The following is a 56931-nucleotide window of genomic DNA, read 5'->3' as shown; positions in this document are numbered from 1 at the left end:
CTTGTAGTAGTCGGACCACTGCTCGGGCAGGTCGTCCTCGTAGAAGATCGCCTCGACGGGGCAGACCGGTTCGCATGCACCGCAGTCGACGCACTCGTCGGGGTGGATGTAGAGCATCCGGTCGCCCTCGTAGATGCAGTCGACGGGGCACTCGTCGATGCAGGCGCGGTCCTTGACATCCACGCAGGGGAGGGCGATGACGTAGGTCACGTCATCGATTCTATGGCCGTCTCGTGAGTGTTCCGGGCCAGGGGACGACGATCGCGACGAGCGCCAGCACGGCCGGTCCGAGGGCCCAGACCCACCCGATCGCGTCGGTCAGCGCGAACATCGGCGAGCCGGCGGCGGGGAACGCGAGCAGCACGGTGCCCGCCACGAATCCGAGCCCGGCGGCCGCGCCGACGACGCGGCTGTCGAACACCAGCCGGAGCCCGAGCACCAGCACGAGGGCGACCGCCAGCCCCGCGATGAGGCCCCAGGGTGCCAGCTGGGCGTGGGTGAAGGTCGTCACGACGCCCGCGATCCCGGCGATGACGAGCGCGAAGACGCAGGAGACGATGACCGCACCCGCCCCCGGCGCCGTGCTCCGCACGTGGCCTGCCTGCTCGCTCATCCGACCTCCGCTGGACACCATAGCCGCGGCCGTCTACAGTCGAATTGTTGGTAAGGATAGCCTTACCGAACTCCCGAACCGATCTCAGGACTGCTCCGCGTGCTCGCTACCCTCGTCATCGGCCTGCGTGAGGGCCTCGAGGCGGCGCTCATCGTCGGCATCATCGCCGCGTTCCTGAAGCGCAACGGCAAATCGCTCCTGCCGATGTGGATCGGGGTCGCCGCCGCCCTCGTCGCGAGCGTCGCCGTGGGCGTCGTGCTCACCGTGATCGAGCAGTCGCTCCCCCAGGCCGCGCAGGAGGGGATGGAGTCGATCATCGGCCTCGTCGCCGTCTTCTTCGTCACGTCGATGATCGTGTGGATGGCGCATCACGCCCGCGGCATGAAGAAGGAGCTCGAGGCGGAGGCCGGCCAGGCGCTGCGCGAGGGCACGGCGTGGGCCCTCGCGGGTATGGCGTTCCTGGCCGTGCTCAAGGAGGGCTTCGAGACGAGCGTCTTCCTGCTCGCGACGTTCCAGGCCTCCACCGACGCCTCGCTCGCCGCCGTCGGCGCCGTCATCGGCGTGCTCGTCTCCGCGGGTATCGGCGTCGGCATCTATCAGGGCGGCATCCGGCTCGATCTGGGTCGGTTCTTCCGCTACACGGGCGTCTTCCTCATCCTCGTCGCCGCCGGTCTCGTGCTCACGATGCTGCGCACGGCGCACGAGGCGGGCTGGATCGTCGCCGGTCAGCAGCGCACCCTCGACCTCGGCTGGCTCGCCCCCAACGGGTCGATCCAGGCGGCGCTCATTACCGGGGTGCTCGGCATCCCGGCCGACCCGCGACTCATCGAGGTCGTCGGCTGGGTCGCCTACCTCGTGCCCATGGCGTTGTTCATGTTCTGGCCGGCAGCGCTCCGGCCGCGCAGCGGCGGCGCCCGTCGCCTGCAGCTCGGCATCGCGATCGCGGCGATCGCGATCGCCGCCGGCGCGGCCGTCGTAGCGCCGCTCGCACTCCAGCCTGCGAATCGTCCGCTCGCGCTGGCGCAGGGCGGCGAGGTCCGGATGTCGGGCGACTCGATCGTCGAGACGTCCGGTGGCCACGAGCGACGGGTCACCCTCCCCGCGTCGGCATCGGTCACCCGGGACGGCGTCACCACGTGGACCCTGAGGTCCACCGATCCGGCGGCGGGGCCGGCCACGCTCAGCCGCACCGCCCTCGCGACGCAGAACGGCGGTCGCCTCCCGGTCGGCGTCGACGCGAACCGCGCGCCCGGGCCGTACCGGGCGACCTGGAGCGCCGCGACGACGCGGTCGGTGCGCGCGGCGGACGGCGCCCTGCTCGACGCATCGCAGCAGCAGACCCGCGTCGTGACGCTCTCGGGCGGGGGTCTCAGCACGCCCCGCACGTTCTCGGTCTCCGGCGGCGAGAACTGGCGCGCCTCCGACGCCGCCGTCGCCGCCGCCGGCGCCTCCCGGACCGCCGCGATCGCCGAGCAGCGCCTGTGGGGCGCCCAGGTGCCCGCCGCGCTCGTCGTCGCGGCCCTCGTGCTCGCGGCGTTCGCGCTGCGCTCGTTCCGACGCGACCGGCGCGAGGCCGCGACCCCGGCATCCGGTCGCCCGCCCGCCTCTCCCCTGACCGCCGCACAGAACAGGACCAGCCTCCATGCGACCCACTAAGGCCATCGTCTCGACCGCGGCCGGCATCGTCGGCCTCGCGATCGCCCTGGCCGGCTGTTCGGCCGCCACCCCGGGCGGCGCCTCCAGGTCGCACGGTGCCGCGCAGGTGACGATCACGCTGACCAGCGGCGGGTCGGGCGACGCCTGCATGCTCGACGCGAGCACCGCCGCCGCCGGCCCCGTGACCTTCACGATCAAGAACTCCAGCTCGACGGCGATCACCGAGGTCGAGCTGCTGAGCGATCAGCGCATCATCGGCGAGAAGGAGAACCTCGCCCCGGGTCTCAAGCCCACGAGCCTCACGCTGACCCTCGGTGGCGGCACCTACCAGGTGTACTGCCCCGGCGCGGAGAAGGAGCTGCAGGACTTCCGGGTCACCGGCAAGGCCGCGTCGACCCCGGCGGCAGCGCCTCCGCGCTGCTCACGAAGGGCACCCAGGGCTACGCGCGGTACGTCGCGGGCGTGCTCTCCGACATGACCACGGCGGTCGCGGCGCTGCAGAAGGCCGTCGATTCGGGCGACGTGGACGCGGCCAAGGCGGCGTACGCCCTGGCGCGCCCGTTCTACGAGAAGGTCGAGTCGGATGTCGACGGCTTCCTGCTGCCCGGCACCGGCCCGACCGACAACACGGGCAACCTCGACTACCTCATCGACATGCGCGCATCGAACCTCGACCCCGCGGTCGGCTGGCACGGATTCCACGCCGTCGAGCGCGACCTCTGGACCACGGGCATCACCGCGAACACGCGGGCGCAGGCCGCGGAGCTCACCGCCAACGTCACGAAGCTCGCCGCGCTCGCCAAGGGTCTCACGTACAAGCCCGAGGACCTCGCCAACGGCGCCGCCGACCTCCTCGACGAGGTGCAGGCGAACAAGATCACGGGCGAGGAGGAGCTCTACAGCCACCTCGACATCGTCGACTTCGCCGCCAACGTCGAGGGCGCGCAGCAGGCGTTCGCCTACCTCCGGCCGGGTCTGACGAAGATCGACGCGGGCCTGACGAAGCAGGTCGCCGCCCAGTTCGACAAGGTGAACGCGGCGCTGGACGCCTACCGCGACCCGGGCCAGGCGGGCGGCTACAAGGTCTACGACGCGGCCACCAGGGCCGCGGATGCGGGGCAGCTGAGCCGGCTGGTGCAGTCGCTGCAGACCCCCTCTCCAAGATCGCCGAGAAGGTCGCCACCGCGTGACGTCGAGCGATCGCGACCGGTCCTCCGGCCTGTCCCGCCGCGGGCTGCTCCTCGGGGCGGCCGGCGGCGGTCTCGTCGTCGGCGCCGCGGCGGGCGTCGGGGGATGGCGATCGCGAACGCCGTGCAGAACCACGACGAGGAGGTCATCGACCTCACCCGCAGCTTCCCCTTCTACGACCAGGCGCATCAGGCCGGCATCCAGACGCCGCCGCAGCGCTACACGGTCTTCATGACGTTCGACCTGGCCAGCGACGCGCGCCAGGACCTGCAGGTGCTGCTCGCGCGCTGGTCCGGCGCGATCGCGCAGGTCATGGCGGGGCGCACGGTCGGGGCCGTCGAGCCGGCGCGACCGGATGCCGTGGCACCCGACACCGGCGAGGCCCTCGACCTCGCACCGGCGGGGCTCACGGTGACGGTCGGACTCGGACCGGGCGTCTTCGACGAGCGGTTCGGCCTCGGCGACCGGAGGCCGCGGCATCTGCGGCCGCTGCCCGACCTGCCGAGCGACCGCCTCCAGTCGGGGATCAGCGGGGGCGACCTGAGCGTCCAGGCGTGCGCCGACGACCCGCAGGTGGCGTATCACGCCGTGCGCGACCTCGCGCGGATGGCGCAGCCCACGGCATCCACCCGTTGGACGGTGCTCGGATTCGGGCGCGCGTCGGCGGGCACCGGCCAGAAGACGCCGCGCAACCTCCTGGGCTTCAAGGACGGCACCCGCAACATCACCGACGACCCCGACTTCGAGCGATTCGTCTGGGCCCGCGACGACGAGCCGGGCTGGGCGCGCGGCGGCAGCTACCAGGTGGTGCGCAAGATCCAGATGAACATCGAGAACTGGGACTCCGACGAGATCCGCGACCAGCAGCGCGTCTTCGGCCGCGGGAAGGTCGAGGGACAGCCGCTCACCGGGCACGCCGAGCACGACACGCCCGACTTCGGGAAGAAGGACGCGGCGGGCGAGCTCGTGATCTCCGACACGTCGCACGTGGCGCTCGCGGCGCACGAGAACAACGGGGGCTGAAGATCCTGCGTCGCGGCTACAACTACACCGACGGCATCAACCAGTTCGGCGTGCTCGACGCCGGCCTGCTGTTCATCTCGTATCAGAACGACCCGGAGCACTTCCTCGCGCTGCAGCGCCGGCTCGGCTCATCGGACCGGCTCAACGAGTACATCGCCCACATCGGCTCGGGGCTGTTCTTCACGCCGGCCGCGCCCCAGCGGGGCGGCTACCTCGCCGAGAAGCTGTTCTGATCAACACCCGTGCCGTCCGAGACGGTCACCGGGATCCCTGCGACTCGGTGACCGTGTAATTCGCGACCCAGCCGGTCTTGTCGTCGGCTTTGGTGACGACGACGAGCACCGCGTCGGGATCCTTGAGGAACGTGCCCGTGCCTCCTCGGCATCGCCGGGATCCGGCTCGGTGTCGACGGCGAAGCCCGCACCCTTCAGCTGCGACGAGATCTTGCCGTAGTCGCCGGCGCCCGAGACCTTGATCGTCGCGTTCCAGATGCGTCCATCGGTCGTCTTGGCGTTGCCGGCCGCGGCGCCGAAGAGCACGTCGCCGTGGATGACGGGCACCGATGCCGGCCAGTCCGACGGCAGCTTGCCGGTGCCGATCGAGCCGACGCCGGGGATCGAGATGCCGCCGCTCTTGCCGTCGGAACCGGGGAGGAGCCGCCGCCCGGATGCGGGATGAGGCTGCAGCCGGAGAGGACGAGCGCCGCAAGGACCAGGGCGCCCGCCGCCGCTGGTGTGCGCCCGGTGCGCGAGATGATCGTCATGCGACCAGTGAAGCGACGGCGCGTAATGGCCGCGTAACAGCTATGCCGGCCGGGCGGTCGAGACGACCACCCGCGCAACCGGCGCGAAGGTCAGAAATGACCTTCGCCGCTATGCCGGTTGCGCTCGCTTGGCACGGGCGGTCGCGCGCGCGCTGCGACTGGTCGAGCTCCACCTTGCGGATGCGCACCATCTCGGGCGTCACCTCGACGCACTCGTCCTCGCGCGCGAACTCGAGGCACTCCTCGAGCGTCAGCTGACGCGGCGGGGTGAGCTTCTCGAAGTTGTCGGCGGTCGACTGCCGCATGTTGGTGAGCTGCTTCTCCTTGGTGATGTTGACGTCCATGTCGTCGGCGCGCGAGTTCTCGCCCACCACCATGCCCTCGTAGACCTCCTGCGTCGGCTCGACGAAGAAGCTCATGCGCTCCTGCAGTGCGACCATCGCGAACGGGGTCGCGACGCCGGAGCGGTCGGCCACGATCGAGCCGTTGACCCGGGTCGTGATCTGCCCCGCCCACGGACCGTACCCGTGCGAGATCGCGTTGGCGATGCCGGTGCCGCGCGTGACGGTGAGGAATTCGGTGCGGAATCCGATGAGACCGCGCGAGGGCACCGTGAACTCCATCCGCACCCAGCCGGTGCCGTGGTTCGACATGACGCCCATCTGGCCCTTGCGCGCCGCCATGAGCTGCGTGATCGCCCCCAGGAACTCCTCGGGCGCGTCGATCGTCAGGTGCTCGAACGGCTCGTGCAGCTTGCCGTCGATCTGCCGGGTCACGACCTGCGGCTTGCCGACGGTGAGCTCGAAGCCCTCGCGGCGCATGTTCTCGACCAGGATGGCGAGGGCCAGCTCGCCGCGGCCCTGCACCTCCCACGCGTCCGGGCGTCCGATGTCGACCACGCGGATCGACACGTTGCCGACGAGCTCGCGGTCGAGCCGGTCCTTGACCATGCGCGCGGTGAGCTTGTGGCCCTTCACCTTGCCCATGAGGGGCGACGTGTTGGTGCCGATCGTCATCGAGATGGCGGGCTCGTCCACCGAGATCGCCGGCAGCGGCCGGATGTCGTCGGGGTCGGCGATCGTCTCGCCGATCATGATGTCCTCGACGCCCGCGATCGCGACGATGTCGCCCGCGTGCGCCTCCTCGGCCGGGTAGCGCTCCAGCGCGCGGGTCTTCATGAGCTCCGTGATGCGCACGTTGGCGGTGCCGCCGTCGAGATGCACGCGCGCGACGGTCTGGCCCTTCTTGAGCGTGCCGGCGAAGACGCGCAGCAGCGCGATGCGGCCGAGGAACGGCGACGCGTCGAGGTTGGTCACCCACGCCTGCAGCGGAGCCTCGTCGTCGTAGGTGGGAGCGGGCACGTGGGTGAGGATCGCGTCGAACAGCGGCTCGAGATCGTCGTTATCGGGAAGCGACCCGTCGGCGGGGCGGTTCCAGCTCGCGGCGCCGTTGCGGCCCGACGCGTAGATCACGGGCACGTCCAGCAGCGCGTCGACGTCGAGGTCCGGCACGTCGTCGACGAGGTCGCTCGCGATGCCCAGCAGCAGATCGTGGCTCTCCTCCACGACCTCGGCGATGCGCGCATCCGGACGGTCGGTCTTGTTGACCGCCAGGATGACGGGCAGCTTCGCCTCGAGCGCCTTACGCAGCACGAACCGGGTCTGCGGCAGCGGGCCCTCGCTCGCGTCGACGAGCAGCACCACGCCGTCCACCATCGACAGCCCGCGCTCGACCTCGCCGCCGAAGTCGGCGTGGCCGGGGGTGTCGATGACGTTGATCGTCACGGGGCCGTTCTGGGCGTGGACGCCCTTGTACGTGATCGCCGTGTTCTTGGCGAGGATCGTGATGCCCTTCTCGCGCTCGAGATCGTTCGAGTCCATCGCGCGTTCCTCGACGTGCGCATGCTCGCCGAACGATCCGGTCTGGCGGAGCATGGCGTCGACGAGCGTCGTCTTGCCGTGGTCGACGTGGGCGACGATCGCGACGTTGCGCAGGTCGTCACGAGTGGCCTGAGCCATGGCAGCACCTCGGAAGGGAAGATAAGGGGATCGGCGATCGGAAGGCGACGCCGACGGCGATTCTACCGGGAGCGGCGGAGTTCAGCCGGTGCGGGTCGGCTCGGGGCTCGGCGAGGCCGGCTTCCAGGCCCAGGCGTTCCAGAACACGCCGGCCCTCAGCGGCGAGCGGGTCACCCCCGTGACGGTGCCGTCCACGGCCGTCACGATCGGGTAGGCGAAGAGCGGCAGACCGTACGCGGCCGCCCACAGTCGGGTGTCGAGCCGGGCCAGCAGCTTGCGATGCTCGGCCGGATCGTCGCTCGCCCGCGCGGCGTCGATGAGGGCGTCGCTCTGCGGATCGGAGTACCCGCTGAAGTTCGCCAGCTGCGAACCGGTGCGGTAGACGGCGCCGACAGCGGCGGCCCCGAGCCGCGTCGTGTCCCAGGCGAACAGGGAGGCGTCGTAGCTGCCCGGCACCCCGAGGAGGTCGGCCCAATCGCTGCTCGAGCAGTCGGTCACCTGGAACCCCGCCTTCGCGGCGGACGCCCGGATGAGCTGGAACTCCGTGACCCGGCGCGGGTTGGCCGGGTCGTAGAGCACGCACACCGCCGGGTTCGGCGTGCCGGCCTGCGCGAGCAGCGTGCGGGCGGCATCCGGATGCATGGTGCGGTGCTCCTTCGACCCGTTCGTCGCGATCGCCGCGTCGTACCCGTCCGAGCCGGGGCGCAGCACGAAGGAGTCCAGCACCCCCGCGCCCTGCTGCACGGGCGCGACGAGCCGGTCGACGATCTCCTGCCGCGGCACCACGTCGAGGAAGGCCCGGCGCACGCGCTCATCCGCGAACACGCCGTTGCGCGATCCCGCGAGCTGCAGGTCGAGGTGCTCGAAGATCGCCTCGCTGCCCGGCGTGACGGTGACACCCGGCACGTCGAGGAGCGTCTTCAGCACGGATGCCGTCGGCGTCGGCGAGACGATGTCGACCGTTCCGGCCTCCAGCGCCTTCGCCTGCTCGAGCGGATCCGGGATGACGCGCAGCACGATCCGCTGCACCGAGGGCGCTCGGCTGCCGCGGTATCTCGGGTTCGCCTCGAGCGTGATCGCCTGCGCGGCGACGCTGCGCACCCGGTACGGCCCCGACGACACGAGCAGGGCGCGGTCCCGTGGCGTCGCGCCGAGGTCGTACGCGGTGTCCCAGGTGCGCGCGATGCGGGCGAGCCGGTCGACGTCCTTCTTCTGCACGGCCTCGACGACGCGCTTGTCGGCGGAGGCGGCGGAGGTGGAAGCCGGCAGCCCGAGCGCCCGCCGTGCGACCACGTGCGCCGGCAGCCCCGGTGCCAGCAGTGTCCTCCAGTCCGGCGCGAACGCGTCGAACTGCACGGTGATCGAGCGGTGGTCGGAGCCGAGCACCGGCGTGCGCGAGACGCGTTCGAGTCCGGCTCCGACGGCACCGTCGAACCAGACGGTGCCGTCGGGGAACGGCCGGGTGATGCGTCCCGTCGCGGCATCGACGTAGGGCGTCACGTCGAACTTCGGGGTGTTGAGCGCCCCGGAGTTCGCGGCCCAGTCCAGGAGCAGGTCGGCGGGGGTGACCGGGGCGCCATCCGACCAATGGGCATCGGGCGAGATGCTGTAGGTCACGGTGAGCGGATCCCGCTTCACGACGGACGCCGTGCCGAACGAGGTGTCGTCGACCTCGTGGTACGCGTCGTCGGTGTAGCCGAAGCCCGTGCTCGTCAGCGCCGCGACGGCCGCGTTGGTGTCGGACTGCCGCCCGTACGAGGTCTCCGCGTTGAGCGAGGTCAGCGGATCGGTGACCGCGATCGACACGGCCGAGCCGCGCACGAGCGGTGACGGGGTGGCCGTGCAGCCGCCGAGCAGCAGTACCGCCGCAGCGGCGACGACCAGCAGGCCGGATGCGGGCTTGACCACGGGGCTCCACCCTACCGACGGGATCCCGGGATCCCGCGGGGAGCGGCCGGCTCTCAGGCGACGCGACGCGACTCGCGGCGCTCCCGCTGCTCGGTCGGGTCGGGCACCGGCACCGCGGCGATGAGCCGCTGCGTGTACGGGTCCTTCGGGTGCCGCAGGATCTGGTCCGGCGTGCCCACCTCGACGAGGTGCCCCTTGTTCATGACCGCGATGCGGTGCGCGAGCATGTCGACGACCGCCAGGTCGTGACTGATGAACAGGCACGCGAACTGGAGCTCCCGCTGCAGACCCTGCAGCAGGTCCAGGAAGCGCGCCTGCACCGAGACGTCGAGCGCGGAGGTGGGCTCGTCGGCGACGAGCAGTGATGGTTTCAGCGCGAGCGCGCGAGCGATGCCGACGCGCTGCCGCTGCCCGCCGGAGAGTTCGTGCGGGTACCGGTTGCGGAAGCTGCGCGGCAACTCGACCTGGTCGAGCAGCTCCTCGACGCGGTGGGCGAGTTGCGAACCCTCGGCCGTCTTCGACAGCAGCAGCGGCTCGCCGATCGACTGGCCGATCGGGAAGCGCGGGTTGAGCGAGGACCCCGGGTCCTGGAACACGATGCCGATCGAACGCCGGACCTCCCGCAGCTTCGAGCGCGACACCGTCGCCAGGTCGACGCCCTGCACGACGAGCGAGCCCTCCTTGACCGGCAGCAGTCCGACGGATGCCCGCCCGACCGTCGTCTTGCCCGAGCCCGACTCGCCCACCAGCCCGACGACCTCGCCGGGGTGGATGTCGAGGGTGAACCCCTCCACCGCACGGAACGCGGGCACCCGCCCGTGCTTCGGGTACTCGATCGCGACATCGGTGAGCTGCAGCACCGGGGCATCGGACCCACGGCTCAGGGTGACGGCCTCCCGGTCGCTCAGCTGCAGACGCGGCACCGCCGCGAGGAGCTGCTGCGTGTAGGGGTGGGTCGGCCGCGCGAAGATCTGGTCGACCGTGCCGTTCTCGACGATCGCGCCGTCCTTCATGACGATGACCTTGTCGGCCAGGTCGGCGACGACCCCCATGTCGTGCGTGATCAGGATGATCGCGCTGTTCAGCCGCGAACGGAGGTTGCGCATCAGGTCGAGGATCTCGGCCTGCACGGTCACGTCGAGCGCGGTGGTCGGCTCGTCGGCGATGAGCAGCAGCGGGTCGCACGAGATCGCCATCGCGATCATCGCGCGCTGGCGCTGGCCGCCGGAGAGCTGGTGCGGGTACTTCTTGACCGTCGTCTCGGGCGTGGGCATCTCGACCATGGTCAGGAGCTCGATGGCCCGGGCCTCCGCCTCGACCGGTGTCATGTCGAGGTGCGTGCGCAGGCTCTCGCCGATCTGGAACCCGATCGTGTACACGGGGTTCAGGGCCGTCATGGGCTCCTGGAAGATCACCGCGACGTCCTTGCCCCGGATGGAGCGCAGCCGGCCGTCCGGGATGCCGATCAGCTCCTTGCCGCCCAGCTTCGCGCTGCCCGCCACACGGCCGTTCTGCGGGGTCAGGCCGAGCAGCGCCATCGAGCTCGAGCTCTTGCCCGAGCCGGACTCGCCCACGATCGCGAGCACCTCGCCCGCCTTGACGTCGTAGCTGAGGCCCTTCGCCGCGGGATACCAGACGCCGTCGACCCAGAAGTCCAGGTCGAGGCGCTCGACCTGGAGGATCGGCGTCGCGGCGTCCGCGGTCGGGGCCGGGTTCGGCGTGCTCATCGGGTGGTTCCCCTCGGGTGGTCGGGTCGCCGGGTGGCGGGGACGAGAATGTGGGGGTGGCGATCGGACCCCAGGAGACCGTGCTCTATCCCGTCGGCTCCCGCGTCCTCGCGGGGCTCGTGGTGGCGATCTGCGCCGTGGTCGAGGTGTCGCTGGTGGTCTACGGACACGGTGACGTGCTGCTGCGGGGAACGCCCGCGGTCCTGCTCGTCGCCGTCGCGGCCGTCGTGGTGTTCTGGATGCCGCGGCTCGAGCTGGATCCGGCGGAGCTGCGCGTCGTCAATCCGCTGCGCACGCACGACGTGTCGTGGGCCGCGATCCGCGACATCGACTCGCGCTGGTCGCTGACCCTCGACACGGAGCGCGGGCGCATCACGGCGTGGGCGGCGCCCTCCCCGGCCCGTTCAGTCAGCTCGGACGGGCGCGCCGCAGCCTGCTGTCGCTGTCGCTCAGCCGGCGTCGCGAGGAGGGCGGCGCGGAGCAGTCCCGCTCCCTCGTCGTGCGCCAGTGGAGCAGCTACCGCGACCGGGGACTGCTCGGCGCGGTCGAGGGCCCGGGCGTGCGGACGCGGTGGAACATCGTGCCGGTGAGCGCACTCGCCGTGCTCGTGCTGGCGACGGTCCTCGGCGCGGCCTGGCCCTGATCCGACGCGCTGGCGCGTCGTCACGACGCGACGACGCATCGTCACGAGGCGCTCCCCGCGGCCGCCGCCGTGGCCCGCTCGACCTCCATCGCCCGCTCGCGGCGCGCGCGGCGGGTGAGCCCGCGACGCTGCCGCGGGTCGAACGCGTCGCGCAGCCCGTCGCCGATGAAGTTGATCGTCAGCGCGATGACGACGATGAACAGGCCGGGCCACCAGAACAGCCAGGGCCGGGTCGAGAACGCCGCCTGGTACTGACTGATGATGAGGCCGAGCGAGGTGTCGGGCGACCGGACGCCGAAGCCGAGGAAGCTGATCGCGGCCTCGGTGAGGATCGTCGCCGACATGGTGAGCGTCGCGGAGACGATGATGACGCCGACCGTGTTCGGCAGGATGTGCCGGAAGATGATGCGGGCATCCGACGCTCCGGCGACCTTCGCCGCTTCGACGAACTCGCGCTCGCGCAGGGCGAGCACCTCGCCGCGCACGAGCCGGGCGAGCGTGGTCCAGAGCAGCGCACCGAGGAAGATGCCGAGGAAGGCCGGCCCGGCGCCGCCGACCGTCTGCCCGACGATCGCGGCGATCAGGTAGAACGGCACGATGATCGTGATGTCGGTCAGGCGCATGAGCACAGCGTCGATCCAGCCGCCGAAGTAGCCGGCGATCGACCCGAGCGTGACGCCGATGAACGTCGAGACGATGCCCGCGAGGAAGACGATCATGAGGGACTGCTGGGTTCCCCGCATGACCTGCGCGAACATGTCGTGCCCCACGGTGTCCTGCCCGAGCGGGTGGATGCCGATGTTGAACGGCACGAGCGAGAGCGTCGGCTCGCCGCCGTTGATCACGTCGGGCACCTGGGCGTAGGTCCACATCCACCAGCCGTGGATCTGCACGCCGAACGCATCGATGCCCTGCGACGTGAACGCGAGCACGACGACGATGGCCAGGATGATCAGACAGATCATCGCGGCGCGATGCCGGAAAAAGCGCCGGGTCACGATGCGGCCGAGGCTCAGGCCTTCGACCTCGTGCATCTCGATCGAGGCCTCGTCGTTCTGCTCGAGCAGGCCGTCCGCGCTCTGGAGCGCGAGGTTGCGCGGGTCCTCGCCGCCGGGCGTGCCGACGTCGCTGGAACCGGCGTTGAGCTGTCCGAAGGTCATGCGGTCACCCGGATCCTGGGGTCGAGCGCCGAGTACACGATGTCGGCGAGGAAGTTGAACACGATGACGGTGATCGCGGTCACGAGGAAGAAGCCCATGATCGGGTTCACATCCACCTTGCGCAGCGCCTGAACGAACAGGGCCCCCATGCCCGACCAGGCGAAGACGGTCTCCGTGAGCACGGCGCCGCTGATGAGCGCGCCGAGGTCGAGCGCGATGATCGTCGTGATCGGGATGAGCGCGTTGCGGAACGCGTGCCGCATCACGACGGTGCGCTCCGTGAGGCCCTTGGCCCGCGCCGTTCGGATGTAATCCTGGTTCAGCACGTCGAGCAGGCTGGCCCGCGCGTAGCGGCTGTAGCTCGCGACCGAGATCAGGATGAGCGCGGTCGTCGGCAGGATGAGATGCGAGAACGTGTCGAGCCCGTTGATCCAGAACACCGCGTCGAGGTCGGGGGTGTTCGCCCCGACGGTGGAGATCGGCCGGCCGTTGGTGACCTGATCGGAGTAGATGCCCCACGACTCCATGAACCGGTCGATCAGCACGATGAGGATCGTCGCGAACGCCGTGATGGCGCCGGTGCGGATCTGCGGCCGCCGGTCGTTCCCGCCCCAGAGCCATCCGCCGACACCGCCCAGCACGATCATCACGGCGATGAGCAGCAGCACCGTGCCGATGTTGATGACGCCGAACTGGTTGAACAGCAGGTGCAGGGGGTAGTAGAGCGCGAGGCCGATGCCGAGCGCGACGCTGAGTGCCGTGTACCGGGAGCGCTTGTTCGCCCAGCCGGTGGAGAGCACCGTGACGATGACGGCCGCCCCGATCGCGAGCGCGGGCGTGACGACCGGGCCGAGCGAGGGGTCTTGAACCAGCCGGTGAGGTTCGTGAAGGTCAGCACGGCGATCGGCGCGAGGACGGCGACGCCGAACACGATGAGCCGCCGGCGCCAGCCGCCCCCGACGATGCCCATCCAGACCACGCCCGAGACCACGGCGATGATGCCGATCCAGAGCGGTGGGATCACTGGACTCGACAGGAAGTCGTTGAAGTTGATGGCCGCGAACTGCTTGAGCATGACCGCGACCCAGAACACCGGGAGCGAGAAGAACAGGAACGCGATGAACGTGGTGATGTAGTCGAACGTCGAGTAGATACGCAGGGCGGTCGCGATGCCGATCGTCACGCCGATGATCAGGCCGATGACGAATGCGGTGGTGACCAGCTGCAGGGTCGCGCCCATCGCGGAGCCGAGCGCGTCGGTCACGTGCTGGCCGTCGATCGTGTCGCCGAGCGTGAACTTGCCGACGAAGCCGGCGAGGATGCCGCCGAACCAGATGAAGTACCGCAGATACGGCGGGATGTCGAGCTGCAGCGCAGCGATGCGCTGCTCCATGAGGGCGTGCTTCTGGGCGGTGGGAAGCGTCGAGCTGCGGAGGTCGGCGAGGGGGTCCGAGGAGTTCGCCGCGAGGTTGTAGACGAGATAGGAGGCGACGAAGAGCACCACGAGGGATGCCAGGATCCGTCGGACGATGAACGAGACCACGGTGGGACTTCCTTGTTCTGGTGAGCGGGACGATACCCGCGACGGGGGCGGTCGCGAGTCGGGGCCGTGCGTTTGCGGCACGACCCCGACCCGCTGCGACGGCTAGGCCGTCACGCGACTACTTCTTCTCCGTCCACTCCCAGAAGTTCCAGAAGATGTTCGGGCTGTACGGCGCGTCGGAGACGTTGGAGATCTTCGACGACCAGGCCGAGACATCCGGCAGCTGGAACAGCGGCATGGTGACCGCGTTCTTGAAGAGCAGGCCGTCGATCTTCTTGAGGTCCGGGATCGCCGCGGCATCCGTGGTCTGTCCCTCGATCGACTCCCACAGCTTGTCCACGTCGGCGTTCGAGAAGCCCTGGAAGTTGCTGCCGCCCTTGGTCTTGAACGCACCCTCGTTGCCGGTCACGGCGCCGGAGGTCGACTGCCACGCGAACACGGTCGCGTCGTAGTCGTACTTGCCCGAGCCGAGGCCGTTGGCGCCGAAGTACTCGTCACCGGACTTGCCGACATCCACGACCTTGAACCCGGCCTGCGCAGCCGAGGCCTGCGTGAGCTGGAACTCGCTGGCACGACGCGGGTTGTCGTTCGCGTAGGCGAACTTGACGACCGGGTTGGTCACGCCGGCCTTCGCGAGCAGCGCCTTGGCACCCTCCACATCGACCTTGTCGTAGTCCGACGAGCCGTTCGACTTGATGACGTCGTCGTAGCCGGGCTGTCCGGGCAGGAAGAGCGCCGAGTCGTCGAGCTTCGCCGAGGACGAGAGCGGCGTGATGAGGCGGGTCAGCATCTCCTGACGGGGAAGGACCTTCAAGAACGCCTGACGCACCCAGAGCGCCTTCTGCTCGTCGCCGCCGTAGGCCGCGGGCGAGAAGACGCCGTGGTCCATCGTGAGGTCGATGTGCTCGTAGGTGGCCGTCGGGGTGGTCGTGGACTCGATACCCTTCTGCCCCTGAAGCGCCTTCACCGTGTCGGCGGTGGCCTGGCCGTACAGGACGCTGAGCTCGCCGTTCAGGAGGGCCTGCACCTGTGCGGTCTGGTCCGCGATGAAGCGGATCGTGACCTTCGCGATCTTCGGCTTCGGACCCCAGTTGTAGTCCGGGTTCGCCACGAGCGTCACGTACTGCTTGGTGAGCGACTGCACCTTGTACGGACCGAAGGTCGTCAGCAGCTTCTTGTCCTTCGGCGTCGACGTCATGTCGAAGCCGTTCTTCCAGACCTTGGCCAGCTTCTTCAGTGTCGCGGTGTCGTTGTCCTTGATCGCCTTCACGACCGCGTTCTGGGCGTCCTTGCCGGTCTTCTTGTCGATACCGGCCTCCTCCCAGACGACCGCCGAGGGCACGTTCGGCGCGATGGAGGGCAGGATCTCCCAGTCCACCCAGGGGCTGTCGAACGTGATGGTGATCGACCGTCCGTCGTCGCCGATCGTCGGGGTCTTGGTGACCTTGTCGAGACCCGAGCCCGCGGCGACACCGCCGAAGTTCACGCCCTTGGGGTCGTTGTACTTCGAGATGCTCGAGGCCCACGCCAGGATCATGTCCGCGGCGTCGACGGGCGCGCCGTCGGTCCACTTGACGCCGTCGTTGATCGTGTACTTCACCTTGAGCGGGTCGTTCGAGAGCTTCTTGTACGTGCCGAACGCCGTGTTCTTGGTGAGCTTGGTCTGCTCGTAGTAGTTGAACAGGAGCCCCTGGTACAGGTACGCGGGGTTCGAGTTGTACGTCGAGTAGTTGGTCGCGGTGAACGCGTTCATCGTCGTCATGGCCGAGTTCTGAGCCACGCTGATCGAGGTGCCGCTGACGACCTCCGAGCCGCCTCCCGCCGAGCAGCCGGTCAGGACCAGCGCGGCTGCCGCGACGGCCGCTGTGATGGCGGCCAATCGTTTGATATGCAATTTTCCTCCTGTGCAGAAAACCGACGCGGCGCACACCAGTGGTCCGGGGCGTCCGCGCTGACACCATGACCCTAGGTGGGGGCCGACGGTTGCCAAAACCGTAAGGGGAATCGTTACATCTCGGAAATGCAGAGTGCAAATTCTTGCGCGATTAGCGCATTCGTGCAGCGATATGGCGCGCAACGACGGAATCATGCGCGTGGAATCGGCGCCGTGGCGGATATGCGTCCCCGAGGATGCCTACGATCGGTGACGTGACCGCCCCCGTCTTGTCGAGGTCCGACAAGGGGCGTATCTGGTGGCAGATCGTCCTCGTGCTGGGGCTCGGCCTCGGACAGTCGGCGATCTACGCGATCGTGTCGCTGATCGACTACGCCACCCGGCCCGGCGGTCTCGCCGGCCAGACCACGACGCTGAACCCCACCCAGAGCGCACGGCAGTACATCGATCTCACCTATCAGCTGCTCGACATCGCCTTCTCGCTGGCGCCGGTCGTGCTTGCCGGCTACTTCGTGTGGAGCTCGGCCCGGCCGCACCTCGGTCGGCTCGGCGTCGTACGACCGCGCGCATCCGATCCCCTGTGGGCGCTCGGCCTCGCCCTGGTGATCGGCGCGGGCGGGATCGGCGTCTACGTCCTCGCGCGGCAACTCGGCTTCGCGGTGGGCGTCGACGCATCCGGTCTCGCGCCCTACTGGTGGACGGTGCCCGTCCTGCTGCTGTCCGCCCTGCGATCGGGACTGCAGGAGGAGCTCGTGGTGCTGGGCTTCCTCTACGACCGACTCGGCAGCCTCGGCTGGAACCGGTGGGCCATCATCCTGACCGCGGCCCTCGTGCGCGGCAGCTACCACCTGTACCAGGGGTGGGGCGGGTTCGCGGGCAACCTCGTCATGGGCCTGATCTTCGGGTGGCTCTACACGCGGGTGAAGCGGGTGCTGCCGTTCGTCGTCGCGCACTTCCTCATCGACGCGGTGGTCTTCGTGGGTTACGCGTGGGCGGCGACGACGTTCCCATCGCTGTTCGGTGTGAGCGGCCACTGAACGCGCACCGGTCAGCACGTAGGATTTCGGCATGGGGGCCGTGGACATCGGGGACGTCGCGCCCGATTTCGTGCTCCCCGGCATCCAGGTCGTCGACGGCGAGGTGCACCGGATGCCCTTCCGCCTCTCGAAGGAGCGCGGGCATCCGATCGTGCTGGCCTTCTACCCCCTCGACCAGAGCAAGGTCTGCACGGAGCAGCTGTGCAGCTACCAGGACAACTTCTCCGGCTTCGACGCGCTCGGCGCGCAGGTGTGGGGCATCAGCCTGCAGGGCGTCGAGAGCCACGAGGAGTTCGCGCGCAAGCAGGGCCTGACCTTCCCGCTGCTGGCCGACTCCCGTGACGGGGTCGCGAAGACCTACGGCGTCTCGACCCTCGGCGGCATGCTGACGCGCCGCTCCATCTTCATCGTCGATGCGGGCGGCGTGGTGCAGTGGAAGCACGTCGCCATGATGGGGCTGAGCTTCCGCAAGGCCGACGAGATCCGCGAGCAGATCCTCCGACTCTTCCCCGCGCCCTCAGGCGGCGCGTTCGCCCTCCCCGCCCCCGCCTGACCCGCGGCTAAGCGAACGCCTCCACCGGGGGCAGGCGCAGAACAGGTTGCGGTCGCCGTAGGCCTGGTCGATCCGGCGCACCGGCGGCCAGTACTTGCGATGCACGAGCCCGGGCACCGGGTACACCGCGGTCTCCCGCGCGTACGGGTGGGTCCACTCGGTCGCCACGGCGACCTCCGCCGTATGCGGCGCGTTGACGAGCGGGTTGTCGGAGGCCGGCCACTCCCCGCGGCCACGGCATCCGCCTCGGCCCGGATGGCGATCATGGCCTCGATGAAGCGGTCGAGCTCCGCGAGGTCCTCGCTCTCGGTCGGCTCCACCATGAGCGTGCCCGCGACCGGGAACGACATCGTGGGCGCGTGGAAGCCGTAGTCGATGAGGCGCTTGGCCACGTCATCCACCGTTACTCCGGAGTTCTCGCGCAGCGGCCGCAGATCCAGGATGCACTCGTGCGCGACGAGGCCGTGTTCTCCGGAGAAGAGGATCGGGTAGTGCTCGCGCAGCCGGGCCGCGACGTAGTTGGCGGCGAGCACCGCGGCGCCGGTCGCGGACTTCAGCCCGTCCGACCCCATCATCCGGATGTACGACCAGGTGATGGGCAGGATGCCGGGGCTGCCGTACGGCGCCGCGCTGACGGGGTTCGCGTGGGGGTCTCGATACGCGGCTCCGCCGCTACTCGACCCGCTCATGCCCGGGAGGTACGGGGCGAGGTGCGCCTTCGCGGCGACGGGGCCCACGCCGGGGCCGCCGCCGCCGTGGGGGATGCAGAACGTCTTGTGCAGGTTGAGGTGCGAGACGTCGCCGCCGAAGTCGCCGAACCGGGCGTAGCCGAGCAGCGCATTGAGGTTGGCGCCGTCGACGTAGACCTGCCCGCCGGCGTCGTGCACGGCATCCGCGATGCGTGCGATCTCGTGCTCGTACACCCCGTGCGTCGACGGGTAGGTGACCATGAGCGCCGCGAGGTCGTCGGCGTGCTCCGCGACCTTCGCCCGCAGGTCGTCGAGGTCGACGTTGCCGAGCTCGTCGGTGGCGACCACGACCACGCGCATGCCGGCCAGCACGGCGCTCGCCGCGTTGGTGCCGTGGGCGCTCTGCGGGATGAGGCACACCGTGCGCCCGTCGTCGCCGTTGGCGCGGTGGTAGCCCCGGATCGCGAGCAGCCCGGCCAGCTCGCCCTGCGATCCGGCGTTCGGCTGCAGCGACACCTCGTCGTAGCCGGTCACCTGGGCGAGCCAGTCCTCGAGCTGGTGGATGAGGTCGAGGTAGCCGCGCGTGGAGTCCTCGGGCGCGAACGGGTGGATGTCGGCGAACTCCGGCCACGTGATCGCGGCCATCTCGGTGGCCGCGTTGAGTTTCATGGTGCAGGAGCCCAGCGGGATCATGCCGCGGTCGAGCGCGTAGTCCTTGTCCGCGAGGTACTTCAGGTAGCGCATCATCGCCGTCTCGGAGCGGTGGGTCTGGAAGACCGGATGCGTCAGGTACGCGCTCGTGCGGGCGAGCTCCGGCGGGATGCCGCGGGCGACCGGCTTGAACCCGAGGCCGTCGGGCGCGTCGTCGCCGAGCACCGCCGCGAGCACGGCGAGCACGTCGTGCTCGGTCGTCGTCTCGTCGAGGGTGACGCCGACCACGTCGCCGTCGACGCGGCGCAGGTCGATGCCGAGCTCCGCCGCATTGGCGACGACGGCGTCGGCATGCCCCGGGACCGCGAGGGTGAGCGTGTCGAAGTAGGCGCCGTGCACGGGCTCGAGGCCGGCGGCGGCGAGCGCGTCGGCGAGCAACCGGGCGAGCCGGTTGACGCGGTGCGCGATCGCCCTGAGGCCCTGCGGGCCGTGGTACACCGCGTACATCGACGCCATCACGGCGAGCAGCACCTGCGCCGTGCAGATGTTGCTCGTCGCCTTCTCGCGCCGGATGTGCTGCTCGCGGGTCTGCAGACTGAGCCGGTATGCCGGATAGCCGTCGGCATCCTGGCTCACGCCGACCAGCCGGCCGGGCAGCTGCCGCTCCAGACCGGCGCGCACGGCCAGGTACCCGGCGTGCGGGCCGCCGAAGCCGAGCGGCACGCCGAAGCGCTGGCTCGTGCCCACGGCGACGTCGGCGCCGAGCTCGCCCGGGCTCGTGAGAAGGGTGAGCGCGAGCAGGTCGGCGGCGACGACCGCGAGGCCGCCCTGGGCGTGCACCGCCTCGATGACGCGTGAGGGATCCCACACCCGCCCCGAGGCGCCGGGGTACTGGATGAAGGCGCCGAACACGTCCAGATCGGCGGGCGGCGGGTCGAGGTCGAAGGGGTCTCGTGCAGCACGATGCCGACGGCCTCGGCGCGGTGGGCGAGGAGCCGCTTGGTCTGCGGGAGGGCGTCGGCATCGACCAGGAAGACGTTCGAGGCCGAGCCGGACGCGCGGCGGGCCAGCAGCATCCCCTCGACGACCGCGGTCGACTCGTCGAGCATCGAGGCGTTCGCCGTGGCGAGCCCCGTCAGGTCGGCGACCATCGTCTGGAAGTTGAGCAGCGCCTCGAGGCGCCCCTGCGAGATCTCGGGCTGGTACGGCGTGTACGCCGTGTACCAGCTCGGATTCTCGAGCACGCCCCGCTGGATGACGCTCGGCGTGATCGTGCCGTGGTATCCGAGCCCGATCATCGGCGTGCGCACGCGGTTGCGGGAGGCCAGCTCGCGCAGCTCGGCGAGCGTCTCGCGCTCGGTCGCGGCCGGCGGGAGGGTCGTGTCGTCCTCGGTGATCCGGATGCCGGGCGGCACCGCGGCATCCATGAGCGCCTCGATGCTGTCGTACCCGATGGCGGCGAGCATGGTGCGCTGCGCCGCCGCATCCGTTCCGATGTGGCGGTCGGCGAACAAATCAGTCAATCTCTTCTCCCGTTTTCCCGACGCCCGAGACGGGCGTCGGCGCTGGCGTCGCGGCGAAGGCCAGAAATGGCCTTCGCTTTCAGCTCCAGCGCGCGATGTGGCGGTCGGCGAATCCGGTCATTCGGCGGTCAGCTCCGCGTACTGGTCGGCGGAGAGCAGCTCCGGCAGCGACGTGAACCGCACCCGGATGAGCCAGGCCGCGTCGGCATCCGCGTTGATCGAGCCGGGGTCGTCGACGACGGCCTGGTTGGCCTCGACGACCTCACCGTCGACGGGCGCGAAGAGCTCGCCCACCGACTTGGTCGACTCGATCTCGCCCACGACGGTGCTCGCCGTGACGGTCGCGCCCGGCTTCGGCAGGTCGACGTAGACGACATCGCCGAGCTTGTCGGCGGCGTAGCGGGTGATGCCGACGGTCGCGATGTCGCCGTCGACCTCCACCCACTCGTGATCGGAGGTGTACTGGCGGGTCATGCGTGCTCCTTCGGGCGGCGGTAGAACGGCAGGTCGACGACGGTGACGGGCAGCTCCGTACCCCGCACGTCGACGGCGAGGACGGTGCCGGGTTCGGCGAGCGCGGCGTCGACGTAGGCCATCGCGATCGGATGCCCGAGCGTCGGCGACAGCGCGCCCGACGTGATCCCGCCGACGGGATCCCCTCGCGGACGACGGCGTAGCCCGCACGGGCGGCGCGACGCCCCTCGCCGGTGAGGCCCACGAGCACGCGCCCGTCGCGGACGAGGCGCGCGGCGCGACCGATGCCCTCGCGACGCGTGGTGCGGTCGAGTTCGTGCCCGTACAGCGGCATCCCGGCCTCGAGGCGCAGCGAGTCGCGTGCGGCGAGCCCGGCCGGTTTGAGCCCCGACCCCTCCCCGGTCTCGAGAAGCGCCGTCCACAGCGACTCGGCTGCCTCCGGCGCGAGGTAGAACTCGAAGCCGTCCTCGCCGGTGTAGCCCGTGCGGGCGACGAAGACGCCGTGGCCGAGGAAGTCGCCGGACGTGCTGCGGTAGTAGCCGAGGCCGTCGAGCTCGGGGATCTCGAATCCCTCGACGTTGCGCAGGATCTCCTCCGCGAGCGGCCCCTGCAAGGCGATGAGCGCGACGTCGTCGGTCTCGTCCTCGACCAGCGCCTCCGAGGGCGACGCGTGCGCCCCGATGCGCTCCCGGAGGGCGTCCGCGACGACGTGCCGGTTGCCGGCGTTGGCGACGACGAGGAACCGGTCATCCCCCGTGCGGTAGACGATGAGGTCGTCGAGGATGCCGCCGTCGGCGTCCTCGAGCAGCGTGTACTTCGCGCGGCCGTTCGCGATCCCGGAGACCGGATCGGCGAGCGCCGCATCGAGCGCGGGCGCCGCCTGCGGGCCGAGCACCGCGATCTCGGCCATGTGGCTCAGATCGAACAGGCCGGCCGCCGTGCGGACGGCCGCGTGCTCGGCGAGGTCGGAGCTGTACGACACCGGCATGCGCCATCCGGCGAAGTCGGTGAAGCTCGCGCCGAGCTCGGCGTGCACGGCGTCGAGCGGGCTGCGAAGCGCCGGGCTGTCGGCGTTCTGGGTCATGGGAGTCCTCTCGGAACGAGCGCGGACTCCCCTCTGTCATGGTGCCTGAGAGCTTCGCGCGACGCGCTTTCACCGTGGGCGGGGTCGACGAACGACCCTCTCTTCAGAGTGGCCTGGCGGTGCGGTACGCGGACCTGAGAGTTTGGCGGGGAGGCTTGCTCCTTCGGTGCCGTCCGGACGGATCCGGAACGGGCTCTCCCGCATCGCCTGCGGCCGATGTTCGGTTGTGCGGCCAGCCTAGCGGGACGGGGGCCGCGATCCAGGTGTATGCCGCATGTGAATCGCGCGCTCTCGCGTCGACGGCGCGCACCGTGGGGTGATGAGTTCCCTCAAGGCAGACACCATGAAGGCCGCGGACCGCGTCAGGCGCGAGGCCAAGAACCGTGCGCAGGCGGCCCAGCAGGCCGGTCTCCAGAACCCCGTCCGAGCCCTCAGCGAGGCCGGATTCCGCAGCGAGTGGGCCTACCTCGGCGGCTTCGCGTCGATCGGCCTGAGCTTCGTCAGCTGGGTGCTGTCGCAGGCGAACCGCAAGACGGACCGCGCCCAGTCCGACCGGTGGGGCATCTTCATCGGGCACTGGGCGCCGACGTTCTTCGTGCTCGGGCTCGCGCTCAAGCACGAGGAGAAGGATCGCGAGTTCGGCCGGTAGCCGCTCGCTAGGACGTCGGCGTCGACGCGGTGGCGACGGCGATGGACGAGGTCGCGAGCGCCTTCGCGGACTCGTGGTGCTGGCGGCGCCCCGGATGACGACGATGCCCACGCACACGACCCAGACCAGCCACGGGAACGTCGCGAGCAGGGCCGTGCCCCAGCCGCCGACGGCGTGGAAGCTGTCGTCGGTGCCGCCGAACACCGTGGCGACCGCCACCAGATTGGCGCCGGCGACCACGAGGGCGAGCCGGCCGGTCCAGCGCGGCAGCGCGCCCGCGATGATCGTCACATAGCCGGATGCGGCGGCGACGAGCGCGGTCAGCACGCATCCGATCGCGCCGAACAGCAGCGAGTGCCCGAGCGTGAGCGTGCGGATGAGGTGCGGGTCCGGGTGGAGCGCGCCGGCATCCAGGGCCGCTCCCCTTCGAGCCCGTCGCCGACGAGCGTGATCGCGACCCAGACGATGCCCGCACCGTAGGCGAGCGCGCTGACCCAGTCCAGGTCCGGCCGCACCTGCGTGATGAGCTGCCGGAACGCCGCCAGGAACACGACGAGCGACGCCATCAGGAAGGTGTCGATGAGGATCACCCCGAGGGTGCCCGCGGCCGTGCGCTGCGCGAAGTCGATGAGCGCGGGCGCGTCGTCGAGCGGTGGCCGTGCGCCGACGAAGATCTGACGGATCGTGAACTCGAGCACCGTGAAGACGGCGACCGCGATCGCCGCGACGCCGGTCCAGGCGCCGACGTTGGGGGTGCGGGGGCATCGACCATCGTCCGATTCTGCCCCTCCCGCTACGTCCCCGGGGGTGGGTCGGCGAGCAGGGCCACCCGATCGCGCAGGTAGTCGGCCAGCGGCACGAGCGTGGCGGGATCGCCCGAGCCGTCCCAGCTCACCTCGCGCGCGTCCGCGACATCCACCGGCTCGGCACCGAGGACGACGGTCTCGCCCGGCGCGATGCCGGCCCGCTGGATCGCGACCCGTAGCGCACGACGGGCGGCAGCGCGATCCGACTGGTGATTGTCGAAGCGCACCGGCTGAGCATGGATGACCTCGCCGGTGCGGTAGAGGCGGCCCTCGACATCCAGGAGGAGCACCCCGAGGCGCCAGACCCGGCCGAGCGGCACGACGACATCCGGGCGGCGAACGGGACCGAACCGCCTGCCGGCACGCACCTCCGCGCGCAGCTCCGTGCGCGCGCCCGTCGCGACGAGCCGGTCGACGGCCTCGGCGATCCCCGCGTGTCCCTGCACCCGACGATTGTGCGCCGAGCCGCGCTCAGCGGGCCGGAGGCCGCCTCCGTTAGCGTGAACCCATGCCCACGACCGTCGCCGCCTACGCCGCCCCCTCCGCCACCGAGCCGCTCGTGCGCACCACGATCGAGCGCCGCGACGTCGGTCCGCACGACGTGCTCATCGAGATCCGGTACGCGGGCATCTGCCACTCCGACATCCACACCGTGCGCGGCGACTGGCGCAGCATCGCCTATCCGCAGGTCGTCGGCCACGAGATCGCCGGGATCGTCACCGAGGTCGGCTCCGCGGTCACGCGGCACGCGGTCGGCGACCGGGTCGGCGTCGGCTGCATGGTGAACTCCTGCGGCGAGTGCGAGAACTGCCGCGCCGGCGAGGAGCAGTACTGCCTGAACGGCAACGTCGGCACGTACGCGTCCGTCGACCGCGACGGCACGATCACGCAGGGCGGGTACTCGACCCACGTCGTTGTGACCGAGGACTTCGTGCTCAGCATCCCCGACGCGCTCGACCTCGCGACGGCAGCGCCGCTGCTCTGCGCCGGCATCACGACCTACTCGCCGCTGCGGCACTGGAACGCCGGACCCGGCATGCGCGTGGCCGTCGTCGGTCTCGGCGGGCTCGGCCACATGGCGGTGAAGTTCGCGCATGCGTTCGGCGCCCACGTCACGGTGCTCTCGCAGAGCCTCTCGAAGAAGGACGACGGCATCGCGATGGGAGCGGACGACTACCGCGCGACGTCCGACGACGCCACCTTCGCCGAGCTGCGCAGCTCGTTCGACCTCATCGTCAACACGGTCTCCGCGGTCATCCCGATGAACCGGTACCTGTCGCTGCTGCGCCTGAACGGCACGTTCGTGAGCGTCGGCGCCCCCGGCGAGCCGCTGCCCGTGCCGGTGTTCTCGCTGTTCAACCAGCGCCGCTCGTTCGCCGGGTCGAGCATCGGCGGCATCCGGGAGACGCAGGAGATGCTCGACTACTGCGCCGAGCACGGCATCGCACCCGAGACCGAGCTCATCCGTGCCGACCGGGTGAACGAGGCGTGGGAGCGGGTGCTCGCCTCCGACGTGCGCTACCGCTTCGTCATCGACGCGTCGACGATCTAGGTCAGCGCGCGACGCGGACCTCGCGGTAGTCGGCGATCCGGGTGAGACCGTTCGTCGAGGCGGCGACGTGCTCGCCGACGACGATGACGCGGGAGCCGGCGGCGATCCCCGCCTTGATGCCGGCCTCGGCATCCTCGAACACGACGCAGCGTGCGGGGTCGGCCCCGAGCCGCCGGGCCGCCTCGAGATACCCGTCGGGGGCCGGCTTGCCGCGGTCGATGTCCTCGGCCGTCACGACGACGTCCGGCACCGGGATGCCCGCCGCACCCAGCCGCGCGAGGGCGAGGTCGCGCGGCGCGGACGTGACGATCGCGACCGGGATGCCGGCATCCGGCAGCGCGCGCAGCACCTCCGCGGCGCCCGGGATCTCCACGATCCCGTCGAGCAGCCCGAGCTCCCGCTCGATCAGCCGCTGCGTCTCGGCCTCCACGCGGTCCGCCGGCAGGTAGCGCGCGATCGAGTCCCCGGCCCGCACCCCGTGGATCGAGGCGAGCACCTCGGCGGTGTCGAGCTCGTGCTCCTTCGCGAAGAGGGTCCACGACGCGACGACCGCGGCGCTCGAATCGAGAAGGGTGCCGTCCATGTCGAAGAGGGCGGCATCCACCCCGCGCGGGTCGAGGGCGAGAGTCACATGCTTGACGCTATCGGCCCCGCGGGCCGAGACCCCGCGGGCCGAGGCCGCGCGGGTCAGCGCGGGCCGAACGGGTGGGAGTCGTCGGCGAGAATGCGACGTAGACCAGCCGTCCCACCCGGAACTTCAGCCGCCCGCCGACCCGGACGGCGTACGAGCGTTCCAGCTCCGAGCCGAGTGCTCGGACATCGTCGACGATCGCCGCGTAGGCGCGGGAGACCTTCGCCCGCGCGACCATGCGCCACGCGTCGACGACGAGGGTGCGCGCCTCGACCTGGTCCAGCGCGGCGAGATCCGCGTGCACCCAGTTGAAGCGCATGTCCGACGCCGAGGGCCGCTGGAACGCCCGGCTCGGTCAGGACCAGCGCCTCCCGTTCCTCCCTCGGGAACGCGAAGCCCATCACGGTCTCGTCCACGGCGACGTCCGGACCGGGGTCCCACTTCAGGTCCTCGATCGTGCCCCAGAAGTCGAACAGCACGTCATACGTTCGCCGGCCGAACAGGAACGCGTCGGCGCGCTGGAAGGTCGCGGCGATGTGGTCGCGGGTGCTGTCGTCACCCGCACCCTCGCCCAGCCGCCGCGGTCGAATCCGTTCCTCAGATCCTCTTCCGTCGAGCCGCCGTTGCCCTGGGTGACTCCGTCCAGCGTGATCTGGGTGATCGTCGTGAGTTTCATTCGTCGCACTCCTGCCATGGGCGACCATCCGTTGGACGCCTCAGGTATGCAACGAACGGCCCGGCACGAATCGGACGTGAAGGACGACGAACCTGCCGCGATTCGAAGCGACCGCGCGGGCCGCTACCGACGCTGTCGAGAGTTCGGGTCGGCGCTTCGCCCGTTCCGGCGCGCGGTGGCCGTTCCGAGGCCGCCCGCCAGGGCGCATCCGATCGCGACACCGATGGCGATGCCCACCCCCACGTTGCCCATCGCCACGCCGATGGCCACCCCAATCACGATGCCGATCGCGAGGCCCGATCCCCAGCCGGCCGACGACGCGGACCACCGCGACCGATTTGCGCTGCCGTCGGACACCGGATGCTCGTGGTCGTCCATGCCGTCCACGCTACGTCGATCGCGGCGGGTGCGCGACGGGTCCGGGCGTGCCCCGGTCAGTTGTTGAAGCGGAATTCCACGACGTCGCCGTCCTGCATCACGTAGTCCTTGCCCTCGATGCGGGCCTTGCCGTGGGCCCGCGCCTCGGCGATCGAGCCGGTGGCGACGAGGTCGGCGAACGACACGATCTCCGCCTTGATGAAGCCCTTCTCGAAGTCGGTGTGGATCACGCCCGCGGCCTGCGGCGCCTTCCAGCCCTTGCCGATCGTCCAGGCGCGCGACTCCTTCGGGCCCGCCGTCAGGAAGGTCTGCAGGCCGAGCGTGTCGAAGCCGATGCGGGCCAGCTGATCCAGGCCCGACTCCTCCTGGCCGGTGGATGCCAGCAGCTCGGCCGCGTCGGCCGGGTCGAGGTCGATGAGCTCCGACTCGATCTTCGCGTCGAGGAACACGGCCTGAGCCGGCGCGACGAGCGCGGCCAGCTCGGCCTTGCGGGCGGCATCCATCAGCACGCCCTCGTCGACGTTGAAGACGTAGATGATCGGCTTCGCGGTCATCAGCCCCAGCTCGCGCAGCAGCGGCAGCTCGACGCCGGTCGCCCGGGAGAGCGGGACGCCGCGGTTCAACGATTCCTGCGCGGCGAGGGCGGCATCCAGCACCGCCGGGTCGGCCTTCTTGCCCCGCACCTCCTTCTCGAGGCGGGTGATCGCCTTCTCGAGGGTCTGCAGGTCGGCGAGAGCGAGCTCCGCGGTGATGACCTCGAGGTCGGCCTGCGGGTCGACGGCGCCCGCGACGTGGACGACGTCGGCGTCGGCGAACCCCGCACGACCTGCGCGATCGCGTCGGCCTCGCGGATGTTGGCGAGGAACTGGTTGCCGAGGCCCTCGCCCTCGCTCGCCCCCTTCACGATGCCGGCGATGTCGACGAAGCTCACCGCGGCGGGCACGATGCGCTCGCTGTGGAAGAGGTCGCTCAGCACCTGCAGCCGTGCATCGGGCAGGTCGACGACGCCCACGTTCGGATCGATCGTCGCGAACGGATAGTTGGCGGCGAGGACCGTGTTCTTCGTCAGCGCGTTGAAGAGGGTCGACTTGCCGACGTTCGGGAGTCCGACGATGCCGATGGTGAGAGCCACGGGCGTCGAGCCTATCGGCGAGCGCCGAGCGCCGCCCCGCACGCTCCGGATGTCACGAACGCATCACGACGACGCGCGACACGCCCGGTCGGCTTGCCCGAAGTGGACGGTGTTCACTACGTTCGTTGAGCACCCCGCCGAGACACACAGAAAGGAGTCGGCACGTGGCATTCGCAATGAGCCGCGGAATCGCATTCCGCACCGCCGGCTTCGTCGGCGTCCTCTCCGTCCGGAACGGCTAGCAGCGTCTTCTGCGCCGCCGTCGACGACGGTGGCGACGCTCACGAAGCCCAGGTCCCCGGCCCCGCCCGATCGCGGCGGCATCCGGCGACCGCCACCGCTGTCCACGATCCCGCCCTGCGCGGTGATCGGCACCCCGCCGCCCCGCGCGGCGGCATCGACGTCGCGTCCCGCGCGGACGCGACGCCTCGGCGACGCGTCCGACCGGGCGCGCGCAGCATCCACGGTGAGGACACCAGCATGAACAGCACCCTGACGGCCCCGCGCCGCCACGGCCACCCGCCCGATACGCACGCGGACCTGCGTCCGCTCACCCCCTCGATCGCGCCGCCCTGCATCTGGGTCTCGCGCTGATCCGCTGGGGGCGGCGATCCGGTCCGCGACCGGAGGCCGAGCGCCGGGCCAACCGCCTGGAGCGCGCCCTCGCGCTGCAGGAGCGCAACCGCCTCGCGCAGGAGGCGCAGCAGACGCTGCTGCCGTACACCTTCTCGCGATGAGCGGGCGAGGCATCACCACCGAGGACCCGCGTCCCCTCCGGGGCGCGGGTCCTCGGCATTCGGCGCGTCCGACCGAGGGATGTCGGAGCCCGGTGCCAGAGTCGGAGACGTGCCCCTCGACTTCACCGCGATCGACTTCGAGACGGCCAACGGCTCCGCGGCGAGCGCCTGCTCCGTCGGACTCGTGAAGGTGCGCGACGGGCAGGTCGTCGATCGCATCGGGTGGTACATCCGGCCGCCGCTCGGGCACGACCACTTCGTCGACTGGAACATCCGCATCCACGGCATCACGCCTGAGATGGTCGCCGACGCTCCGGGCTGGGTCGAGCAGCTCGCCGACCTGGTCGAGTACTGCGACGGCGACATCCTCGTCGCCCACAACGCCGGGTTCGACATGGGCGTCATCAAGGCCGCGTGCCTCGCGACCGGCATCACGGTGCCGCAGTACCGCTACATGTGCAGCCTGCAGCTGGCCCGCAAGACCTACCACCTCGACTCCTACCGCCTGCCGTCGGTCGCGATGGCCGCGGGCTTCGAGGACTTCGCCCACCACGACGCCGTCGCCGACTCCGAGGCGTGCGCCGCGATCATGATCCACGCGGCCGACCGCTACGGCGCGATCGACCTCGTCGAGCTGTCGGAGCTCGCCAGCGTGCGCCTCTCGCTCCTGCAGCATCCGGTCGCGCTCGCGGGCTGAGCACCGCCTACCCTTGACCGGGTGACCGGGCGCTGGGATGTCGTGGTCGTCGGCGCCGGGCCGGCCGGTTCGGCGGCGGCCCGATTCGCCGCCCAGGCCGGCGCCCGCGTGCTCCTGATCGATCGCGCCCGGTTCCCGCGGTACAAGACCTGCGGCGGCGGCATCACCGGGTGGTCGCGGCGCGAGCTGCCGGCGGGCATCGAGTCGACGTTGGAGGACGCGACGACGCGGCTCGGCATCGGGCACGACGACCGCGATCGGCACTGGATCGAGCGCGACGAGCCGTTCCTCGGCATGGTGCGCCGCGCCGACTTCGACCAGGCCCTCGTGGATGCGGCGGTGGAGGCGGGCGCCGAGTTCCGCGACGGCGTCGCCGTGCGCGCGATCGGGGAGGACGCCGACGGCGTGCACCTGCGCACCGACGGCGACGAGCTCCTCGCCGCGACGGTCATCGGCGCCGACGGCACGGGTGGCCGCACGGCGAGCCACGTCGGCGTGCGCTACGGCGGCACCGACCTGGGTCTCGAGCTGGAGCTCGCGGCCCCCGACCACGACTGGGCCGGCCGCGCGCTCTTCGACTGGGGGCCGGATGCGGGCAGCTACGCGTGGCTGTTCCCGAAGCGCGACACGCTCACGGTCGGCGTCATCCAGCGCACGGGCGTGCCGGACCGCACCCGGGCCTACCTCGATCGCTGGGTCGGGCAGCTCGGGCTGGCGGGCGCGGAGCGCATCCACGACTCCGGGCACCTCACCCGCTGGCGCACCAGCTCGTCGCCGCTGCGCCGCGGACGCGTGCTCGTCGCGGGCGACGCCGCCGGCATGCTCGACCCGTGGACGCGGGAGGGCATCTCGTTCGCGCTCCGATCGGGGCGGATGGCCGGGCAGGCGGCGGGCTCCTTCACCACGACCGGGGGCGATCTCGACGCGTACGCGCGCGCGGTGGATGCCGAACTCGCGCCTCAGCAGCGGGCGGGCGCGACGGCCCTTCGGATCTGGGAGCGGATGCCGCGCGCCTACCACTGGAGTCTCGCGCACACGCGTGCGGGACGGCGGCTCTTCCTCGACCTGTGCAGCGCCGACGCCCGTGTCGACCGGATGCTCGAACGGCCGGTGGTGCGCGCGCTCGCCCGGCGCGGTGGCCGGCGCTTCGACGCCGACTGACGGAGCGGCAACCCGGCGATGTCCGCGGCCCTTGCGACACTGACGGCATGGACGTGGTCTGGCTTCTCATCGGTCTCGTGGTCGGCATCGCGCTCGGCGGCGTGATCGGCGCGCTCGTGATGCGCTCCCGGCGGGAGGCCACGGCATCCGGAGCGGACCCCGCCGTGCTCGAGGCGCGGCACCAGGTCGCCCTCGCCGAGGCCCGGCAGGAGCTCGGCACCCGCCTTGCGGCCGCCACCGCCGGGCTCGACGAGCTGCGGGAGCGGCTCGCCGACGCGCAGAGCCAGTACCGCGAGCTGGTCGAGCGCACGCGCGAGGAGGCCGAGCGGCGTGCGGCCGCCGAACGCGAGGAGAGCCGGGTGCTGCAGGCCCTCGCCCCGGTGAAGGAGTCGCTGACCTCGATGCAGTCGAAGGTCGCCGAGCTCGAGACCCAGCGCACGCAGCAGCACACGGAGCTGAGCGAGCAGCTGCGCGCCGCGCAGGCGTCGGAGGAGCGGCTGCGTTCGACCGCCGAGTCGCTGAACGCCGCGCTGCGGAACAACTCGACCCGCGGCGTCTGGGGCGAGACGCAGCTGCGTGCGGTCGTGGAGGCCGCCGGCATGCTCGAGAACGTCAACTTCGACGTGCAGACCAGCATCCGGGTCGAGGAGCGCACGGCCCGGCCCGACATGATCGTGCACCTCCCCGGCGGCAAGAGCATCGCCGTCGACGCGAAGGTGCCGTTCACCTCCTACCTGGAGGCGGCCGCGATCCCGGCGACCGCCGAGCCCGGCGAGCTCGCCCGGCGCGACGCGCTGCTCAAGCAGCACGTCAAGGTCGTGCGCGACCACATCTCGGCGCTCGGCGCCCGCAGCTACTGGGACGGCCTCGACTCGAGCCCGGAGCTCGTCGTCGCCTTCATCCCGAGCGAGTCGCTGCTCTCCGCCGCGGTGGAGGCAGACCCGTCGATCATGGAGTTCGCGTTCGCCAAGAACGTCGTGCTCGGCTCGCCGGTGAACCTGTACCTGCTGCTGAAGACCGTGGCGGTCAGCTGGCGGCACGAGGTCGTGACGCAGGAGGCGCGGGCGCTGTTCGACGTGAGCCGCGAGCTGTACGGCCGCCTCACCAAGCTGGCCGAGCACGTCGACAAGCTGGGCCGCTCGATCGAGCGCAGCGTCAAGGACTACAACAGCTTCGTCGGTTCGCTCGAGCGTCAGGTGCTGCCGAGCGCGCGCCGGCTGAGCCAGCTCGACGAGGCGAAGGTGCTGCCGCCGCTCGGCGAGATCGAGGAGGACACCCGGCAGATCTCGGCGTCGGATCTGACTCAGGAGCTCGCGGCGCTCGACGCGCTCGATGGCGTCGGTCGCCCCGAGCTCGACCTCGGGCTGCCGCACGACGGGTCCGCGGAGGATCGCCGCACCGCCTGAGCGGGTCTACGGCGCCTCGAGGTCGCCCGACTCCGCTGCCTCCTCGAGCCCCTCGCGCACGATCTGCCCGGCGGTCGGCGGGCCGGCGGGAGCTCCGACGAGCGCGGGCACGGGAGCCTGCTCCTCGGCATCCACCGGTGCTGCGAACTGCGCCTCGTAGAGCCGCGCGTACGCGCCGCCCGCGGCGAGCAGCTCGTCGTGCGTGCCCTGCTCGACGATGGCGCCCGCCTCCATGACCAGGATGAGGTCGGCATCCCGGATCGTGGAGAGCCGGTGCGCGATCACGAAGCTGGTCCTGTCCTTGCGCAGCTCGCTCATCGCCCGTTGCACGAGCAGCTCGGTGCGGGTGTCGACCGAGCTGGTCGCCTCATCCAGGATCAGCACGCTCGGCTTGGCGATGAACGCGCGCGCGATCGTGATGAGCTGCTTCTCGCCCGCCGAGACGTTGCCGCCCTCGTCGTCGAGCACCGTGTCGTAGCCGTCGGGCAGCGAGTGCACGAAGCGGTCGACGTAGGCGGCCTCGGCCGCGGCGGTGATCTCGTCGTCGGTGGCACCGGGCTTGCCGTATGCGATGTTCTCCCGGATCGTGCCCTGGAAGAGCCAGGTGTCCTGCAGCACCATGCCGGTGCGTGCGCGCAGGTCGGCCCGGGTCATCGCCGAGGTGTCGACCCCGTCGACCGTGATCCGGCCGCCGTCGAGCTCGTAGAAGCGCATGATGAGATTCACGAGCGTCGTCTTGCCCGCACCGGTCGGGCCGACGACCGCGATCGTGTGCCCCGGCTCGGCCACGAGCGACAGGTCGTCGATGAGCGGCTTCTCCGGCTCGTAGCGGAAGGCGACGTGGTCGAACTCGAGCCGGCCGGTGCGCCCCGCGGGGCTCTGCGCGGGCTCCGGGTCGGGCACCTCCTCGTCGGCGTCGAGCAGCTCGAAAACGCGCTCGGCGCTCGCGACCCCGGACTGCAGCAGGTTGGCCATCGACCCGAGCTGCGCGAGCGGCTGGGTGAACTGCCGGGTGTACTGGATGAAGGCCTGCACGTCGCCGATCTTCATCGAGCCGCTCGCGACGAGAAGCCCGCCGATGACCGCGATCGCGACGTAGATCAGGTTGCCGACGAACATCGTGGCCGGCATGATCAGCCCGCTCACGAACTGACCGCCGAAGCTCGCCCCGTACAGCTCCTGGTTCTTCTGCGCGAAGCGCTCCTCGACCTCCTTGTGACGGCCGAACACCTTGACCAGCGCGTGGCCGGTGTAGCCCTCCTCGATCTGCGCGTTGAGGGCGCCGGTGTGCGCCCACTGGGCCACGAACTGCTTCTGCGCGCGCTTGCCGATCATGGCCGTGATCCCGATCGTGAGCGGGACCGTGATGAGCGCGATGAGCGCGAGCAGCCACGAGATCGTGAACATCATCACGAGCACGCCGATGACGGTCAGCACCGAGATGACGAGCTGGCTGATCGTCTGCTGCAGCGACTGCGAGATGTTGTCGATGTCGTTGGTGACGCGGCTGAGCAGCTCGCCGCGCGGCGTGCGGTCGAAGTAGGTCAGGGGCAGGCGGTGCACCTTGGCCTCCACATCGCGCCGGAGCCGGTACACGGTGCGCTGCGTGACCCCGTTCAGCAGGTAGCCCTGCAGCCAGCTGAAGACGCTCGAGGCGACGTAGAGCACGAGCACGATGCCGAGCGTCATCTCGAGCGCCGGGAAGTCGATCCCGTGGCCCGGGTGGATGCCCGCGCCCCGTAGCACGCCGGCGATCTGGTCGCCGTACTTCTGCCGCGCCGCTTCGACCGCCTGATCCACGGTCATGCCCGCCGGCAGCTTCTTCGACAGGAAGCCGCTGAAGATGATGTTGGTCGCGTTGCCGAGGATCTTCGGCCCCAGCACGCTCAGCACGACGCTCACGACGCCGAGCAGCACGACGCCGGTCAGCCACCCGCGCTCGGACTTCAACCGCCCGAACAGGCGCTTCACCGACGGCCCGAAGTTCTGCGCCTTCTCGCCGCTGCCCATGCCGCCGAAGGGGCCGCCGCCGATCGGACGGCGTGCGCCGGCCGCCTGGAAGCCCTGGGTCTTCTTCTGCTGGGGAGCCGCGGCTCCCGTCCCCGCGCTCACGCGGCCTCCTCGATCGAGAGCTGGCTGGCGACGATCTCCGCGTACTCCTCGGAGGAGTGCAGGAGCTCGTCGTGGGTTCCGATGCCGACGATGCGGCCGTGCTCGAGCACGACGATCTGGTCGGCGTCGAGGATCGTCGACACGCGCTGCGCGACCACGATCCGGGTGGCGTCGCCCACCTCACGGTCGAGCGCGGCACGCAGCCGGGCATCGGTCGCGGTGTCGAGTGCCGAGAACGAGTCGTCGAAGACGTAGATCTCGGGCCGCTTCACGAGCGCCCGGGCGATCGCGATCCGCTGTCGCTGGCCGCCCGAGACGTTGGTGCCGCCCTGCGCGATCGGCGCCTGCAGCTGCTCCGGCATCGCGCGCACGAACTCGGCGCCCTGCGCGATCTCGAGCGCCTCCCAGAGCTCGTCGTCGGTGGCATCCGGATTGCCGTAGCGCAGGTTCGATGCGACCGTGCCCGAGAACAGGTAGGCCTTCTGCGGGATGAGCCCGATCCGGCTCCACAGCAGGTCCGGCTCGATGTCGCGCACGTCCTCGCCGTCGACGAGCACCTCTCCCGCCGTGGCGTCGAAAAGGCGGGGCAGCAGGTTGACGAGGGTCGACTTGCCCGACCCCGTCGAGCCGATGATCGCGGTGACGGTGCCGGGCCGCGCGGTGAACGAGATCGCGTGCAGCACCGGCTGGTCGGCGCCGGGGTAGGAGAAGCCGGCGGCGCGCAGCTCGACCTGGCCGTGCATGCGCAGCGTCGTGACCGGCGCCTGCGGCGGACGCACGCTCGGCTCGGTCTCGAGCACCTCGCCGATGCGATCGGCCGAGACGGAGGCGCGCGGCAGGATCACGGCCATGAAGGTCGCCATCATGACGGCCATCAGGATCTGCGCGAGGTAGAGCAGGAACGCCGTGAGCGATCCCACCTCGAGGTCGCCGTCGTCCACGCGCACCGCGCCGAACCAGAGCACGGCGACGCTCGAGAGGTTGAGCACGAGCATCACGAACGGGAACATGAGCGCGAACAGCCGACCGGCCTTGAGCGCCGTCTCGGTCACCGCGGCGTTCGCGTCATCGAAGCGCGCGACCTCGACCGGCTCGCGCACGAAGGCGCGCACCACCCGGATGCCGGTGAGCTGCTCGCGCAGCACCCGGTTCACCGCGTCGATGCGCTTCTGCATCTTGCGGAACTGGGGCACCATCCGGGTGATGATCAGGCCCACCCCGATGAGCAGCGCGGGCACGGCGACGACGATGATCCACGACAGCGTCGCGTCCTCGTTGACGGCCGCGATGATCCCGCCGATCGAGAGGATGGGCGCCGAGACGAGCAGGGTGCACGTCATCAGCACGAGCATCTGCACCTGCTGCACGTCGTTGGTCGTGCGGGTGATGAGCGACGGGGCGCCGAACTTGGCGACCTCGCGCTCCGAGAACTCGCCGACGCGGTGGAAGATCGCCCCGCGCAGGTCGCGGCCGAACGACATCGCGGTGCGGGCGCCGAAGTACACCGCCATGATCGAGCAGGCCGCCTGGCCGAGCGTGATGAGCAGCATGAGCAGGCCGCGGCCGAGGATGTAGCCGGCGTCGCCCTTCGCCACGCCGTTGTTGATGATGTCGCCGTTGATGTTCGGCAGGAGCAGCGATGCGATCGACTGCAGCACCTGGAACACGACGACGCCGAGCAGCAGCAGCCAGTACGGCCGCAGAAAGCGCGTGAGGATCTTGCGCAGCATGGTCAGCCTTTCGTGCGGGGAGGGTTCGTGCGGGGAGGGACGGGGAGGACTCCCCGGAGGATGAGGTCGGAGAGCTCGTCGGTCGTGAAGGCGTGCGGGCCCGTGAAGGCGGGGATCGCGTTGCCGAAGGCGACGAGGCGCACGAAGAATGCGAACGTCTCCTTCGACACGGCGAGCTCGCCTGGCCGGAAGATCTGGTCGATGAGGCCGTACCAGGCGCTGTTGCGCACGTCCTCGCCGTTCGGCGGCTGCGGCGGCTCGATCGCCATCGCCGACATGAAGCCGACGACGCCCTGGAACCGCTCCAGGAACGTCGAGACGAACTGCCGCACCTTGTCCTCGGTCGGGTCGTCGGGATCGATGCCGCGCAGTCGGTTGCGGAACGGCTCCGGGTCGAAGTACCGCTCGATCGCGGCGGCGATGAGGCTCTCCTTGTCGCCGAAGGCCCGGAACAGGGTACCTTCGGCGATGCCCGCGGCCTCGGCCATCTGCCGCGTCGACACAGTGCGGCCCTGCTCCTTGAGGAGCGGGATGACGGCGTCGAGGATCGCAGCTCGGCGCTCTTCCGGGGCCAACGGCCGGGCGCGTTCGCGCGCCACGACGAAGCCGGTGGGAAGGGTCACCGGGCTACCGTAGTGAGTGAGCACTCACTCAGTCAAGCGCCTCCGCCTCGAAGCCTCCTCCACTGGCCAAAAACGCCCTGTGCGCGCGGAGCGCACTGGGCGTTTTTGGCCAGTGGGAGTGCGGGCGGCGTCAGTCGAGCCACTTCGAGGCGAGGTGATCGGCCGCGATGCGACGGATCGTGCCGGACTTCGCCCGCAGCACGATGCTCTCGGTGCGGATGATCGGGCCCTTGCGCTGCACGCCGCGCACGAGCATCCCGTCGGTCACGCCGGTCGCCACGAAGAACGTGTTGTCGCTCGTGACAAGCTCATCGGCCTCGTAGACGTGGTCGAACTTGAGTCCGGCATCGAGCCCCTTCTGCCGCTCCTCGTCGGTCTTCGGCGCGAGCACCGTCTGGATCAGCCCCCGAGCGCCTTGATCGCGCACGCCGTGGCGACCCCTCGGGGCTCCCGCCCGTGCCGACGCACATGTCGAGGCGCCCCTCGTAGCTGGCCGAGTTGATCCCGCCGGCGACGTCGCCGTCGAGCATCAGCCGGGTGCCCGCTCCGGCCGCCCGGATGTCGGCGATCAGCTGCTCGTGACGCGGGCGATCGAGCACCCCGATGAGCATCTCCCCCACCTCCTTGCCCTTCGCCTTCGCGAGCGCGCGGATGTTCTCCCCCACCGGCTTGCGGATGTCGACGACCCCGATGCCCTCCGGTCCGGTGACGATCTTGCGCATGTAGAACACCGTGTGCGCGTCGAGCATCGAACCGCGATCGGAGGCCGCGATCATCGAGATCGCGTTCTGGCGTCCCGCCGCCGTGAGCGAGGTGCCGTCGATCGGGTCGACGGCGATGTCGGTCGCCGGCCCGTGCCCCGTGCCGACGTGCTCGCCGTTGAACAGCATGGGCGCCTTGTCCTTCTCGCCCTCGCCGATCACGATCACGCCGTCGAACTCGACCGTGGCCAGGAACGTGCGCATCGCGTTGACCGCCGCGCCGTCGGCACCGTTCTTGTCGCCGCGGCCGATGAACGGGACGGCCCGGATGGCGGCCGCCTCCGTCGCGCGCACCAGCTCGAGAGCCAGGTTGCGGTCGGGGTTCTGGAAGTGCGTCGCCGCACCGGTGTCGGACGAGGCCATCTCGGCATCCTGTCGATCGTGAGGGAACGGGAGCTGCGACGAGGTGGCGTTCGCGCGCGATCAGCCTATCGAGCGTCCTCGGTAGAATCGCGGGGTTCCCCTCTGGCCCAAGGAGTGTCATGCCTGTCGCAACGCCCGAGCAGTACGCCGAGATGCTCGATACCGCGAAGAAGTCGGGATTCGCCTTCCCCGCCGTCAACGTCTCGTCGTCGCAGACGATCAACGCCGCCCTGCAGGGGCTGGCCGAGGCCGGGTCGGACGGGATCATCCAGGTGTCGACCGGGGGCGCGGACTACTTCGCCGGCCAGACGGTGAAGGCCCGTGCCACCGGCGCGCTCGCCTTCGCGAAGTTCGCGACCGAGGTCGCCAAGAACTACCCGATCACGGTCGCCCTGCACACCGACCACTGCCCCAAGGACGCGCTGCCCGGGTTCGTCGAACCGCTCATCGCGGCCTCCGAGGAGGAGGTCAAGGCCGGGCGCAACCCGATCTTCCAGTCGCACATGTGGGACGGCTCGGCCGTGCCGCTCGCCGAGAACATCGAGATCGCGACCCGGCTGCTGCCGCGCATGAAGGCGATCCACGCCATTCTCGAGGTCGAGATCGGCGTGGTCGGCGGGGAGGAGGACGGTGTCAAGCACGAGGGCACCAACGAGGCCCTCTACACGACCACGGGCGACGTGATCCAGGCCGTCGAGGCCCTCGGCCTCGGCGAGAACGGGCGGTACATCGCGGCCCTCACGTTCGGCAACGTGCACGGCGTCTACAAGCCGGGCAACGTCAAGCTGCGACCCGGGCTGCTGGGCGAGATCCAGCGCGGCGTCGCCGAGCGTTTCGGCACCGCCGAGAAGCCGCTCGACCTGGTCTTCCACGGCGGATCGGGGTCATCGGATGCCGAGATCGCCGAGGCCGTCGCGAACGGCGTCATCAAGATGAACATCGACACCGACACGCAGTACGCGTTCACGCGATCGATCGTCGGCACGATGTTCACCAACTACGACGGCGTGCTCAAGGTGGATGGCGAGGTCGGCAACAAGAAGATCTACGACCCGCGCGCGTGGGGCAAGATCGCCGAGACCGCGATGGCCGCGCGCGTCATCGAGGCGACGCGGCAGCTCGGCTCGGCGGGGCACTCGATCAGCGCGACGTAGCCTCATTCCGGCGGCACCTCGAAACGAAGGTGGCGCACGTCGTCCCAGCGCAGTCCGCGCACCGCCGTGTCCAGCGTCAGGTAGTAGGGCGACAGGTGCATGATGCGCCGGCCTTCGGGCAGGTCGACATCCAGGCTCACCGCCACCGCGGTGGCGCCGTCGGGCTGCCCGCGCAGCTCGACGAGCACCGATCCGGCGTCGGCGCCGGGCGTCTCGAGGATCGCACGCAGCAGCCCGCGCAACGCCGTGCGCTGCGCCGGACGCATCCGGTTCGCCCGTCGCTCCGGGTCGACCACGACGATCGGTTCGGTCTCGGCGACCGAGTCGAGCCAGCTGAGGTTCGAGCGGGCGACGAGGTCGTCGCGCAGCTGGCGGGCGAGTTGCCCGGCGAGTCCGCGATCCCGCAGGGTGACCTCTCCCGTCTCGGCGACGCCCTCCAGGAAGGGGACGACCCGCGCACTCAGCTCGGCGAGCCGGCGACGCTCGGCGCGTTCGACATCCTCGCTGCGGGCCGCGTCGAGCGAGACGAGCAACTGCGAGCGCCGCTCGAGCATCGGCACCATCCGGTGCACCACGACCGCCGAGAAGGTCGCGGCGCCGGCCACGCCCAGCAGCTGCGGTCCCGCGATCATGAGCGCGATCGACACCGGACCCCACAGCGGCACCTGCGGCGCGATCGCGAGATAGGCGAACGGGGTGCCCACGATCGTCGCACCGAGACCGAGCGCGAGGATGCGGCGCACGGAGAGGTAGGGCGCGAGCGACGCGATGACCATCGCGACCCCGATCGGCGCCCACCACGTCTCGATCGTGAACCGCGCCCCGACATATCCGAGAGCCGAGAGCACGAGCCCCGACGCGGCGATGAGCATCGCGATCACCCCCGCGGCCCAGCCGATCTGCGGTCGCATCGGACGGGTCGCCAGGTGCACGAAGAGGCACGCGGCCGCGCAGATGCCCGCCGCGACGAACTGGGCCCCGGGATGCCGCACGTCGGGCAGGGTGATGGCCCCCATCACGGACCCATAGGCGAGCACCAGCAGCCCGAGCACCAGCGGGACGAACGGACCGGAGACCCAGCTGAGCGGGTCGACCTGCTGGGCGGAGAGGGTGCCGCGGGGGCGTTCGAGCAGCGTCATCGCACGTCCCCTCGGTGCGACGACTCCGGCTGCGGCGAGAGCACGGCCTCGATCGGGATGGTCAGCAGCACCGAGGTGCCCTCCCCGGCGCCGACCAGACGCGGGCCGTGCCGCCGACCGCCGCCAGGCGGTGCTCGACCGACATCCGCAGGCCCAGCCGGTCGGGCGGCACCTCACCGGGGTCGAACCCGTGCCCCTGGTCGGTCACCATGACGGTGAGCGCGTCGGGGCCCTCCACCAGCTCGAGCTCGGCGACCGTGGCGCCCGCGTGCCGCAGCACGTTCTCGAAGCACGCGCGCACGCTCGCGACCAGCGCCCGCGCCGCCTCGGGGCGGAACCGGTAGACGCCCATCGTCGATCCGGTGACCTGCACCGTCAGGCCCCGCCACTGGAATTCGCTCACGAGCACCGACAGCTCGTTGCGCAGGCCGGCATCCTGCCGGTCGACCGACGGCAGACTCTCGCCGGCCGAGAGCCACTCACCGCTGCGCAGCGCGGCGAGGTCGACGCGCAGCCGCTCGCGGGCTCGGGGATCCAGACGGTCGGGAGCGTTCATGACGATCGCGAGGTCGTTCAGCACCGTGTCGTGGACCATGGCGGTCGTGCGCCGGGCGAGGTCGTCGCCCAGCGCCATCCGGCGCGTCTCGCGTTCGAGCTCGTCGAAGTTGGGCAGTCGGCGGCGCTGGGTCGCCTGGATCGCGCCGAACGTCGCGTAGCCGACGGCGGCGACCACGACGACCATCGTCGGCCCGAGACCCGGATCGAAGGGCACCTGCCCGAGGACCGCCACGGCGAGCGCGACGCCGCCGGCCACCGCGTAGCCGAGCAGGACCCACGCCATGCCGACCAGCGGCGAGGTCGCCGTGACGCCGACCGCGACGAGCGCCAGCGTCGGGCGGTTCAGCACGAAGAGCGCGTCCCGCAGGATGCCGGGGTCGCCGTGCAGCAACGCCAGCTCGTAAACGGTGCTAGCGACCGCGCCGAGGGCGAGGTACGTCAGCACCGTCCAGCGCCGTTGCCATCGCGCGACGAGCGCGATGCCCGCCAGCAGCACCGCGAGCATGACGAGCGGCAGCGGCAGCTCGTCGGCCCGGCCCCGGCGCACGAGGGTCTCGATGAGCATCGGCACCGTCACGACGATCGTGGTCGCGCCGATGGCCCAGCCCATCATGGCGATCGTGCCGGTGATGATGCCGCCGGCGATGTCGCGGGGCAGGACGCGCACCCTCATGCCGCCTCCGCTCCCCTGCGCCGAATGGGCTGCTCAGCCCCGATTCTGGGGCACATCGAAGCCCGTGGCGGCGCTCAACACGATCAGGCATGTGATCGAGGCGATCGAGAGCGCGACGACGCCGACGAGCAGCGGCACCCAGAACGCGGTCCGGCCGTGCCGCAGGCGCTGCATCGACCAGACGATCGCGACGACGAACAGCACCGCCCAGACGCCGACCAGGCCGTACCCGATGCCCTGCGCGGGCGCGGGCGCCCGGATGTCGTCCACGCCCGCGGAGCGAGCCGCTTCGGCGATCAGGCCGGGCATGTCGAGGAAGCTCACGATGCCGGCCACGACGTTGTACGCGCCGAAGGCGAGCAGCGCGATCGTGGCGATGCCGTCCCATCCGGCCGCGCGCGTGTGGCCGGGCGGAGGGGGCCCGGGATCGCACGCCCGGTGGGCGGGGGCGGCGGGAGGGCCGGGGCGGGAGGGGCGGCATCCGGACCCCGGAGCGCGGCCACCTCCTCGGGCGTGGCGTACTCGCCGTACCGGGGCGCCTGCCGGCGGCGGCGCTCCGCCTCGGAATCCGGCGCGTGCGGGTCGGGCGCGGGGGCGGCGTCGGCACTCATGCGCGAACCCGCCCGCCGAGTGCACGCTCGTCCGCCGTGCCGCTCGTGTCGTGACGCAGCTCCTTCGGCAGCGAGAACATCAGGTCCTCCTCCGCGGTGCGGACCTCCTCGATGTCGCGGTAGCCGGCATCGGCGAGCTGCTCGAGCACCTCCTGCACGAGCACCTCCGGCACGCTCGCGCCGCTGGACACCCCGACCGTGCGCACGCCGTCGAGCCAGGCCTGCTGGATCTCGTCGGCGTAGTCGATGCGGTGCGCGGTCCTCGCGCCGCGCTCGAGCGCGACCTCGACGAGCCGGACGCTGTTGGAGCTGTTGGCCGAGCCGACGACGATGACGAGGTCGGCATCCGGCGCGACCTTCTTGATGGCGACCTGGCGGTTCTGGGTGGCGTAGCAGATGTCGTCGGAGGGCGGGTCCTGCAGGTGCGGGAAGCGCTCGCGCAGGCGCCGCACGGTCTCCATCGTCTCGTCCACGCTGAGCGTGGTCTGCGAGATCCAGACCAGGTTCTCGGGGTCGTCGACCTCGAGGAGGTCGACGTCGGCGGGCGAGTTCACGAGGATCGTGCGCTCGGGTGCCTGGCCCATCGTGCCCTCGACCTCCTCGTGGCCGGCGTGGCCGATGAGCAGGATCTGGCGGCCCTGCCCGGCGAACCGGGTCGCCTCCCGGTGCACCTTGGTCACGAGCGGGCAGGTGGCGTCGATCGCCTGCAGGCCGCGGGCCGCGGCGCCGGCGACGACGGCGGGGCTCACGCCGTGCGCGCTGAACACGAGGTGCGCGCCCTCCGGCACCTCGTCGACCTCGTCGACGAAGATCGCGCCGCGCTGCTCGAGCTCGCTCACGACGTGGACGTTGTGGACGATCTGCTTGCGCACGTAGACCGGCTCGCCGAAGTGCTCGAGCGCCTTCTCGACGGCGACGACCGCGCGGTCGACCCCGGCGCAGTATCCGCGCGGCGCGGCGAGCAGCACGCGCTTGGCGCCGGCGACGGGTTCGTCGCGCAGTCGCCCGCGCGCGGGACGCACGCGCGGCGAGGCAATCGGGAGGACCCCGTTGGTGATGCCGGACACCCCTGAATTCTACGGAGGCGCCCCGTGCCCGGGCTGGGCGGCGCGAATGACCACTTTGTGCAGCTCGCCTCGACGCAGAGTGGTCAAAATCGGTCAGTCGGGCGTCCCGTCTAGGGTGCGAACGTGAGGTTGGACCGGGAGACGGCGCGGCGGATCGCGGTGCGCGCGGCGGGGCTCGACGAGCATCGGCCCCCGGATGCCGTGGCCATGGTGCGCGAGCTGGTCTCGCTGCGGGTCGAGCTCACCTCGATCCTGTGCCCGTCGGCCGACCACATCGCCTACACGCGGCTCGGTCCGTCGCACCGGCCGGTGCACCTGGAGCGCGCCCTCACCGACGGCCGCCTGTTCGAGCGCGGCTGGCTGCTGCATCCCATGGAGGACCTGCCGCTGTTCCTCGCCGGGATGCGCACCTGGCTCGACCGCGACGGCGGGCGGCGCTGGGTCGACGCGAACGCGGCGTTCCGGCAGGGCATCCTGGACCGGATCGCCGACGAGGGTCCGCTGACGTCGCGCGAGATCCCCGACGAGGCGATCGTGCCGTGGGAGTCCAGCGGCTGGACCCAGGACCGCAACGTCACCACGATGCTCGACATCATGCACATGACCGGCGATCTCGCCGTGGTGGGCCGGGTCGGGCGGTTCCGCGTGTGGGACCTCGCCGAGCGCGTCTACCCCGCGGACGCGGTCGAGGTGCCGTGGGACGAGGCGCGCCGCCGCCGGGCCGAGCAGGTGCTGCGGGCGAGCGGCGTCATCCGGGACAGCGTCACGAGCGCGCCGGGCGAGCTGCACACGATGCCCACCGTCGGCGAGCCGGTGGAGATCGAGGGCGTGCCCGGACGGTGGCGCGTGGATGCCGAGGCCCTCGCGAGCGCTCACGAGCCGTTCGCGGGGCGCACCGCGATCCTCTCCCCTTCGACCGGCTGGTCTTCGACCGCACCCGCGCGGAGGCGCTGTGGGGATTCGAGTACGGCGTCGACATGTACAAGCCGGCGTCCCGGCGGCGCTGGGGTCCCTTCGCGCTCGCGGTGCTGCACGAGGAGCGGCTCGTGGGCAAGGTCGACGCGCGGGCCGACCGGGCATCCGGCGAGTTCGTCGTGAACGCCGTGCACGAGGACGAGCCCTTCACCGCGTCGATGACCGAGGCCGTCCACGACGAGCTCGATGGGTTCGCCGCGTGGCTCGGGCTGCGGATAGCGTGACCGGGATGAGCGACAGCACGACCTCCGGCGCGGCACCGGCCGACGGTTCCGTCCCCGCGACGCCGGAGGCGCCGTGGCCGGTCAGCGTGCTCGCCGGCAAGCTCAAGGGCTACATCGACCGGCTCGGCACGGTCTGGGTCGAGGGCGAGCTCACGCAGTGGGGCGAGCGCGCGGGGAACGTCTACGCGAAGCTCCGCGACCTCGAGCAGGACGTCACGCTCGACCTGCGGATCTGGTCGTCGACGCGGGCGCGCTTCACGGAGGAGTTCCGGCAGGGCGACCGGGTGGTCGCGCTCGTCAAGCCCGACTACTGGCTCAAGGGCGGCACGCTGTCGATGCAGGTGTACCAGCTGCGCCACCTCGGCCTCGGCGACATGCTCGAGCGCCTCGAGCGCCTGCGCCGGCAGCTCGCCGAGGAGGGGCTGTTCGATCCGGATCGCAAGGTGCGGCTGCCCTTCCTGCCCGGCTGCATCGGTCTCATCACGGGCAAGGACTCCGACGCCGAGAAGGACGTCGTGCGCAACGCGCAGCTGCGCTGGCCGGAGGTGCGCTTCCGGCTCCGGTACGCGGCCGTGCAGGGAGACCGGGCGGCCGCCGACGTCGCGGCGGGCATCCGGGAGCTGGATGCCGATCCCCAGGTCGACGTCATCATCGTCGCCCGCGGCGGCGGCGACTTCCAGAACCTGCTGCCGTTCAGCGACGACACCCTGCTGCGCACCGCGGCCGCCTGCGTCACCCCGCTCGTGAGCGCGATCGGGCACGAGGCCGACCGGCCGCTGCTCGACGAGATCGCGGATCTGCGCGCCTCGACCCCCACCGACGCCGCCAAGCGGGTGGTGCCGGACGTCGCGGAGGAGCTCGCCCGCGTGCAGCAGGCGCGCGCCCGGATCACCGGTCGCGTCACCGCCCTCGTGACCGGGGAGATCGACCGGATCGCCGTCATCCGGAGCCGGCCGGCGCTCGCCGACTCGGGCTGGCTGGTCGACGCCCGCGCCGAGGAGCTCACGCGGTGGATCGCGCGCGGCTCCGAGCTCATGGACCACTGCGTCGACCGGCACGAGCGGAGAGTCGGCGAGCTGCGCGGTCAGCGCGCGCTCTCGCCGCGGCGCACCCTGGAGCGCGGGTACGCCATCGCGCACCGGGCGGACGGTCGCATCCTGCGCTCGGCGACGGATGCCGCGACCGGCGATGCGCTCCTCCTCACCCTGGCCGACGGCGAGGTGTCCACGACGGTCAGCGCCCCCGGCGCCTCGTCAGGGGCCCGCGGTTAGACTGACGGCCGTGTCCGACACCGCCCCGACCGACGTCGCCGACCTCAGCTACGAGCAGGCGCGCGACGAGCTCGTGCGGGTCGTGACCGACCTCGAGCAGGGCTCGGCGACCCTCGAGGAGTCGCTCGCGCTGTGGGAGCGCGGCGAGGCGCTCGCCCGCCGGTGCGAGGAGTGGCTGCTCGGCGCGAAGCAGCGGCTCGACGCCGCGCGCACGGCGGCCGCGAGCGGCGGCTCGGGCGGCGATCAGGGCCTGCCGGGCACCGACTCGTGAGCCCCCGGTTCCGCGCGACCGACGAGCAGGGGCGGCCGATCGTCGCCGAGCTCGGTCGTCCGGAGACGCCGGAGGAGCTCGCCGATCGCCGCGCCGACTCGAGCCGGCGGCATCGGGCGAACCAGACCCTCATCAACCTCGTGATCGCCATCGGCGCGTCGCTCGCGGTCGTCGTGGTGCTCGTGCTCGTCGTCGTGCGGCCCGGCCCGGGCGCCGACGCCAACCGGGTCGACTACCCGCAGACCGCCGCGCAGGCGCAGTCCGCCGTCTCGACGCCGCTGACCGCGCCGGTGCTGCCCGCGAAATGGTGGGCGAACCGCGCGGAGCTCGACCAGCCGAGCGATCAGGTCGCCAGCTGGCAGATCGGCCTCATCAGCCCGGCATCACGCTACGTCGGCGTCGTGCAGGGCATCGACGCCGACGCCACCTGGACGGCCGACCAGGTCGGCAAGCTGCAACCGACCGGGTCGCACCGGTACGGCGGCCTGAGCTGGCGCGTCTACGACCACCGCGAGGCGGGCGGCGACGTCGACTATGCGCTCGTGGCGGCATCCGGCCGCTCGACCATCGTGCTCACCGGGTCGACCGCGACCGACGCCGAGTTCGCGACCGTCGCGACGGCCATCGGAAAGGACCTGACATGACCCCACCCGCGATGACCCCGACGCAGGCCTGGGCGGAGATGGTCAGCGGCAACGAACGGTTCATCGGCGGGGCACCACGGCATCCCCGCCAGGACGTGGAGCGGCGCGAGGAGCTCGCCCTGGGGCAGGCGCCGCACGCGGTGCTCTTCGGATGCAGCGACTCACGGCTCGCCGCGGAGATCATCTTCGACCGCGGGCTCGGCGATCTCTTCGTCGTGCGCAACGCCGGGCAGGTCGTCTCCAGCTCGGTGCTCGGCTCGATCGAGTACGGGGTCGAGGTGCTGAACGCGCCCCTGCTGGTGGTGCTCGGGCACGACTCGTGCGGTGCGGTCGCGGCAGCCATCGACCAGGCGGAGCCGGACGCGGCGCCGCTGCCGCCGCACATCCGGGATCTGATCGCCCCGATCGCGCCGGCCGTCGCGGCGACGCCCATCGTCGAGGGCCATCGCGACCCGGCCGAGGTCGGCAGAGCGCACCTGCGCGACACCGTCAGCGAGCTGCTGGCCGAGTCCGAGCTCATCTCCGACGCCGTCGCCGCCGGTAGGTTGGGGATCGTCGGCGCGAACTACCGCCTCCTCGAAGGCCGCGTGGTCCCCGACGTCCTCCTCGGCCTCACGTCCGACTGACGACCCGACTTCGAAAGGCGATCCGTGGCCACGACCGCGTCCTCCGACAGCACCGAGTACCGCATCGAGCACGACACCATGGGTGAGGTGCGGGTGCCCGCCGCCGCCCTGTACGGCGCGCAGACGCAGCGCGCGGTCGAGAACTTCCCGATCTCCGGCGTCGGCCTCGAGCCGAGCCAGATCATCGCCCTCGCCCGCATCAAGCGCGCGGCGGCGCTGACCAACAAGCAGATCGGCATCCTGCCGGCCGAGATCGCCGACGCGATCGTCGCGGCCGCCGACGAGGTGATCGCCGGATCGCATCACGAGCACTTCCCCATCGACACGTTCCAGACCGGGTCGGGCACGAGTTCGAACATGAACATGAACGAGGTGCTCGCCACCCTGGCGACGCGCTCGCTCGGCTCGCCCGTGCACCCCAATGACCACGTCAACATGTCGCAGTCGTCGAACGACGTCTTCCCGACGTCGGTGCACGTCGCCGTCACGGGCGCCCTCACCCATGACCTCGTGCCGGCGCTGGACCGGCTCGCGATCGCACTGGAGAAGAAGGCGGGAGAGTGGGCCGGCGTCGTCAAATCGGGCCGCACCCACCTCATGGATGCCACCCCCGTGACCCTCGGGCAGGAGTTCGGCGGCTACGCGCGACAGGTGCGCCTCGCGATCGAGCGCATCGAGGCGGCATTGCCCCGCGTGGCCGAGGTGCCGCTCGGCGGAACCGCGACCGGCACGGGCATCAACACGCCGACGGGGTTCTCCGAGCGGGTCATCCAGATCCTCGCCGAGTCGACCGGCCTGCCGATCACCGAGGCGCGCGACCACTTCGAGGCGCAGGGAGCGCGCGACGGCCTCGTCGAGGCGTCGGGCGCCCTGCGCGTGCTCGCCGTGTCGCTCATCAAGATCTGCAACGACATCCGGTGGATGGGCTCGGGCCCCAACACCGGGCTCAACGAGATCCACATCCCCGACCTGCAGCCGGGCTCCTCGATCATGCCGGGCAAGGTCAACCCGGTCATCCCCGAGGCGACGATCATGGTCGCCACCCGTGTCATGGGCAACGACGCCACGATCGCCTGGGCGGGAGCCTCCGGCAACTTCGAACTCAACGTGGCCATCCCGGTCATGGGCACGGCGCTGCTCGAGTCGATCCGGCTGCTCGCGAACGCGACGCGGCTGCTGGCCGACACGACCGTCGACGGCCTCGTGGCCAACGTGGATCGCGACCGCGCGCTGGCGGAGTCGTCGCCGTCGATCGTCACGCCGCTGAACAAGCTCATCGGGTACGAGAACGCCGCCAAGATCGCCAAGCACGCCGTCGCGACCGGCCGCACGATCCGCGAGGCCACCATCGATCTCGGTTTCGTCGAGCGCGGCGAGCTGACCACCGAGCAGCTGGATGCGGCGCTCGACGTGCTGTCGATGACCCACCCGAGCTGATGACGCACCGCGCCGTCCTCGCAGCGACCGTGATCGCGGCGGCCCTGCTGCTGGCGGCCTGCACCGCAGCACCGACCCCGACGTCGACACCCGTGCACACGCCGACCGCGTCGCCGACGCCGACCCTGGCGGCATCCGCCTGCACGTGGACGGGCGTGCGCGAGCCGGTCGACGGGGGCACCCTCGGCCAGTTCGCGGTCGCGCTCACGAACACGAGCACCGGCACCTGTCTTCTGAACGGAGCCCCCGCGGCCTCGCTGACCGGCGGTCGGCGCGGCACCGAGGGCGTCGCGGCCGGCACCTCGAGCAAGTTCCCGGCCGGTCCCGTCGTCGTGCCCGCCGGAGCGACCGCGTACGCGCCGGTCGTGCTGTCGACCACCACCGACGGCGGGATCACCGGCCACTGCACCGACTCGAAGCACACGACGCTGCAGGTGACGCCCGCGGGCTCACCGTCGACGATCGCGCTGGACGTCTCGCTGCTGCACCCTGCGCGCCGCAGCCGGGGTTCGGATGGGCGGTCTACCCCGTGCAGTCGACGATGCCGACCGTGGACGCCTTCAGCGGCTGACGAGAAGGCTCGCCGCCAGCGCGACGACGTAGCCGGCGAGCAGGAACGGTCCGAACGGGATCCGTGCGCCGCGTCCGTGGCGAACCAGCACCACGGCGCTCACGACGCCGCCCAGCAGGAACGCGGCGAGGGGCGCGAGAACCGCGATGGTCAGCGTCGGCGAGGCGAGACCGAGCACGGCGACGAGCTTGACGTCGCCGAGCCCCATGCCGCCCCCCAGCGCGAGCCCGAGGAACACGACCGTCAGGATCGCCGCCGCGAGGATCGGCCCCCAGGGCACCACGCGCGTCGCGCACCCCTGGATCACGATCGCGACCGCGCCGACCGCGATGCCCGGCAGCGTCATCCGGTCGGGCAGGCGCCGGTGCACGAGATCGAACCGGGCCAGCTCGGGCGCCGTCGCGGCCAGATACAGGCCGGGCAGTGTCGCCGCGGCGGGGCCGATCGCGACGACCGCGAGCACCGCCAGGGCGAGTGCCAGGGGCAGCTGCCATCCCAGGGCACGGGCGTCGGGGGTCGGCACAGCGGGAGGGTAGCGCGGCCGCGTCGGGCGCCGCGGAGACGATCCCCCGGCGGGCCCCGGCCGCTGCGCCCGGTCTGCTACGGTCCGAGCGTCCGCCCGATCGAAGGAGCCCCCGTGCCCGTCGTCACCCTCGCCCGCGCCGAGGCCATCCTCGACGCGGCCCTGGCCGAGGCCGCCCGGCACGACCTCGCCGTGAGCGCGGCCGTGGTCGACGCGGGCGGTCACCTGGTCGCGTTCCGCCGGATGGACGGGGCCGAGATCGCCGGCCCCGCGCTCGCGGTGGACAAGGCCTACACGGCAATCGCACTCAGCGGCTCGACGGCCGACCTCGCCGCGGAGGCGCAGCCGGGGGTGCGCTGTTCGGCATCCAGAGCACCGGCGGCGGTCGCTTCGTCGTCTTCGGCGGCGGGGTGCCGGTGCGCGACGGCGACCTCATCGTGGGCGGCGTCGGCGTGAGCGGCGCTCCCGATCCTGCCGTCGACGACGCCTGCGCCCGGGCGGGCGCGGCCGCGTTCGGCTGAGCCCGCCGGGCCCTCCCGGCGTCACCGCCGCCACCGGGATGTCGACCGGTCAGCCGAGCTCGTTGGACTCCAGCAGCTCGGTCACGAGCGCCGCGATCGCGGAGCGCTCCGAGCGGGTGAGCGTGATGTGCCCGAACAGCGCGTTGCCCTTGAGCGTCTCGATGACGCTCGCGACGCCGTCGTGCCGGCCGACCCGCAGGTTGTCGCGCTGCGCCACGTCGTGGGTCAGCACCACCCGCGAGTTCTGGCCGATGCGCGAGAGCACCGTCAGCAGCACGTTGCGCTCGAGCGACTGCGCCTCGTCGACGATCACGAACGCGTCGTGCAGCGAGCGGCCGCGGATGTGGGTGAGCGGCAGCACCTCGAGGATGCCGCGCTCCACGACCTCCTCGAGCACGTTCTCGGAGACGAGGGCGCCGAGCGTGTCGAAGACCGCCTGGCCCCAGGGGTTCATCTTCTCGTCCTTGTCGCCGGGCAGGTAGCCGAGCTCCTGCCCGCCGACCGCGTACAGGGGCGGAAGACCATGATCTTGCGGTGCTGCTGCTTCTCGAGCACGGCCTCGAGGCCGGCGCACAGCGCCAGGGCGCTCTTGCCGGTGCCGGCGCGGCCGCCGAGGGAGACGATCCCGATCTCCGGGTCGAGCAGCATGTCGATGGCGAGACGCTGCTCCGCGCTGCGACCGTGCAGTCCGAAGACGTCGCGGTCGCCGCGGACCACCCGCAGCATCCCGCGATCCACGACCCGGCCGAGCGCCGAGCCGCGGTCGGAGTGGATGACGAGGTTCGTGTTGATCGGCAGCTCGGCCACCGCGCGCGAGGCGATGGTCTCGTTGTCGTAGAGCTCGGCCATCTGCTCGCTCGACAGGTCCAGCTCGGCGACGCCGGTCCAGCCGGAGTCCACGGCGAGCTCGGCGAGGTACTCCTCGGCGGCCAGGCCGATCGACGCGGCCTTCACCCGCAGCGGCAGGTCCTTCGAGACGACGACGACGTCGAGACCGTCGTTGGCGAGGTTCATCGCGACCGCGAGAATGCGCGAGTCGTTGTCGCCCAGCTGCAGGCCGGAGGGCAGCACCGACATGTTGGTGTGGTTGAGCTCGACCCGCAGCGTGCCGCCGTCGTCGCCGATGGCGATCGGGAAGTCGAGACGCTCGTGCTCGACACGCAGGTCGTCGAGCTTGCGCAGCGCCTGCCGTGCGAAGTAGCCGATCTCGGGGTCGTGCCGCTTGCCCTCGAGCTCGGTCACGACCACGACGGGCAGCACCACCGAGTGCTCCGCGAACCGGAACATCGCGCTCGGATCGCTCAGCAGAACGGAGGTGTCGAGCACGTACGTGCGCTCCCCTGCCGAGGGACCGACCGCGTGTCGCGAGTCTGGGTGGATTCGGGCGAGGGCTTGTCGAGCGCGGGCACTGCCACTCCATCCCCGGGAGCCCTCTCGGCGCTCCCGGACTCTCATCTGCGGAGCGGCCGGGGCTCGCGGAGCGAACGTGTGTGGCCGCCCCGATCGGACGCCGTGTCCGATGGGGCGAACGTAACCCCCGCCCGGCTACCGCCTCCCGCGACACGCGCGCGCGGCGGCTAAGACTGAGCTCAGACGGTCGTCAGGGTCGCGAACGACTGCAGGGCCGAACGCAGCATCGAGAACGTCTCCTCGTCGGTCGACGCGTGCGTCGACACGCGCACGGTGCCCGCCCGGACGGTGACGCTCACCCCGTGGTTGTGCAGGGATGCCGCGAGCGCCGTGAGCTGATCCTCCGCGGGCTGCAGCACCACGATCCCCGCCCGCTCCGACTCGGTGCGCGGGGAGCTCACCGGCACGGCGAACTCGTCGGCGAGCTCGATGATCCGGCTCACGTGCGTCGCGATCCGCGCGTTGATGGATCCCACCCCCACCTCCGCGATCTCCTCGAGGGCCGCCGACAGCCGAGCCTGCGCGATGGGGTCGGGGTTGGTCAGCAGGAACTTCGAGGCGTCGGCCGCCGGCTCGCGCACCTCGTCCATCGGCATGGTCGCGCCGTCGTCGCCTGCGAAGCCCGACCAGACCGGCGTCAGGTGCTCGAGCGCCCGCTCGCTGAGCGCCATGAAGCCGGTGCCCCAACCGGCGCGCGGCCACTTCTGGCCCCCGCGACCACGACATCCGCGAGCTGCCACGGGGCGTCGACGACGCCGAAGCACTGGGTCGCATCGATCACGAGCAGGCGGTCGCCCACGACCTGGCGCAGGCCCTCGAGGTCGGCGAGGAACCCGGTGCGGAAGTCGACGAGGCTGAGCGCGACGGCGACGATCGACGGTGTGAGCTGGTCGCGCAGGTTACCCGGGGTGACCCGACCGTGGTCGGTCTCGACCCAGGCGGGCACGAGCACGCCCAGGGCGCGCGCCGCCCGGTCGGCCGCGTAGCTGAGCGACGGGAACTCGGCGGGCGAGAGCGCGACGCCGCCCGTGATCCCGAACATCGCGTGCATGAGTCCGGTGCTGGTGTTCGGCTGGAAGACCACCTGGTCCGCGGGGAACCCGGTCAGCGCCGCCACGGCGGAGCGCAGCCGGGCGCCCTGCTCCAGGAAGACCCCGAACCCGCCGAAGCGCGCTCGGGCGAGCGACTCGGTCATGCCGGCGAGCTCGCCGCGCACCGTGCGGCCGATCGGGCCGACGCCGGCGAAGTCGAGATATCCCGGCTCCTCGTCGAACCCGCCGGCGTAGTCGTCGATGTCCATGCGTCGTCCCCCGCTCTATTGCCCGTACCGGCGCTCGCGGCTCGCGAACGCACGGATCGCCCGCAGGAAGTCCACCTCGCGCATGTCGGGGCCCAGCGCCTCGACGAAGTAGAACTCGCTGTGTGCGCTCTGCCAGAGCATGAAGTCCGACAGCCGCTGCTCCCCGGAGGTCCGGATGATCAGGTCGGGGTCGGGCTGACCCTGGGTGTAGAGGTTCTCGGCGATGAGCTCCGGGGTCAGGATGTCGGCGAGATCGTCGATCGTGCCGCCGCCGAGGCCATGGGTGCGCACGATCTTGCGCATGGCATCCGCGATCTCGCGCCGGCCGCCGTAGCCGACCGCGAGGTTGACGTGCAGCCCGGTGTTCTCGGCCGTCATCGTCTGCGCGTTCCGGAGGTCGTCGACGAGACTCTCCGGCAGGCCGTCGACGGTGCCGACGTGCTGGATGCGCCACTCGCCCTCCTCGGCGAGGTCGCGCGCGAGGTCGCCGATGATCACGAACAGCTGCTCGAGCTCGTCCCCGGGACGCCCGGTCAGGTTGTCGGCGGAGAGCAGATACAGGGTGACCACGCGGACGCCCAGGTCGTCGCACCATTCGAGGAACTCGCGCATCTTCGCCGCTCCGGCCCGATGCCCGTGGGCGGCGGTCTCGAGGGCGCGCTGCCGGGCCCAGCGACGGTTGCCGTCGATGATCATCGCGACGTGGTGCGGCAGGGACGCGTCGGTGAGCGAGCGCCGCAGCCGGGCCTGGTACAGGCGGTAGAGGATCCCCCGCTCGCCAGGTCCGATCGCTCACGCGCCACGACCCATACGCTAGCCGGGGCGGCTGCCAGGTTGCTCCTCCTAGGCTCGGCGCATGCGCTCATCGCTCGACACGCCGGCCGACGGCGGGCGCGTTCTCGACGTGGAGGCCAAGCCGCGCTGGCGGGGATGGATCCACCTCGCGACCACGCCGGTCGCGGTCGTGCTCGGCATCGTGCTGATCGTCGTGGCGCACGGTGCGGCGGCGAAGGCCGGCTCCGCGATCTTCATGGCGACGGCCCTGCTGCTCTTCGGCGTCTCGGCGATCTACCACCTGCTCCCGGCGCCGTACGCCGCGAAGCCGCGGCTGCGCCGCTTCGACCACGCCAACATCTTCCTGCTCATCGCGGGCACCTACACGCCCCTCTCGCTCACCGCCCTGGTCGCGCCGGAGAGCACCATCCTGCTCGTCGTGGTCTGGGGCGGCGCCCTCCTCGGGATCGCATTCCGCGTCTTCTGGCTGAGTGCGCCCCGCTGGCTCTACGTGCCCATCTACCTCGCGCTGGGGTGGGCAGCGGTGCTCTACGCCGGCGACCTGATCGCGTTCGACGCGATCGCGATGCTGCTCGTTCTCGCGGGCGGGGTCGCCTATTCGCTCGGCGCGGTGTTCTACGCGCTCAAGCGGCCGAACCCCGTGCCGGGGGTCTTCGGGTTCCACGAGCTGTTCCACGCCTGCACGAGCGTCGCGTTCCTGGCGCAGTGGGTCGGCATCCTGCTCGTCGTGCAGCACCCGGTCGGTTAGCCGCGCGGGTCGTCGCCCCCGGCCGCGTCGCCCGTCGTGCCGCTCGCCTTCGCGGCTTCCTCCGCCTCGAGCCGTTCGCGGATCTGCGCCCGGTAGTTCACCCGCCGCAGGCGACGGACCATGTCGAGGATCAGCAGGATCACCACGACGCCGATCGCGGCCATCACCGCGAACCCCCAGGGACCGGGCGTGACGGCGTCGGCGTCGAACCCCGGCGACGGCGAGGGAGACGGGGCGGCGCCGAGCACGGCGGCGAGGGTCCAGAGCACGGTCGGCCTCTCAGAGTCGGGCGGATAGCCTCATCTCAGAGTAAGGGAGCCCCGCCGTGTCCATCACCCACCGGCCCGCCGCCGCCGCGGTGGACATCGACGCGCGCTACGGTCGCACCCCCAGCGTCGACGGCGTGCCGTGGTCGTCGCCGTGCTCGTCGGCGTCGCCGTCGTCGCCACGGCCGTCGTCTGGGTCATCTGGGTGGGGTTGTTCACCCCCGGGGCCGCGATCGACAACCAGGACATCGGCTACCGCCACGTGAACGCCTCGACCCTGCAGGTCACGGAGCAGATCTCGGCGGACCCCGGCACGCGCGTCACCTGCAGCTTCGAGGGCGTGGACGAGAAGTTCGCGATCGTGGGCTGGAAGATCGTCGACATCCCGCCGTCGACGCAGCGCACGTTCCGGCACAGCGTGACCGTGCGTATCTCGCAGCCGGCTGTGAACGGCACCGTGGGCGCTTGCTGGCTGACGAAGCCGTGACCTAGTCTTGACCGACCGCTGAATTGGATGTACCCGAGACCGGCCCCGGCCGGTCTTCTTGTTTATCCGGCGGTGTCCCGATATTCCGAGGAGCATCATGTCCGACACCACGGCCACGACGTGGCTGACCCAGGAGTCCTACGACCGGCTGAAGGCCGAGCTCGAGGAGCTCAGCGGGCCCGGGCGCGCCGGCATCGTCGAGCGGATCGCCGCCGCGCGCGAGGAGGGCGACCTCAAGGAGAACGGCGGCTACCACGCCGCGAAGGACGAGCAGGGCCACATCGAGGCGCGCATCCGCCAGCTCACCGAGCTGCTGCGCCACGCGAGCGTCGGCGAGCCGCCGCAGAGCCACGGCGTCGTCGAGGTCGGCACGGTCGTGACCGCGAAGATCGCGGGCGACGACACCAAGTTCCTGCTCGGCAGCCGTGAGGTCGCGGGCGACACCGAGCTCGACGTCTACCCGGCGACGAGCCCGCTCGGGCAGGCGATCCTCGGCATGAAGGTCGGAGCCAAGGGGACGTACACCGCGCCGAACGGCCGCGAGATCCCCGTCGAGGTCGTCGACGTCGAGACCTACCGCGCCTAGGGCGTCGCGGCCGGCGGCGCCGGCGGGAACACGAAACGAGTCGCGTCGGTGGGGAAGCTGAACCACGCCAGCACGGTGTCCGGTCGGAGCACACGGAGCCCGCCCCCGTCGTCGCCGGCCCAGGCGTCGGCCGCGGGCGCATACCCGGCGGCGTGGTATTTGCCGAAGGCCGCGGCGAGCCGCGCGCCGACGTCGTCCGGCTCGGCGCGGGCCGCCTCGCTGCGTCCCTCGACGATCACCGCCTCGCTGCCGCTCTCGAGCGAGAGCGAGCACGCCGGGTTGCGTTCGAGGTTGCGGGCGTGGCGGGTCTCGGCCGAGCCGTCGTACCAGAACGCGTCGTCGACCCACACGCCCCAGCGCGGGATGAGGTGGGGCCGCCCGTCGGGACGGACCGACGCGAGCCAGTAGTGCTGCGATCGCTCCAGGCGCCCCCGCACGTCGGCCCACGCGAGCAGGCCGGAGTCGTCGTCGGGCAGGCCGTAGCCGGCGGGGAGGATCGGGCGTTCGCGGCGGGGTCCGGTCATTCCCCCGACCGTAGGGCCCACCGCCGACGTCGCGGTGCTCAGCCGCCGACGCGCGGGCGGTAGCCGGCGGCGCGGAGCTGGTCGAGCACGTGCTCCGCGTGAGTGGGGCCGCGGGTCTCCATGTGGATCTCGATCTCGACCTCGGTGATCTGCAGGCCGTTGCCGTGCCGTGTGTGCAGCACCTCGACGACGTTCGCGTTCGCATCGGCGATCAGGTCCGCGATCGTCGCGAGCTGGCCCGGGCGGTCGGGCAGCGGGATGCCGACGATGAGATACCGGCCGGACGCGGCGAGGCCGCGGCTGACGATCCGCTCCATGACCATCGGGTCGATGTTGCCGCCCGAGAGCAGGAACACGGTCGGACCGGTCACCGCGAGCTTGCCGGTGATCGCGGCCGCGACCCCCACAGCCCCGGCGGGCTCGACCACGAGCTTGGTGCGCTCGAGCAGCACGACGAGGGCGGCGGCGGTCTCGTCGTCGGTGACCGTCACGATCTCGTCGACCGTGCGCCGGATGATCTCGAAGTTGAGCGAGCCGGGGCGCCCGACCGCGATGCCGTCCGAGATCGTGGGCGCCGTCGTGATCGACACCGGCTCCCCCGCGGCGAGGGAGGGCGGGTAGGACGCGGCGTTGGCGGCCTGCACGCCGATGATCCGCACCTCGCGCCCGAGTTCCGGCGCGAGCTGGGCGAACGCCGATGCGACCCCCGAGATCAGGCCGCCGCCGCCGACGGGCACGACCACGTTCTCGACATCCGGAACCTGATCGAGGATCTCGAAGGCGAGCGTGCCCTGGCCGGCCACGACATCCGGATGGTCGTACGGCGGGATCATGACGGCCCCGGTGCGCTCGGCGAACTCGAGCGCCGCGAGCAGCGTCTCGTCGAACACGGTGCCGTGCAGCACGACCTCCGCGCCGTAGCCGCTGGTCGCCTCGAGCTTGGGCAGCGCGGCGCCGATCGGCATGTAGATGGTCGCGTGGATGCCGAG

General features: G+C 71.2%; 51 protein-coding genes, 9 pseudogenes and 2 riboswitches (2 of these 62 cut by a window edge). Of the genes and pseudogenes, 26 read left to right on the top strand and 34 right to left on the bottom strand.

Translation table 11 applies throughout. The annotated features are described in order from the left end of the window. Together fdxA and QQK35_RS15120 are read right to left on the bottom strand one after the other, a co-directional pair. Window positions 1-210, bottom strand: the 5' portion of a protein-coding gene (gene fdxA / locus QQK35_RS15125; RefSeq protein WP_284254896.1) for a ferredoxin. 117 nt of this gene lie to the left of the window's left edge; only the first 210 of its 327 coding nucleotides appear in the window; the start codon lies at window positions 208-210; its stop codon lies beyond the left edge, outside the window. Window positions 211-220: 10 nt separating this feature from the next. After that, entirely contained in the window at window positions 221-613 is a 393-nt protein-coding gene (locus QQK35_RS15120) for a hypothetical protein (RefSeq protein ID WP_284254895.1), read from the bottom strand. Between the two features lie 99 nt (window positions 614-712). Between QQK35_RS15120 and efeU the strand changes: the two genes are divergently transcribed. The 3 genes and pseudogenes from efeU (at window position 713) to QQK35_RS15105 (ending at window position 4713) form a co-directional block, all read left to right on the top strand. After that, window positions 713-2269, top strand: a complete 1557-nt coding sequence (gene efeU / locus QQK35_RS15115) for an iron uptake transporter permease EfeU (protein ID WP_284254894.1) — start codon at window positions 713-715, stop codon at window positions 2267-2269. Beyond that, a complete protein-coding gene (locus QQK35_RS15110; protein WP_284254893.1) occupies window positions 2256-2747 on the top strand; it encodes a hypothetical protein in 492 nt (163 codons plus the stop codon). Before efeU ends, QQK35_RS15110 begins: the two co-directional genes overlap by 14 nt. After that, window positions 2744-4713, top strand: a pseudogene (locus QQK35_RS15105) (Dyp-type peroxidase). The gene QQK35_RS15110 and the pseudogene QQK35_RS15105 overlap by 4 nt, the downstream one beginning before the upstream one ends. On the opposite strand, the gene QQK35_RS15095 reads toward QQK35_RS15105, so the two are convergent. The 4 genes from QQK35_RS15095 to QQK35_RS15080 all read right to left on the bottom strand — a co-directional run bounded on the left by QQK35_RS15095 (window position 4714) and on the right by QQK35_RS15080 (window position 10896). Beyond that, window positions 4714-5040 carry a hypothetical protein gene (locus tag QQK35_RS15095; protein ID WP_284254891.1) on the bottom strand — a complete coding sequence of 109 codons (327 nt, stop codon included), beginning with the start codon at window positions 5038-5040 and terminating at the stop codon, window positions 4714-4716. It lies immediately after the preceding pseudogene. Window positions 5041-5239: 199 nt separating this feature from the next. Continuing rightward, entirely contained in the window at window positions 5240-7261 is a 2022-nt protein-coding gene (gene typA / locus QQK35_RS15090) for a translational GTPase TypA (protein WP_284254890.1), read from the bottom strand. A gap of 81 nt (window positions 7262-7342) precedes the next feature. Further along, window positions 7343-9169 carry an ABC transporter family substrate-binding protein gene (locus QQK35_RS15085; protein WP_284254889.1) on the bottom strand — a complete coding sequence of 609 codons (1827 nt, stop codon included), beginning with the start codon at window positions 9167-9169 and terminating at the stop codon, window positions 7343-7345. Window positions 9170-9222: 53 nt separating this feature from the next. After that, on the bottom strand, window positions 9223-10896 hold the full coding sequence (locus tag QQK35_RS15080; protein WP_284254888.1) for a dipeptide ABC transporter ATP-binding protein: 1674 nt from the start codon (window positions 10894-10896) through the stop codon (window positions 9223-9225). Between the two features lie 56 nt (window positions 10897-10952). Here QQK35_RS15080 and QQK35_RS15075 point away from each other — a divergent pair, with 56 nt between their 5' ends. Continuing rightward, on the top strand, window positions 10953-11486 hold the full coding sequence (locus tag QQK35_RS15075; RefSeq protein ID WP_284254886.1) for a PH domain-containing protein: 534 nt from the start codon (window positions 10953-10955) through the stop codon (window positions 11484-11486). 94 nt (window positions 11487-11580) lie between these two features. Here QQK35_RS15075 and QQK35_RS15070 read toward each other — a convergent pair whose 3' ends face one another. The 4 genes from QQK35_RS15070 to QQK35_RS15060 form a co-directional block, all read right to left on the bottom strand. Then, the gene (locus tag QQK35_RS15070) at window positions 11581-12699 is read right to left on the bottom strand and encodes an ABC transporter permease (protein ID WP_284254885.1); all 1119 of its coding nucleotides are present in this window, start codon (window positions 12697-12699) and stop codon (window positions 11581-11583) included. Next, on the bottom strand, window positions 12696-13226 hold the full coding sequence (locus QQK35_RS19935) for an ABC transporter permease (RefSeq protein WP_348535015.1): 531 nt from the start codon (window positions 13224-13226) through the stop codon (window positions 12696-12698). The genes QQK35_RS15070 and QQK35_RS19935 overlap by 4 nt, the downstream gene beginning before the upstream one ends. 119 nt (window positions 13227-13345) lie before the next feature. Then, a complete protein-coding gene (locus QQK35_RS19930) occupies window positions 13346-14242 on the bottom strand; it encodes an ABC transporter permease family protein (RefSeq protein WP_348534958.1) in 897 nt (298 codons plus the stop codon). Window positions 14243-14360: 118 nt separating this feature from the next. Beyond that, entirely contained in the window at window positions 14361-16121 is a 1761-nt protein-coding gene (locus tag QQK35_RS15060; protein WP_284254884.1) for an ABC transporter family substrate-binding protein, read from the bottom strand. A gap of 269 nt (window positions 16122-16390) precedes the next feature. On the opposite strand from QQK35_RS15060, the gene QQK35_RS15055 reads away from it, so the two are divergent. Then, window positions 16391-17173 (top strand): CPBP family intramembrane glutamic endopeptidase, encoded by a 783-nt coding sequence (locus QQK35_RS15055; protein WP_284254883.1) that lies wholly within the window; start codon window positions 16391-16393, stop codon window positions 17171-17173. A 31-nt stretch (window positions 17174-17204) separates the two neighbouring features. Continuing rightward, a complete protein-coding gene (locus QQK35_RS15050) occupies window positions 17205-17726 on the top strand; it encodes a peroxiredoxin (RefSeq protein WP_284254882.1) in 522 nt (173 codons plus the stop codon). Here the strand turns inward: QQK35_RS15050 and gcvP are convergent. The 3 genes and pseudogenes from gcvP to gcvT form a co-directional block, all read right to left on the bottom strand. Continuing rightward, a pseudogene (gene gcvP, locus QQK35_RS15045) lies at window positions 17691-20532 on the bottom strand (aminomethyl-transferring glycine dehydrogenase). The gene QQK35_RS15050 and the pseudogene gcvP sit on opposite strands and share 36 nt — an antisense overlap. Window positions 20533-20706: 174 nt before the next feature. Next, window positions 20707-21063 carry a glycine cleavage system protein GcvH gene (gene gcvH / locus QQK35_RS15035; RefSeq protein ID WP_284254881.1) on the bottom strand — a complete coding sequence of 119 codons (357 nt, stop codon included), beginning with the start codon at window positions 21061-21063 and terminating at the stop codon, window positions 20707-20709. Then, a pseudogene (gcvT, locus tag QQK35_RS15030) lies at window positions 21060-22147 on the bottom strand (glycine cleavage system aminomethyltransferase GcvT). Before gcvT ends, gcvH begins: the two are co-directional and overlap by 4 nt. Before the next feature lie 26 nt (window positions 22148-22173). Then, window positions 22174-22259: riboswitch (glycine riboswitch) on the bottom strand. Continuing rightward, a riboswitch (glycine riboswitch) is annotated at window positions 22260-22358 on the bottom strand. A 108-nt stretch (window positions 22359-22466) separates the two neighbouring features. Between gcvT and QQK35_RS15025 the strand changes: the two are divergent. Both QQK35_RS15025 and QQK35_RS15020 read left to right on the top strand, forming a co-directional pair. After that, window positions 22467-22796, top strand: coding sequence for a hypothetical protein (locus QQK35_RS15025; protein WP_284254880.1), 330 nt, complete (start codon window positions 22467-22469; stop codon window positions 22794-22796). 94 nt (window positions 22797-22890) lie between these two features. Continuing rightward, window positions 22891-23091 carry a hypothetical protein gene (locus QQK35_RS15020; RefSeq protein ID WP_284254879.1) on the top strand — a complete coding sequence of 67 codons (201 nt, stop codon included), beginning with the start codon at window positions 22891-22893 and terminating at the stop codon, window positions 23089-23091. A gap of 25 nt (window positions 23092-23116) precedes the next feature. Here QQK35_RS15020 and QQK35_RS15015 read toward each other — a convergent pair whose 3' ends face one another. Both QQK35_RS15015 and QQK35_RS15010 read right to left on the bottom strand, forming a co-directional pair. Beyond that, the gene (locus tag QQK35_RS15015; protein WP_284254878.1) at window positions 23117-23494 is read right to left on the bottom strand and encodes a hypothetical protein; all 378 of its coding nucleotides are present in this window, start codon (window positions 23492-23494) and stop codon (window positions 23117-23119) included. Window positions 23495-23589: 95 nt separating this feature from the next. Then, complete coding sequence (locus QQK35_RS15010; protein ID WP_284254877.1) at window positions 23590-24048, bottom strand: hypothetical protein; 459 nt, start codon at window positions 24046-24048, stop codon at window positions 23590-23592. A gap of 62 nt (window positions 24049-24110) precedes the next feature. On the opposite strand from QQK35_RS15010, the gene QQK35_RS15005 reads away from it, so the two are divergent. Continuing rightward, a complete protein-coding gene (locus QQK35_RS15005) occupies window positions 24111-25154 on the top strand; it encodes an NAD(P)-dependent alcohol dehydrogenase (RefSeq protein ID WP_284254876.1) in 1044 nt (347 codons plus the stop codon). 1 nt (window position 25155) lies between these two features. Here QQK35_RS15005 and QQK35_RS15000 read toward each other — a convergent pair whose 3' ends face one another. Both QQK35_RS15000 and QQK35_RS14995 read right to left on the bottom strand, forming a co-directional pair. After that, complete coding sequence (locus tag QQK35_RS15000; protein ID WP_284254875.1) at window positions 25156-25785, bottom strand: HAD-IA family hydrolase; 630 nt, start codon at window positions 25783-25785, stop codon at window positions 25156-25158. Between the two features lie 10 nt (window positions 25786-25795). Then, window positions 25796-26104, bottom strand: coding sequence for a hypothetical protein (locus QQK35_RS14995; RefSeq protein WP_284254874.1), 309 nt, complete (start codon window positions 26102-26104; stop codon window positions 25796-25798). On the opposite strand from QQK35_RS14995, the gene QQK35_RS14990 reads away from it, so the two are divergent. Continuing rightward, window positions 26103-26906, top strand: a complete 804-nt coding sequence (locus QQK35_RS14990) for a hypothetical protein (RefSeq protein WP_284254873.1) — start codon at window positions 26103-26105, stop codon at window positions 26904-26906. The two genes, QQK35_RS14995 and QQK35_RS14990, sit on opposite strands and share 2 nt — an antisense overlap. Here QQK35_RS14990 and ychF read toward each other — a convergent pair. Continuing rightward, window positions 26896-27971 (bottom strand): annotated as a pseudogene (gene ychF / locus QQK35_RS14985) (redox-regulated ATPase YchF). The gene QQK35_RS14990 and the pseudogene ychF sit on opposite strands and share 11 nt — an antisense overlap. An 846-nt stretch (window positions 27972-28817) precedes the next feature. Here ychF and QQK35_RS14980 point away from each other — a divergent pair. The 3 genes from QQK35_RS14980 to QQK35_RS14970 are packed head-to-tail and all read left to right on the top strand — an operon-like array spanning window position 28818 to window position 31972. Then, window positions 28818-29405 (top strand): 3'-5' exonuclease, encoded by a 588-nt coding sequence (locus tag QQK35_RS14980; RefSeq protein WP_284254872.1) that lies wholly within the window; start codon window positions 28818-28820, stop codon window positions 29403-29405. A gap of 21 nt (window positions 29406-29426) precedes the next feature. Next, complete coding sequence (locus QQK35_RS14975; RefSeq protein WP_284254871.1) at window positions 29427-30566, top strand: geranylgeranyl reductase family protein; 1140 nt, start codon at window positions 29427-29429, stop codon at window positions 30564-30566. Between the two features lie 47 nt (window positions 30567-30613). Then, entirely contained in the window at window positions 30614-31972 is a 1359-nt protein-coding gene (locus QQK35_RS14970; protein WP_284254870.1) for a DNA recombination protein RmuC, read from the top strand. Between the two features lie 6 nt (window positions 31973-31978). On the opposite strand, the gene QQK35_RS14965 is transcribed toward QQK35_RS14970, so the two are convergent. From QQK35_RS14965 to glpX, 4 genes and pseudogenes are all read right to left on the bottom strand, one after another. Then, window positions 31979-33982 (bottom strand): ABC transporter ATP-binding protein, encoded by a 2004-nt coding sequence (locus QQK35_RS14965; protein ID WP_284255722.1) that lies wholly within the window; start codon window positions 33980-33982, stop codon window positions 31979-31981. Between the two features lie 98 nt (window positions 33983-34080). Further along, window positions 34081-35814, bottom strand: coding sequence for an ABC transporter ATP-binding protein (locus QQK35_RS14960; protein WP_284254869.1), 1734 nt, complete (start codon window positions 35812-35814; stop codon window positions 34081-34083). Window positions 35815-35816: 2 nt separating this feature from the next. Then, a complete protein-coding gene (locus QQK35_RS14955; RefSeq protein ID WP_284254868.1) occupies window positions 35817-36437 on the bottom strand; it encodes a TetR/AcrR family transcriptional regulator in 621 nt (206 codons plus the stop codon). 130 nt (window positions 36438-36567) lie between these two features. After that, window positions 36568-37561: pseudogene (glpX, locus tag QQK35_RS14950) on the bottom strand (class II fructose-bisphosphatase). 119 nt (window positions 37562-37680) lie between these two features. On the opposite strand from glpX, the gene fbaA reads away from it, so the two are divergent. Further along, window positions 37681-38715, top strand: a complete 1035-nt coding sequence (gene fbaA / locus QQK35_RS14945) for a class II fructose-bisphosphate aldolase (RefSeq protein WP_284254867.1) — start codon at window positions 37681-37683, stop codon at window positions 38713-38715. Between the two features lie 2 nt (window positions 38716-38717). Here the strand turns inward: fbaA and QQK35_RS14940 are convergent, their stop codons facing one another. The 4 genes from QQK35_RS14940 to QQK35_RS14925 form a co-directional block, all read right to left on the bottom strand. Continuing rightward, the gene (locus tag QQK35_RS14940) at window positions 38718-39854 is read right to left on the bottom strand and encodes a hypothetical protein (RefSeq protein ID WP_284254866.1); all 1137 of its coding nucleotides are present in this window, start codon (window positions 39852-39854) and stop codon (window positions 38718-38720) included. A 61-nt stretch (window positions 39855-39915) separates the two neighbouring features. Beyond that, window positions 39916-41085 (bottom strand): sensor histidine kinase, encoded by a 1170-nt coding sequence (locus QQK35_RS14935; RefSeq protein ID WP_284254865.1) that lies wholly within the window; start codon window positions 41083-41085, stop codon window positions 39916-39918. 33 nt (window positions 41086-41118) lie between these two features. Further along, window positions 41119-41721: a DUF6264 family protein gene (locus tag QQK35_RS14930; protein ID WP_284254864.1), complete on the bottom strand. Its 603-nt coding sequence runs from the start codon at window positions 41719-41721 to the stop codon at window positions 41119-41121. Beyond that, a complete protein-coding gene (locus QQK35_RS14925; RefSeq protein ID WP_284255721.1) occupies window positions 41693-42754 on the bottom strand; it encodes a 4-hydroxy-3-methylbut-2-enyl diphosphate reductase in 1062 nt (353 codons plus the stop codon). The genes QQK35_RS14930 and QQK35_RS14925 overlap by 29 nt, the downstream gene beginning before the upstream one ends. Before the next feature lie 132 nt (window positions 42755-42886). Between QQK35_RS14925 and QQK35_RS14920 the strand changes: the two genes are divergently transcribed. The 8 genes and pseudogenes from QQK35_RS14920 to QQK35_RS20580 form a co-directional block, all read left to right on the top strand. Further along, window positions 42887-43861, top strand: coding sequence for a DNA glycosylase AlkZ-like family protein (locus QQK35_RS14920; RefSeq protein ID WP_284254863.1), 975 nt, complete (start codon window positions 42887-42889; stop codon window positions 43859-43861). Continuing rightward, on the top strand, window positions 43810-43962 hold the full coding sequence (locus QQK35_RS14915; RefSeq protein WP_284254862.1) for a hypothetical protein: 153 nt from the start codon (window positions 43810-43812) through the stop codon (window positions 43960-43962). Before QQK35_RS14920 ends, QQK35_RS14915 begins: the two co-directional genes overlap by 52 nt. Window positions 43963-43967: 5 nt before the next feature. Next, window positions 43968-45233: an exodeoxyribonuclease VII large subunit gene (gene xseA / locus QQK35_RS14910; protein WP_284254861.1), complete on the top strand. Its 1266-nt coding sequence runs from the start codon at window positions 43968-43970 to the stop codon at window positions 45231-45233. 10 nt (window positions 45234-45243) lie between these two features. Beyond that, complete coding sequence (locus tag QQK35_RS14905; protein ID WP_284254860.1) at window positions 45244-45504, top strand: exodeoxyribonuclease VII small subunit; 261 nt, start codon at window positions 45244-45246, stop codon at window positions 45502-45504. After that, window positions 45501-46148 carry a DUF4245 domain-containing protein gene (locus tag QQK35_RS14900; protein ID WP_284254859.1) on the top strand — a complete coding sequence of 216 codons (648 nt, stop codon included), beginning with the start codon at window positions 45501-45503 and terminating at the stop codon, window positions 46146-46148. The genes QQK35_RS14905 and QQK35_RS14900 overlap by 4 nt, the downstream gene beginning before the upstream one ends. Next, entirely contained in the window at window positions 46145-46774 is a 630-nt protein-coding gene (locus QQK35_RS14895) for a carbonic anhydrase (RefSeq protein WP_284254858.1), read from the top strand. The genes QQK35_RS14900 and QQK35_RS14895 overlap by 4 nt, the downstream gene beginning before the upstream one ends. A 24-nt stretch (window positions 46775-46798) precedes the next feature. Next, window positions 46799-48211 (top strand): class II fumarate hydratase, encoded by a 1413-nt coding sequence (locus QQK35_RS14890; RefSeq protein ID WP_284254857.1) that lies wholly within the window; start codon window positions 46799-46801, stop codon window positions 48209-48211. Further along, window positions 48211-48672, top strand: a pseudogene (locus QQK35_RS20580) (DUF4232 domain-containing protein); the annotation flags it as partial. The gene QQK35_RS14890 and the pseudogene QQK35_RS20580, both read left to right, overlap by 1 nt. A 99-nt stretch (window positions 48673-48771) precedes the next feature. Here the strand turns inward: QQK35_RS20580 and QQK35_RS14885 are convergent. Then, the gene (locus QQK35_RS14885) at window positions 48772-49305 is read right to left on the bottom strand and encodes a prepilin peptidase (RefSeq protein ID WP_284254856.1); all 534 of its coding nucleotides are present in this window, start codon (window positions 49303-49305) and stop codon (window positions 48772-48774) included. A gap of 114 nt (window positions 49306-49419) precedes the next feature. On the opposite strand from QQK35_RS14885, the pseudogene QQK35_RS14880 reads away from it, so the two are divergent. Continuing rightward, window positions 49420-49826 (top strand): annotated as a pseudogene (locus QQK35_RS14880) (GlcG/HbpS family heme-binding protein). A gap of 49 nt (window positions 49827-49875) precedes the next feature. Here QQK35_RS14880 and phoH2 read toward each other — a convergent pair. The 4 genes and pseudogenes from phoH2 to QQK35_RS14860 form a co-directional block, all read right to left on the bottom strand. Further along, window positions 49876-51281, bottom strand: a pseudogene (gene phoH2 / locus QQK35_RS14875) (RNA 5'-3' helicase PhoH2). Between the two features lie 134 nt (window positions 51282-51415). After that, window positions 51416-51907: an aminotransferase class V-fold PLP-dependent enzyme gene (locus QQK35_RS14870; protein WP_284254854.1), complete on the bottom strand. Its 492-nt coding sequence runs from the start codon at window positions 51905-51907 to the stop codon at window positions 51416-51418. Beyond that, entirely contained in the window at window positions 51874-52536 is a 663-nt protein-coding gene (locus tag QQK35_RS14865; protein ID WP_284254853.1) for an aminotransferase class V-fold PLP-dependent enzyme, read from the bottom strand. Before QQK35_RS14865 ends, QQK35_RS14870 begins: the two co-directional genes overlap by 34 nt. Before the next feature lie 15 nt (window positions 52537-52551). Further along, window positions 52552-53325 (bottom strand): isoprenyl transferase, encoded by a 774-nt coding sequence (locus tag QQK35_RS14860; RefSeq protein WP_284255720.1) that lies wholly within the window; start codon window positions 53323-53325, stop codon window positions 52552-52554. A gap of 67 nt (window positions 53326-53392) precedes the next feature. Between QQK35_RS14860 and trhA the strand changes: the two genes are divergently transcribed. Beyond that, complete coding sequence (trhA, locus tag QQK35_RS14855; RefSeq protein ID WP_284254852.1) at window positions 53393-54079, top strand: PAQR family membrane homeostasis protein TrhA; 687 nt, start codon at window positions 53393-53395, stop codon at window positions 54077-54079. Here the strand turns inward: trhA and QQK35_RS14850 are convergent. Then, the gene (locus tag QQK35_RS14850; protein ID WP_284254851.1) at window positions 54076-54348 is read right to left on the bottom strand and encodes a hypothetical protein; all 273 of its coding nucleotides are present in this window, start codon (window positions 54346-54348) and stop codon (window positions 54076-54078) included. The genes trhA and QQK35_RS14850 overlap by 4 nt on opposite strands. Before the next feature lie 139 nt (window positions 54349-54487). Between QQK35_RS14850 and QQK35_RS14845 the strand changes: the two genes are divergently transcribed. After that, window positions 54488-54832 carry a DUF4307 domain-containing protein gene (locus QQK35_RS14845; protein ID WP_284254850.1) on the top strand — a complete coding sequence of 115 codons (345 nt, stop codon included), beginning with the start codon at window positions 54488-54490 and terminating at the stop codon, window positions 54830-54832. Between the two features lie 97 nt (window positions 54833-54929). Then, window positions 54930-55418 (top strand): transcription elongation factor GreA, encoded by a 489-nt coding sequence (greA, locus tag QQK35_RS14840; RefSeq protein ID WP_284254849.1) that lies wholly within the window; start codon window positions 54930-54932, stop codon window positions 55416-55418. Here greA and QQK35_RS14835 read toward each other — a convergent pair. Beyond that, complete coding sequence (locus QQK35_RS14835; protein ID WP_284254848.1) at window positions 55415-55942, bottom strand: pyridoxamine 5'-phosphate oxidase family protein; 528 nt, start codon at window positions 55940-55942, stop codon at window positions 55415-55417. The genes greA and QQK35_RS14835 overlap by 4 nt on opposite strands. A 38-nt stretch (window positions 55943-55980) precedes the next feature. After that, window positions 55981-56931: pseudogene (gene ilvA / locus QQK35_RS14830) on the bottom strand (threonine ammonia-lyase); it runs 272 nt beyond the window's last position.

The sequence above is a fragment of the Pseudolysinimonas kribbensis genome, assembly GCF_030161895.1.
Lineage (GTDB): Bacteria > Actinomycetota > Actinomycetes > Actinomycetales > Microbacteriaceae > Pseudolysinimonas > Pseudolysinimonas kribbensis.
This window is presented reverse-complemented; position numbering and strand designations above follow the sequence as displayed.

Excerpts from the sequence above, each read along its gene's own strand:
- QQK35_RS14970 (WP_284254870.1), top strand. The coding sequence starts at position 30,614 with ATGGACGTGGTCTGGCTTCTCATCGGTCTCGTGGTCGGCATCGCGCTC.
- QQK35_RS14960 (WP_284254869.1), bottom strand. The coding sequence starts at position 35,814 with ATGCTGCGCAAGATCCTCACGCGCTTTCTGCGGCCGTACTGGCTGCTG.
- gcvH (WP_284254881.1), bottom strand. The coding sequence starts at position 21,063 with ATGACCCGCCAGTACACCTCCGATCACGAGTGGGTGGAGGTCGACGGC.
- xseA (WP_284254861.1), top strand. The coding sequence starts at position 43,968 with ATGAGCGACAGCACGACCTCCGGCGCGGCACCGGCCGACGGTTCCGTC.
- QQK35_RS15025 (WP_284254880.1), top strand. The coding sequence starts at position 22,467 with ATGAGTTCCCTCAAGGCAGACACCATGAAGGCCGCGGACCGCGTCAGG.
- QQK35_RS14835 (WP_284254848.1), bottom strand. The coding sequence starts at position 55,942 with ATGACCGGACCCCGCCGCGAACGCCCGATCCTCCCCGCCGGCTACGGC.
- QQK35_RS15050 (WP_284254882.1), top strand. The coding sequence starts at position 17,205 with ATGGGGGCCGTGGACATCGGGGACGTCGCGCCCGATTTCGTGCTCCCC.
- QQK35_RS15070 (WP_284254885.1), bottom strand. The coding sequence starts at position 12,699 with ATGACCTTCGGACAGCTCAACGCCGGTTCCAGCGACGTCGGCACGCCC.
- QQK35_RS14940 (WP_284254866.1), bottom strand. The coding sequence starts at position 39,854 with ATGACGCTGCTCGAACGCCCCCGCGGCACCCTCTCCGCCCAGCAGGTC.
- QQK35_RS15080 (WP_284254888.1), bottom strand. The coding sequence starts at position 10,896 with ATGAGCACGCCGAACCCGGCCCCGACCGCGGACGCCGCGACGCCGATC.
- QQK35_RS15005 (WP_284254876.1), top strand. The coding sequence starts at position 24,111 with ATGCCCACGACCGTCGCCGCCTACGCCGCCCCCTCCGCCACCGAGCCG.
- greA (WP_284254849.1), top strand. The coding sequence starts at position 54,930 with ATGTCCGACACCACGGCCACGACGTGGCTGACCCAGGAGTCCTACGAC.
- QQK35_RS14965 (WP_284255722.1), bottom strand. The coding sequence starts at position 33,982 with ATGGGCAGCGGCGAGAAGGCGCAGAACTTCGGGCCGTCGGTGAAGCGC.
- typA (WP_284254890.1), bottom strand. The coding sequence starts at position 7,261 with ATGGCTCAGGCCACTCGTGACGACCTGCGCAACGTCGCGATCGTCGCC.
- QQK35_RS15110 (WP_284254893.1), top strand. The coding sequence starts at position 2,256 with ATGCGACCCACTAAGGCCATCGTCTCGACCGCGGCCGGCATCGTCGGC.
- QQK35_RS14990 (WP_284254873.1), top strand. The coding sequence starts at position 26,103 with ATGTCCGACGCCGAGGGCCGCTGGAACGCCCGGCTCGGTCAGGACCAG.
- QQK35_RS14895 (WP_284254858.1), top strand. The coding sequence starts at position 46,145 with ATGACCCCACCCGCGATGACCCCGACGCAGGCCTGGGCGGAGATGGTC.
- fbaA (WP_284254867.1), top strand. The coding sequence starts at position 37,681 with ATGCCTGTCGCAACGCCCGAGCAGTACGCCGAGATGCTCGATACCGCG.
- QQK35_RS15020 (WP_284254879.1), top strand. The coding sequence starts at position 22,891 with ATGACGACGATGCCCACGCACACGACCCAGACCAGCCACGGGAACGTC.
- QQK35_RS14865 (WP_284254853.1), bottom strand. The coding sequence starts at position 52,536 with ATGGACATCGACGACTACGCCGGCGGGTTCGACGAGGAGCCGGGATAT.
- QQK35_RS14935 (WP_284254865.1), bottom strand. The coding sequence starts at position 41,085 with ATGAGGGTGCGCGTCCTGCCCCGCGACATCGCCGGCGGCATCATCACC.
- QQK35_RS14995 (WP_284254874.1), bottom strand. The coding sequence starts at position 26,104 with ATGCGCTTCAACTGGGTGCACGCGGATCTCGCCGCGCTGGACCAGGTC.
- trhA (WP_284254852.1), top strand. The coding sequence starts at position 53,393 with ATGCGCTCATCGCTCGACACGCCGGCCGACGGCGGGCGCGTTCTCGAC.
- QQK35_RS14870 (WP_284254854.1), bottom strand. The coding sequence starts at position 51,907 with ATGGCGCTCAGCGAGCGGGCGCTCGAGCACCTGACGCCGGTCTGGTCG.
- QQK35_RS19935 (WP_348535015.1), bottom strand. The coding sequence starts at position 13,226 with ATGGAGTCGTGGGGCATCTACTCCGATCAGGTCACCAACGGCCGGCCG.
- QQK35_RS15120 (WP_284254895.1), bottom strand. The coding sequence starts at position 613 with ATGAGCGAGCAGGCAGGCCACGTGCGGAGCACGGCGCCGGGGGCGGGT.